Below are 49,511 nucleotides of genomic sequence, written 5' to 3' on the forward strand. Positions count from 1 at the left end.
TGTTGCAATGGGACCGCGACGTTCTGTTGCATTCACCGGGAGGGTCGTTGCAAGAATATTGCGGCATCTGCCCCGCCCCGTCAACGCGGGGCGGGCACCCGGCCGCCGTCCGTTCCGGGCAGTCCGAGGACGGCCCGGCCGAGGTGCAGCAGGCAGTTCCCGAGGTCCGGGCGGGCGCTGTGCGGGCGGTTCCGCACCCCGTCGTTGACCAGCGCGAACAGGGCGTGGACCCGGATCCGGGCCTCGACCGCGTCGTACTCGGGCCGGACCCGCCGCAGCAGGCCGACCCAGGTGCGCAGGAAGTCGCGCCGGAAGTCCACCGCGACCCGGCGGTCCGGCGGGGCCAGCCGCTCCGTCTCGCTGAGCATCGCGCCCAGGTAGTCGCCGTTGCGCAGCGCGAAGCCGACGTACGCACCCAGGCCGGCCGCCAGCGCCGCCTCCGGCCCGGCGGCGGCGGCGAACGCGCCGTCCACCTCCTGCCAGAGCCGTTCGCGGCTGCGCACCAGCGAGGCGGCGAGCAACTGGGCCTTGCTGTCGAAGTGCCGGTAGACACTGGGGCCGGAGATGCCGACGGCGGCGCCGAGTTGGTCGGTGCTGACGTTGTCGAAGCCGCGCTGGTGGAAGAGCCGGACGGCCGCCGCGAGCAGCTCCTCGCGGCGCGCCTGCGGCCTGGGCTCCGGCGACCCCGGGGCGACGGGATCGGCGGCGGGGACGGGAGCGGGGGCGACAGCGGGACCTGGGTGGACAGCGGGATCCGGGTGGACAGCGGGACCTGGGTGGACAGCGGGATCCGGGTGGGCGGCGGCGCCGCCCGGAGAGGCCGCGAGGACGGTGGCGACGAGTTCGCGCAGCACCGCCTCGGCGCGGCGCGGCTGCGGCGCGGCCGACTGGTAGGAGAGCCCGGTGCAGGCCGAGAGCGCCGACCAGCAGAGCAACTCGGCGTCCGGCAGCGGAAGTTCCGGCCGTCCGGCGCGCAGCACGGCGGTCATCAGCGCGACGTCGGCGCGCAGTTCGCGGCGCAGCGCCGCCCGCCGGGCCGGCGGCAGCAGCCTGGCGTCACGCTGCACCAGGGTGCCGAGCGGGCGGTGTCCGACCGCGACGGCGGCCAGCGCGGCGCCGAGGTCGCCGGTGGTGCGGGCCCCGCGCAGCCCGCAGGCCAGCGCGTCCAGCCCCAGCCGGACGGCGCGGTCGAGCAGTTCGGGCTTGCCCCGGAAGTGCCGGTAGAGGGCGGGCGCGGTGATGCCGACCCCGGCGGCGACCTCGGTCATGGAAACCTGGTGGTAGCCGCTGCGGTGGAACCGGTCGGCCGCCACGGCGAGGATCTGGGCGCGCCGCCCGGGAGGTCGTCGGACCACCATGGCGAGCCTCCCTCCCGCGCTCCGGACTGCCGCCCGAAGGCTAGCAAGGATTCACTTGAGGGCGCCGACCGCCGGTGGCCACCGGCCTTTTCCGGTGCCGTCGACCCTGGACAGCCGAAGCTACCCGGGATTAACTTGTGAGGCCATCACCTGGCACGTTCAGCCCCCGCCGGCGCCCGCAGCCGGTCACCACCGAAGGGAGCGCCGCCGTGCGCCGCACCGTGTTCAACGAGGACCACGAGGCCTTCCGGGAGACCATCCGGGACTTCATCGCCAACGAGGTCGTCCCGGTCTACGAGAGCTGGGAGGCCGACGGCCACCCGCCGCGAGACTTCTACCGGCAGCTCGGCGCGCTCGGCGTCTACGGCATCGAGGTGCCGGAGGAGTACGGCGGCGCGGGCGAGAGCGGCTTCAAGTACCAGACGGTGATCACCGAGGAGACCGCCCGGGCGGGCGTGAGCTTCGGCTCCTCGGGCGTGCACACCGCGCTGGTCCTGCCCTACCTGCTGGAGTACGCCACCGAGGAGCAGAAGCGGCGCTGGCTGCCCGGCTTCGTCTCCGGCGACATCATGACCGCCATCGCGATGACCGAGCCGGGCGCCGGCTCCGACCTCGCGGGCATCGCCACCACCGCGAAGCTCTCCGAGGACGGCACCCACTACGTCCTGAACGGCGCCAAGACCTTCATCACCGGCGGCGTGCTGGCCGACCTCGTCCTGGTGGTCTGCCGCACCGCCCCGTACGACCCGGACAACCGCCGGGCCGGCCTGTCCATCCTCTGCGTGGACACCACGTCCCCCGGATACACGGTCGGCCGCAAGCTGCAGAAGATCGGCCTGCGCACCTCGGACACCGCCGAGCTGGCGTTCAGCGACGTCAGGGTGCCGGTGGAGAACCTGCTCGGCGAGGAGGGCCGGGCCTTCTCCTACCTGACCCACAACCTGGTGCAGGAGCGGCTGGCCATCGCCGTCAGCGCGTACGCGTCGGCGGCCGCGGCGGTGCGGTTCGCGCTCCAGTACGTCAAGGACCGCAAGGTGTTCGGCAAGGCGGTGGCCGAGTTCCAGAACACCAAGTTCACCCTGGCCGACTGCGAGGCCCAGGTGGTGGCGCAGCAGTCGATGGTGGACCGCGCGCTGGAGCTGTACCAGCAGGGGGAGCTGACCGTCGCCGACGCGGCCGCCGCGAAGCTGTTCTGCACCGAGTCGGCCTCCACCGTCATCGACAAGTGCCTTCAGCTGCACGGCGGTTACGGCTACATCCTGGAGTACCCGATCGCCCGGCTCTACACCGACAACCGGGTGTTCCGGATCTACGGCGGCACCAGCGAGGTCATGCGCAGCATCATCGCCAAGTCCCTCGGCCTGTAGGCGGGTCCACAGCCGCGGCGGGCCGCACCCCCATGGCGGCCCGCCGCACCCGGACGGGCGCGGGTGCGGCTCAGGTCGACGGGTGCGCTCAGTTGGGTGAACCGTGCTCCGCGCGCCAGGCCTCCCAGCCCGCGCTGGACGCCACCTTCGCCTCGCGCAGCGCCCGCTGGGCGAACGCGGCCGGCGCGGTCTCCAGGCTGCGCACCCAGCTGCGGCCGGCCGTGGCCAGCGCCGCGCACACCATCGCCGCCCCGGCCACGCCGAGCACGGCGCCGATACCGGTGAGCAGCGCGCCGCCGGCCAGCAGCGAGCGGTTGACCTGGAACCCACCGGAGACTGTCTCGTTGATCGCCATGCCTCCACGATGCGGGCACTCGCCGGGGGCTGCACGTCGAACGGCTCCGGGTGCGCGAGCCGAGCGCGTCCGCGAACCTGGGCACACGGCGCCGGTCCGGGCGCCCGGGGTCGGCCCGGCACGCCGGGTCAGGAGGACGCGCGATGCCCGATCTCGAACAGCTCGCCGTGGAGCACGCCGCCCGGGCGGCCGAGAGCCCGCACGGGCGCAGCGCCCACCTGGTGCTCCACGACGGCGTCCTGCGGCAGACCGTGATCGCGCTGACCGCGGGCACCTCGCTGGACGAGCACACCCCGCCGACCGCCGGCAGCGTCCAGGTGCTGCGCGGCCGGGTCTCGCTGACCATCGCCGGCCGGCACCAGGAGCTGCCGGTCGGACGCCTGGAGCCGGTGCCCCAGGAACGGCACGGGCTGCTGGCCCACGTCGACTCGGTGGTGCTGCTGACGGTGGTCACCGCCTAGCGGGGCGGCGCGGGCGGCAGCGGTCAGCGAGCGGTAGCGGGCGACGGGCGACGGCCGGCCGCCGTCAGCGGGCGGTGGCGGGCAGTGACGGCACCGCGGGGCCGAACACGCTTCCGCTGACCAGCCGCAGCCCGCGCAGGAAGTCCCGCCCGTTCGGCGCCAGTTCGGGGGCGGCCAGCCACTGGGCGGCGTACCCGGCCAGCAGGGTCTGGTAGAAGGAGCCGCGGACGACCTCCTCCTCGGTGTCCGGCACTTCGGGCAGCCCCTGGAACAGCGCGGCGAGACCGAGCCGGCCCTCCTTCTGCGCCTCCGCGAACGCGTGCGCCAGCTCGGGCGCGTGCGCGGCCTGGGCGAGCGCCTCGAACTGGGCCGCCCAGAGCCCGCGGTGTTCGGTGAAGACGGTCCTGAGGCCGTCCCAGACCGCGGCGAAGCGCTCCTCCGGATCGTCGGACACGCGGTTGGCGGCGTCCACCACCGCGCCCAGGGCCGCCCCCATCTCCCCGATCGCCTCGATCATCGCCGCGTTGAGCAGCGCGTCCTTCGAACCGAAGTGGTAGCCGATCGCGGCCAGGCTGACGCCCGAGGCGGTCGCGACGTCACGGGCGGTGGTGCGCCCGTACCCCTTCTCGTACAGGCAGCGCTTGGCGCCGGCCATCAGGTCTTCGCGGTTTCCCATGACCCGAATCCTACGGAAGGACTGAACAGATGTCTTGCACGAATGTCTCGCACTGACGTCTCGCACGAGCGATTTACACGTACGTACTAGACATATGTCTGACACGTCCGTACCGTCTTCCCCATGACCGCAACCACCGGCCGCGCAGGCCGTCGCGAATGGATCGGCCTGGCCGTCCTCCTGCTCCCGACCCTCGTCCTCGCCATGGACATGGGCGTGCTCTTCTTCGCCGTCCCCTTCATCTCCACCACGCTGGCGCCCAGCGGCACCCAGCAGCTGTGGATCATGGACGTGTACTCGTTCCTGCTCGCCGGGCTGCTCATCACCATGGGCTCGCTGGGCGACCGGATCGGCCGCCGCCGGCTGCTGATGATCGGCGCCGCCGGCTTCATCGGTGCCTCGCTGCTGGCCGCCCGGGCCGACACCGCCGGCCAGCTGATCGCCGCCCGCGCCCTGCTCGGCGTCGCCGGGGCCACCGTGATGCCCTCGACGCTCGCGCTGGTCCGCAACATGTTCCACGACCCCAAGCAGCGGCAGCTCGCCCTCGGCGCCTGGGGCGGCGTCCTCACCACCGGCGCCACCCTCGGCCCGGTCGCCGGCGGCCTGCTGCTCGACCACTTCTGGTGGGGCTCCGCGTTCCTGCTCGCCGTCCCGGTGATGGCCCTGGTGCTGCTCGCCGCGCCCGTCCTGCTCCCCGAATACCGCTCCACCGCCCGCACCGGCCGCTTCGACCTGCCAGGCGCCGCGCTCTCGATGGCCGCGATCCTGCCGCTGGTCTACGGCGTCAAGACCCTCGCCGTGGACGGCTGGAGCCCGCTGCCCGCCCTCGCCGTCCCGGCCGGCCTGCTGCTGGCCGCCGCGTTCGTGTGGCGCCAGCGCACCGCCGCCGACCCGCTGATCGACCTCGGCCTGTTCCGGATCCGCACCTTCAGCGGCGCGATCAGCGTCAACACCATCGCGATGTTCGCGATGATGGGCTTCTCCCTCTTCACCTCGCAGTACCTGCAACTGGTCAAGGGCATGAGCCCGCTCACCGCCTCGCTCTGGTCGCTGGTGCCCAGCGTCGGCGTCGGCGCGGCCGTCGGCACCAGCTCCGCGCTGGCCGGCAAGGTCCGTCCGGCGGCCCTGATGGGCGGCGGGTTCCTGGTCGGAGCGGCGGGCTTCGCGCTGATGACCCAGGTCGGCGCGCACTCCCCGCTGGCGCTCATCCTCGTCGCGGCGGGCGTCCTCGCCGCCGGCACCGTCGGCACCATGACCATGACCGCCGAAATGGTCGTCACCGCCGCCCCCGCCGAGCAGGCCGGGGCCGCCTCCGCCACCTCCGAGACCGCCGTCGAACTCGGCAGCTCGCTCGGCATCGCCCTGCTCGGCGCGGCCGGCGCCGCCGTCTACCGCCACCAGCTGGACGGCGCCCTCCCCGCAGGCGTCGACGGCGAGGCCGCCCGGGCCGCCCAGGACACCCTCGGCGGCGCGGTCACCGTCGCCGGCCACCTGCCCGGCCGGATCGGCACGGACCTGCTGGAGACCGCCCGGGCCGCCTTCACCGACGGCCTGCACGTCGCCGCGGTGGTCGGCCTGGTCTTCGCCCTCGGCGCCGCCCTGCTGGCCTACCGCCTGATGCGCCACCTCCCCGCCGCCGCCCCGGCCCCCGAGGCCGCAGCCGAGGCCGTCACCGTCTGACCCACCCGGCCCGATCCACGCGAGTCATCGAGAGCCCCCGCCCCCTCGGACGGGGGCTCTCCGCCGTTCCCACCGGCCCCTACCGGTGCCGGTAGACCTCACGACGGTTGCCGACCGCCACGACCCAGACGATCAGCACCCCGCCCTCGACGGTGTACAGCACCCGGTGAGCACGGAGCAGCCCCTCAGGCTCGGCCGTGGTGATCGCGGAGCAGGGCGGCCATCCCCTCCAGCGAGACGGAGCCTTCGAGGCCCTCGGCCTCGGCCTCGGCCGCGAGGCGGTTCAGCCACTCGTCCTCGGCCTGGTCGGCGACTTCCCGCAGGCGCCAGCACTCGGCGATGTCGATCACCACCGCCTCCTGCCGGCCGCGCCTCGTGATGATCGTCGGAGTTCCGTCACGTCGTGCCCGGTCGATCACGTCCGCGAGGTGGCCCCGGACCGCGGCCATCGACTCGATCACTGGCTCGCCCATGGCGTCAAGGTAGCGGTTGTACGTCCATCGGCGTGCCAGGGTCGGCGGCACGGCCGCAGATCGCAGGCGGCAACGAACGGGCCTCGTCAACGGGCGGGCCGGACGGTCCACCTGGGGGTGGAGGCCGGGGCGTCCACCCCCGGGGGCGTGCGTCGGCGGTCCCCGGGGAGGACCGTGAAGGGGTACTTGGCCCGCATCTCCTATCCGCCGGGAGCCGCCGCATGTCCCTGACGACCCTGCTCTCCCTCCTCGGCATGCTCTGCTGGGTCGGCTACGAGCTGATGCTGCGCCGCCGCGAGGACTCCGCCGCCGGCACCTGGCGCGCGGACGGCCGCGACCGCGGCTCGACCCGGCTGCTGCTCGCCTGCTACGCCGCCGCGGTGCTGGTCGTGGTGCTGTTCGGCCGCGCCGGGATCGGCGAACTGCCGCCCTGGGCCCGCTGGTTCGGGATCGCGCTGATCACCGCCGGGCTGGCCCTGCGGGCCTGGGGCATGCGCACCCTGGGCCGCTACTACACCCGCACCCTGCGCACCGTGGACACCCAGCGCGTCGTCCGCAGCGGCCCGTACCGGCAGATCCGCCACCCCGGCTACGCCGGCAGTCTGCTGGTCTGGACGGGCTACGCGCTCGGCCTGGGCAGCTGGCCGGCGGCCCTGCTGGTGCCGGCGCTACTGCTCGGCGCGTACGGCTGGCGGATCACCGCCGAGGAGCGGCTGCTGCTGGCCGCCTTCGGGCCGGAGTACGCGGAATACCGGCGGACGTCGAAGCGGCTCGTGCCCTTCGTGTACTGAGCCGCCGCCGATCGGGCGGTTGCCGGCTGCGGACCCCGGCGACGGAACCGAAGGGGCTGGAGGGGTCGGAGAGGCAGGTGCTGCGCGGTGCGGTGCCGTGCGGGCTGGTCACGGGTGCGCGAGCCGGACCGGGCCGGCTCCGGCCGCCGCCGCGGGCGCTCGCGTTCCGCTCGAACGGCACCTGCTTTTTGGCCAGCGTTTCCCGGCCGGTGTATCCGTTCGCCGTCGTCGCCAGGCATACTGGCCAGCACGGGCGCTCGCCCACCCTTGACTCTAGACAAGAAGGGACCGGTGGCCAGGGATGCTGCGGAACGGTCTTGAGCCCTGGCACCTCCTGGTGGTGCTGGCGATCGTCATCCTGCTGTTCGGGTCGAAGAAGCTGCCGGAGATGGCCCGCGGCCTCGGCAAGTCGATGCGCATCCTGAAGGCGGAGACGAAGGCGCTGCGCGAGGACGAAGCCCCGGCGGACGCCGCGCAGAGCGCCGGCACCGCGCAGAGCACCGCCGCCCCGCAGAGCACCGCCGCCCCGCAGCCGGCCGCCACGACCCCGCCGGCCGTCACGCCGACCAACGTGACCAAGGCCACCGAGACGAAGCGGCCCGAGACGGCCGTCTGAGTCCCGCTCTCCTCCGGAAGCCCCCGGTACCGTCCGATGACGGTGCCGGGGGCTTCTGCTGCATCCGGGCTGCTCACGGCCCTCCCGGCTGGCCGTCCGATCTGATCCGTTATCTCCTGGTATGCACCCAACGGAGGAACGGAGTCGCGGCATGCCCACCGACGAGCCGGGCGACGAGCCGCCCGCCGGAACACCCGCCGGACCGCCAGGCGGACCCCCCGCCGGACCCCCGGGTGAACCGCCCGCCGGGTCGCCCGACGAGCTGGCCGACCTGCGGGCCCGCCTGAGCGCCGCCGAGGCCCACCAGGCGCAGCTCACCCGGCAGTTGGCGACCCGCCCGGACCGCCACCGGGTGCGCTCCCTCGTCGCCGTCCTGCTGATCCTGCTGGCCTGCGTGCTGACCCCGCTGAGCGCCGTCGCGGTGTGGGCGAGGTCGGAGATCGGCGACACCGACCGGTACGTCGCGACCATGGCGCCGCTGGCCCGGGACCCGGCCGTCAGGGCGGCCGTCACCAACCGGGTCACCGACGAGGTCGTGGCGCGGATCCCGGTCGACTCGCTGCTCGACAACATCGCCCCCGACGACCGGCCCAAGCTCGGCGCGCTGCTGAACGGCATCGGCCAGGCCCTCACCGACGGGCTCACCGGCTTCGTCCGCGACCAGGTCCAGCGGGTGGTGGACAGCGACGCCTTCGCCACCCTCTGGACGGACGTCAACCGGCAGGCGCACACCGCGATCGACCGGATGCTGACCGGGCAGGGCGGCGGCGCCGTCGAGGTCAGGAACGACACCGTGGTGCTCGACCTCGCCCCGGTGATCGCCCGGGTGAAGACCGCGCTGGTCGACAACGGGCTCGCGCCGGCCGCGAGGATCCCGGAGATCCACACCTCGTTCACGCTGGTGCAGTCCGACGCCATCCCCAAGGTCCGCACCGGCCTGCGGCTGTTGGACCTGGCCGGCTTCTGGATGCCGGTGCTCACGCTGGTCTGCGCGGTCGGCGGGGTGCTGCTCGCGGTCCGGCGGCGCCGGGCGGCGGTCACGGCGGCGCTGGGGATGGCCGCCGGGGCGCTGCTGCTGGGCATCGGGCTGAGCGTGTTCCGGGCCGTCTACCTGGACGGGCTCCCCGCCGGGGTGGACCAGGCGGCCGCCCAGGCGGTGTACGACGCGCTGGTGCGCTACCTGCGCTCCGCCGTCCGGGTGGTGATCGCGCTCGGCCTGGTCGTCGCGCTCGGCGCCTGGATCAGCGGCGGCGGTCGCTGGGCCCGCACCGCGCGCAGCGGCTGGCACGCCGGGCTCGGCGCGGCCCGGAGCACCGCCGAACGGGCCGGGCTGCGGCTCGGGCCGGTCGGGCGGTTCGTCCACCGCTGGAAGGCCTGGCTGGGCTGGGCGGCGGTCGCGGGCGCGGCGCTGGCGTTCGTGCTGTGGAGCTATCCGACGGTGCTGGTGACGCTCTGCCTGGCACTCGCGCTGGTCGCCGTCCTGGCCCTGCTGGAGCTGCTGGACGAACCCGGCCGACCGGACGGAGGAACCCCGGCCTCCGCCTGAGGGGCGGTCAGCGGGGGCCGGTGCTACGGCCGGTGGAACGGCGGCGGACGGTCCGGCCCGAACGGCCCAGCCCGGGACGCGGCCGGCCCGGCGCGGCCGCAGGCTGGACGCGATGTCCGGAAGCCAGCCACCACCACCGCAGGGCCGGGTCGACCCGCGGTCCGCGCTCTGGCTGCTGAGCGCCTGCACCGCGCTGATCCTCGCGTACTGGGCCCTTCCCCTGCGCCTGCTCGGCTACCAGCACCCCGTCCTCAGCTGGCTCGTGTTCGCCGCCGCGCTGGTCGGCCTGAGCGGCCTGCTGCTGGCGAAGACCACCGCCGTGCTGCGGGGCGACGCGAAGCGCCCGGTGGTCTGGCTGTCGTTCCTGATCTTCCTCGCGATGACCATCTTCTCCGCGACCTACTACGTCATGGCCGCCCGTCCGGGCGATTTCGAGGGGCTGGTCACCCGGCTCGACGCCCTGTACTTCACCGTCGTCACCCTGGCCACCGTCGGCTACGGCGACATCACCCCGACCGGTCAGGCCCCTCGCCTCGTGGTGATCCTGCAGATCGGGTACACGTTCGTCTTCCTCGCCACGGCGGCGGGGACGCTGTCGCGGGCGATCCGGGCGAACGTCGAGACCCGTAGCCACCGCAAGCCGTGACGTTGTCCACAGGCTGTGGACGGCCACGCCCGATCGGTCAGGATTCGAGAAGCACGCCCGCGCGGCCACACCTAGCATCGGCGCCATGGACATCACCATTCACACCAGCGTCCTCCCGCACGACGACCCGGACGCGTCCCTGGTCTTCTACCGCGACGTCCTCGGCTTCGAGGTCCGCGGCGACGTCGGGCAGGGCAAGATGCGCTGGATCACCGTCGGCCCCGCCGACCGGCCCGACACCTCCATCCTCCTGGCGCCGCCGGCCGTCGACCCCGGGGTCACCGAGGACGAGCGCCGCACCATCGCCGAGATGATGGCCAAGGGCACCTACGGCTGGATCCTGCTGGCCACCCGGGACCTCGACGGCACCTTCCGGGCGGTGCAGGCCGGCGGCGCCGAGGTCGTCCAGGAGCCGACCGAGCAGCCGTACGGCATGCGCGACTGCGCCTTCCGCGACCCCGCCGGCAACCTGATCCGCATCCAGGAGCTGCGCTGAGCCGACCGGCCGAGCGCCGACCGTGCGGGCGGCGCGGTCCCTGACGGCCGCCACGGCTGCCACGGCCGCGACGGCCGCGACGGCCGGAGTCGGGCCCGGTGAGAGGAGTCCTCCCGTGTGTCACCCCTCGTGGGCCAGCGCCCGCGCGGCGGCGCAGCGCCTGAAAGACCTCGCGCGGCTGCGCCGCGTCCGGGACCGGATCGACCGCGAGTACGCGCGGCCACTGGACGTCCTGGCGCTCGCGCGCGACGCCGGCCTGGCGGCCGGGCAGCTCAGCCGCGAGTTCCGGCTGGCCTACGGCGACTCGCCGTACGGCTACCTGACGGCGCGCCGTGTCGAGCGCGCGGCCGCGTTCCTGCGCTGCGGCGGCCTCGGCATCACCGCGGTCCGCCGCGCGGTCGGCTGCACCTCGCCGGACGCCTTCCGCGCCCGTTTCACCGAACTGGTCGGCATGCCGCCCGACGACTACCGGCGCCGCGCGCGACGGGCCGCCGGACCGGTCAGAATTCGAGAAGCCCCGGCCGCCGGGCCGCACCTAGCGTGGAGGACATGACTTCCATCGACTCCCTCATCCTCGACGTGGCCGACCCCACGGCCGCCCGCAGCTTCTACACCACCGCCTTCGGCCTGGACACGCAGCTGCGCCTGCGGGCCTCGCAGGAACAGACCACCGGCTTCCGCGGGTTCACGCTGTCGCTCACGGTGTCCCGGCCCGCCACCGTCAACGGCTTCGTCGACGCCGCCCTCGACGCCGGCGCCACCGCCCTCAAACCCGCCGCGAAGTCGCTCTGGGGCTACGGCGGCGTCGTCCAGGCCCCGGACGGGACGATCTGGAAGATCGCGACCTCCGCGAAGAAGGACACCGGCCCGGCCACCCGGCAGATCGACCAGCTCGTGCTCCTGCTGGGAGTCGCGGACGTCTCCGCGAGCAAGCGGTTCTACGTCGACCGTGGCCTCACCGTGGCGAAGAGCTTCGGGCCGGTGTACGTCGAGTTCGCCACCGGGTCGAGCCCGGTCAAGCTCGCGCTGTACAAGCGCCGGGCCCTCGCCAAGGACGCCGGCGTCTCCCCCGACGGCAGCGGATCGCACCGGCTCGTGATCGGCGGCACCGCCGGAACCTTCACCGACCCGGACGGGTTCGCCTGGGCGGCCGAGCGGCCCGCGGCCGCGCGCTGAACCGCCGCGCCACCGTCGGACCGGACCTGAGGCCCCGCGGTCACCAGTCCTGGTTGTCGGCGGCCGTGGCGTGCAGGGTGATCAGCAGGGCGCCGAGGCGGGCGTTCCAGTTGGCGTTGGTGGGGCCGTCGATGGCGTGCTTCTTGGCCAGGTCGCGGATCACCTTCTGGGCGTCCTTGAGCTCCTGGGCCGCGTCGTCCGGATTGCCCTCGTTGAGGCGGGCGGAGGCGTCGTCGAGGATGCGCAGCAGCTCCGCCTGGCGGTCGTGCTCCTTGCCCGCGACCTGGGTCTGGACGACGGCCTGGCGGAAGGCGTTGAGCTGGAGGGCCGGCCCCTGGTTGCGGGGGACGGCCGGGTTGGGGGCCGTGGGGAGGCCGGCCGGGGTGGTGGGGGCCGTGGTGGTGGGCGTCGGGGTCGCCGCGGGGGTGGACGCGCGGGCCTGGGTGCTGGGCGCGGCAGCCGGGGTGCTGGGGGCGGTGGCCGCCGGCGGCTTGGTGGGAGCGGGGGCGGCGGCGTTGCCGGCGGGCTCGTCCAGGGCGGCGACGGCCAGGGCGGTGACGCCGGCGAGTGCGGCCACGCCCAGTGCGCCGAGGACGAGGGGCCTGCCGCGGCGGCGGCTGCGGCCGGCGGGCGCGGGCGGGCCCTGCCGGACGGGCGCCATCAGCGAAGTGGCCGGCGGGGCCTGCGGGACGGGTGCCATCAGCGAAGTGGCCGGCGGGGCCTGCGGGACGGGTGCCATCAGCGAGGTGACGGCCGGGGCCTGCGGCGGGAGCAGGGTGGTGTGCTGCTGGTTGGGGTTCACCGGCCTTACGGGCGGCAGCAGTTGGGTGGCGGCGGCGGTGGCGAGGAGTTCCGCCGTCGGGTCGCCGACCGCCAACCCGGGGATGGTGGAGAGGAGTTCGGCCCGCGCCGCGACGGCGTCCGCCGGCCGGTCGGCGGGGTTCTTGGCGAGCAGGCGCAGCACGGCCGCGTCCAGCGCGGGCGGCAGGCCGGGGCGGCGGTAGGACGGCGGCAGGGGCTGCTCGCTGACGTGCTTGAAGGCGATCGCCACCGGGGTCTCGGCGGTGAACGGGGTCTCGCCGGTGAGCATTTCGGTGAGCACGCAACCGACCGCGTAGAGGTCGGTGCGGCCGTCCAGGGGCGAGGCGGTGGCCTGCTCGGGCGACAGGTAGGCGGCCGTACCGAGCACGCTCGCCGTCTGGGTCAGGTTGCTGGACGAACCGGCCCGGGCGATGCCGAAGTCGACGACCTTCACCCCGCCGTCGTCGGTGATCATGATGTTTCCGGGCTTGATGTCCCGGTGGACCAGCCCGGCCGCGTGCGCGACGGCCAGCGCCTCGCAGACCGCCGCCGCGATGCCGACGGCGCGTTCCACCGGCAGGCCCGGCTGCTGCACCAGCACGGCGGCGAGCGAACGGCCGTGGACGAGCTCCATGACGATGAACGGCGTGCCCTGGTCGACGCCCGAGTCGAAGACCATGACGATCCTCGGGTGCACCAGCATGGCCGCGTGCTGCGCCTCGCGGCTGAACCGCTCGGCGAAGCGGGGGTCGTCGGCGAGTCCCCCGTTGAGGACCTTGACGGCCACCTGGCGGCCCAGCACGTGGTCCAGCCCGCGCCAGACGGTGGCCATGCCGCCGACGCCGAGTATCTCGACGAGTTCGTAACGCCCGTTCAGCGCCCGTCCGATCACCTGGAACTCCCCTCACGTGCCGTGCCCGGTGTTCCGGGCCGCCTCGTGCACCTGTGCACGATAGCCGCACCGCCGGACCGCACCGCCTGGGGCGGGGAGGCGGTCGGGGGACCGGGCAGCGGTCCCCCGGCCGCCGGCGCGGGGGTGCGACCCGCCCTGACTGCGGGAGGGCGGGCCGCACGTTCCAGGCCGACCGGGCCGACGGCGCGTCCGGGGTGGGCGCCTGCCGGGCCGGCCGGGGCCGGGCGGCCGGACGGCACGGGGAGCCGACCGGCCACCCGGGGTCTTCGGGTGGTACTGACGAGCGGTCCTGCGGGTGGTGCGGTCCTGCGGGTGGTGCGGTCCTGCGGGTGGTGCGGTCCTGCGGGTGGTGCGGTCCTGCCGGTGGTGCGGTCCTGCGGGTACTGCGGGTGGTGCGGTCCGGGTGGGCGGCGAGCCCGGGGGGAGTCGCTCGCCGCCCACCCGGAGTTCCTGGGTTACCTCCGGCCCGACTGGCTGTCGTCGGAACGGTCGGTCCTGCTCGGACGGACGTCGGGCAGGGACGGCGCGGCCGGCGGCGCCGGGACGGTCACGCCGGACCGGCCGGGCCTGGCCCCGTTGCCGCCGTTGCCCTTGTCCTGGCCCTTGTCCTGGCCCTTGTCCTGGCCCTTGTCCTGGCCGTTGCCCTTGCCCTTGTCCTTGTTCTTGTCCTGGCCGTTGCCCCGGCCGTCCTCGGTGTTCCCCTTGCCCGCGCCCGCACCGGGGCCGGGGGTGGTCCGGCCGGGGTCGTGGGGCTTCGCGGCGGCACCCGGATGGTCGTCGTCCTCGTCGCCGAGCACCTCCGCGCAGTAGTCCGCCACCTTCTCCGCCCCGCCGGCCGCCGTGACCAGCGGGCCGAACCGCGGCTCGGTGGCCGGTGAGCGCTCGCCCCGGCCCGACCAGTCGGCGAAGCCGTGGCAGAGGGCGACCAGTCCGGGCGCGAGCGGCCGGGCGCCGTGCCCCTCGACGTCGCCGTCGCCGTCGGTATCGGCGGAGGGGGTGCCGGGCTTCGGGGCGGTGGACGGTCCGACCAACTGCGGACCGCCCGAGGCGGAGCCGCCGCCGGACGGGCGGACGGACGGGGTGCCGGGCGCGGCACTGTCGGGCGAGGTGGCGGACGAACCGGCCGACGCATCGGCGGACGCGGTGCCGGGCGCACTGCCGGAGGGCCCGCCCGCGGCGGCGAGCGCGTGCTCGGGCGCGCCGGACCCGCCGCCCAGCGGGGACGGCAGGTTGCCGGTGCCGGCGGCGACCGCGACCCCGCACAGCGCGGTGGCGCCGAGCACGGCGGCAGTGGCCTTCGTGCTGAAGGCCCTGGCCAACGTGGCGGTTGCCATCGATCGTCTCCGGACGGGTGTGGTCACTACGGGGTCGGACGTGAGACGCGCCTCCCGGAACGCGGTCAGGGCGGCCTGCTCCCCGGCCAGTTCGTCGGCCGTCGCCGGGGCGGCGGCCGCGGCGAGGATCCGGGCGAGCGGCCCGGGACCGCCGTCCGGTCCGGTGAGCGAGGCGTCCTGCCCGGCCAGCGGGCCGCCCACGGCACCGCCGAGCAGATGCTCGGCAGCGTCACGGTCGATCCGACGGGATCGGTTGGTGCTCATCTCATGTCCTTCAGCGTCGCGGCCCGGCGTTCTGTCACACCTTGCGGAGAACTTTTTCCCGCAGGCTTTCCCGCAGGTTTCCCCGTGGGCTTCCCGGCCGCCTTCCCCGCGGTTTCTTCGACGGGTTCCTCGACGGGTTCCTCGGTACGGCGCCGGCCGGTCCGGCCGGGCCGCCGCACCGCCGGTTCGGCCTCGCGCGCGGCGGGGATCCCGACCCCGGCCGCGAAGGACTGCTCCAGCAGCGTGGCCAGTTTCCGCAGCCCCCGGTGGGCGGCCATCCGGACGCTGCCGGCCCGCTTGCCGAGCACCCGGGCGGCGCTCTCGGCGTCCAGTTCCATGACCACCCGCAGCAGGACGGCCTCGGCCTGGTCGCGCGGCAGCCGGGAGATCAGCGCCAGCGCGTCGGCGGTGCCGACGGTGGCCAGCGCGGCGCCCGCGGTGTCGTCCCCGGCAGCCAGCCCGGCCAGGTACTCGAAGGGCAGGTCGGCGACCGGGCGGCGGCGCCGGGCGCGCAGGTGGTCGAGCGCGCGGTGGCGCGCGACGGTGGCGGCCCAGCCGCGGAAGCCGTCCCCGTCACCGGAGAAGCCGCCCAGGTCGCGGGCGATCTGAAGCCAGGTCTCGGAGGCGATGTCCTCGGCGTCCTGGGCGTCCTCGGGGCGACCGCCGACCAGGACCCGCAGGTAGCGCAGCAGGCCCGGCTGGACGGTCCGGAACAGCAACCGGAACGCCTCCTCGTCCCCGACCTGGGCGGCCCGGACGGCCTCGGTCAGATCGGCGGGAGAGGGGGCCCGGCCCGCTGGCGGGCCGGCGGAAGGGACTGGTCCGGACCGGCCGACGGGGCTGCCGGTGCCCGCTCCGGGGCGCTCTGCACTCTGCACCCGCCACATCATGGGCCATCCGGGCGAACGCGACCCCGCGAGCCGGGAGAAGTCGCAGGTCGGAGCGGCTGTCACGGCCCGCACCATGACAGCTGTCACGCGGATCCCGCAACGGACGGCACTGCTCTGACGGAGGGTCGGACGGAAACACTGGAGGCACGACGCGGGCAGCGGCCCGCGGCCACCAGCAGGGAAGGAACCCGCCGTGAGCCGAACCGTCACCACCGCCACCGCCGCCGCCACCACCGGGACCGGCACGACCCCGAACCCGTCGGCCTCCGGGCTCCGCCCGCTCGCCATCGACGTGGTCGCCCCGCTGGCCGGCTACTACCTGCTGCACTCGGCCGGCGGCCTGAGCGTGTTCGCCGCGCTGGCGTGGAGCAGCGCCATCCCGGCCGCCCGGACCGTGCTCGGCCTGCTGCGCGAGCGCAGGCTCAACCTGTGGGCCGCGCTGATGCTGACCGTGAACCTGGCGGGCCTGGCGCTCACCTTCGTCACCGGCGACGCCCGACTGATGATCGCCAAGGACGGCGGGCTGAGCGGCACCGTGGCGCTGGCCATCCTGTTCTCGGCGCTGGTCGGCCGGTCGGTGATGACCCCGGTGCTGATGCCCTTCCTCACCAAGGGCAAGCGCGACCGGGCCGCCGCCTGGCAGCGGCTGGTCGAGGGCCGGGCGGCCGGCTCCCGGGCCTTCCAGCGCCACGAGCGGGTGTTCGCGGGTGCCTGGGGCACCGCGCTGCTGGCCGAGTGCGTCGCCCGGGTGGTCGGCGCCTTCACCCTGCCGGTGGCGACCATGGCCTGGCTGTCCACCGTGTTCATGATCGGCGCGATCGCGGCCGGCGCGATGCTCGGTCGGATCGCGGCCGATCCGATGGAGAAGCTGGTCGCGGCCGAGACCGAAGCCCCGACCGCCGTCTGACACCGCCTGCCGTCCACCTGCCGCCCGGGGGAGCATCACCGCCCCCGGACGGCGCCCGAACCGGCCCCAACGCCGGGTGTCGGCGATCCGAACAGCACGGAACCATCCGGATCTCCCGGGAGTCCTTCATAACGAGGGGGTAACGGGACCCCCGGTCGAGGAAACGGGGCCCCCATGAGCCGGACGCACGCGCTGACCGCCACCGAGGACCGCACCCTCGTGTGGGACGGCTGCCTGAACGTCCGCGACCTGGGCGGACTGCCCACCGCCTCCGGCCGGCCGACCGCCCGCGGGGCGATAGTCCGGGCGGACAACCTGGACCGCCTCACCGCCGAGGGCTGGGACGCCCTCCTCGACCACGGTGTCCGCACCGTGGTCGACCTGCGCAACGCCGAGGAGTACAAGCCGCTCCTCCCGCTCCCCGAGGGCGTCGAGCTGATCCGCGTCCCGCTGGACGAACTCGCCGGCCCCGCCTGGTGGGAGGCCTACGGCCGGCTGGACGGCACCCCGCTCGCGCTCCGCCCCTACCTGGACCACTGCCCGCACGCCGCCGCCGCACTGATCGCCGCCATCGCCGGCGCCCGCCCCGGCGGCCTGGTCGTGCACTGCGGCGCCGGCCGCGACCGCACCGGCCTGGCGGCCCTGCTGCTGCTCGCCCTGGCCGGCGTCGAACGGGCCGCGATCGTCGAGGACTACCAGCTCAGCGGCCCCAACGTCCGCCCGCTGTACGGGATGCTGGGCCTGCCGGACCAGTACCACCGGATCGACGCGGTGCTCGCCGAGGCCGGCACCACCGCCGAAGCCGTCCTCGCGGGCGCGCTGGAGGGCCTCGACCCGGCGGGCTACCTGCTCGCCGCCGGGGCCACCCCCGCCGAGGTCGCCGCCGTCCGGGCCCGGCTGCTGCCCGCCGCGTAGCGGCCACCGGGCCAGGCCGGCTCCTGCAACTCGACGACCTGGAGCTTGAGTTCGCGAGACAGCCCGGCCTCGGGCAGGGCCGGGATCCTCGACCCGCCCATCGGACGCCTCCCGTCCCGCAGGGGCCGCCGAAGACTACTCGCGCGTATCGTCAACCGATGGTTGACGGCCCAGGATCGACAACCTACGGTTGACGCATGGAGAATCCCGTCGTTCCCAACACCACTCCGCTGCGCCTCGACGACCTGATCGCCGCGATCAAGAAGGTCCACCCCGACGCGCTCGACCAGTTGTCCGACGCGGTCATCGCCGCCGACCACCTCGGCGACCTCGCCGACCACCTGATCGGCCACTTCGTCGACCAGGCCCGCCGCTCCGGCGCCTCCTGGACCGACATCGGCCGCAGCATGGGCGTCAGCAAGCAGGCCGCCCAGAAGCGGTTCGTCCCCAAGGACCCGGGCACCCCCGCCGACCTCGACCCCAGCCAGGGCTTCGCCCGGTTCACCGACCGGGCCCGGAGCGTCGTGATGGCCTCGCAGGAGGAGGCCAGGGCGGCCGGCAACGCCGAGATCACCGCCGAACACCTCCTGCTCGGCCTGCTCGCCGAACCGGAGGGCATCGGGCTCAAGGCGCTCGCCGCCCAGGGCGTCACCCCGGAGGCCGTCCGGGAGGCGACCGCCGCCGTCCTGCCGGCCGCCGCCGAGCAGGTGCCCGCGCTGATCCCGTACGACGCGCAGGGCAAGAAGGCGCTGGAACTGACCTTCCGTGAGGCGCTGAAGCTCGGGCACAACTTCGTCGGCACCGAGCACATCCTGCTCGCCCTGCTGGAGCTGGAGAACGGCTCGGGCGTGCTCGCCGGCCTCGGCGTCGAGAAGTCCGAGGCGGAGACCTTCACCTCCGAGGCCGTCAAGGCCATCATCGCCGCCCGGAACGCCGAGCAGGCGTGAGACGGGGCCCGGCCCCGGGCGGAACTCCCGCCCGGGGCCGGTCGGTTGGGCTCGGGCGGGACTCAGAAGCCGGAGACGGGCGTGGTGACGATCCGCACCCGGCCGTCGGCGGCCGACTCCAGCGCCGCCCGCAGCCGGAGCGAGCGGGCCGGGCCGAGGAGTTCCAGCGCCTCCTCGACGGTGGCCCACTGGTGCCGGTCCAGTTCGCCGGCCGGGACGGTCACGGGGGTGCCGTCCGGGACGGTGCCGAAGTCGAACATCAAATGCTGCGCCGGGTGGTCGAGTTCGGACGAGGGGTGGGTCCAGGAGATGGCCAGTAGCTCCCCGGTCGCCCTGACGATGCCGGTCTCCTCCAGCAGCTCCCGCGAGGCGCACTCCACCGGGCCCTCGCCGAGGTCGATCGTGCCGCCCGGGAACTGCCAGTGCTCGCGGTACCCGGCCTTCACGATCAGGATCCGGCCGGACTCGTCCCGCAGCAGGCAGCCCGCCGCCGCGTAGATCCTGGGCAGGGACGCCAACCATTCCTCGCGGGACTTCAAGGGCTCAGCCGTCACTGCGATCCTCCTGGGGCACGGTGGTTCTGCACCGCCCACTCTGCCACCGACCCGCCCGGGACCGTCAGTTCAGCGCTGGGCGGCGAGGTGCTCGACCAGGCGGTCGAAGCTGGAGTTGAGGCCCGCCCGGGCCTCCGGACCGCAGTACATCGCCGGCACCTCGGTCTGGTGCAGGACCACCTCGGTGCGGCCGTCGCCGAGGTCCTTGAAGGTCATCGTGGAGCGCAGGCCCACGCTCTCCTCGACCAGGGCGATCAGCTCGCCCGGGCGGATCTCGGTGATCTTGGCGCACATCGGGTACGCGTCGCCGGTCGCGTCGATGGTCATGGTGCTGTCGTAGCGCCCGCCCACCCGCGGCTCGATGGTCACGGTGTCCAGCTCGACGTGGGTGCCGACCGGGCCCCAGAAGCGGACGAACTGCTCGGGCTCGACGTAGGCGCGGAAGACGGCGTCCGGGGTGGCCGGCAGCTCGCGGGTGATGGTCAGCTCGCCCAGGTTCTCGGTCATGGTGTCGTCCTTCGTGATCGCGGCGCCACGGTGGCGCTTTCACAGGAGTAGACCGAGGGCGCGACCGAAACTCATCGCTCCACGCGGAAATTCTTTCGAGAAGTTCTGCGGAGTTCTGTCGAGCTCCGGGAAGTTCCGAGAAGTTCCGCCGGAGCCGATGAGCCCGGGCCGCCGGGCCGGTCCAAGCAGTATGGACACCACGCCGAAGCCCCCGCCCGCCCCCGCCCTGACCTGCGACCTGGACGCGCTGACCGCGCCCGACCTGGCCGTCGTCGACGCCCTCGCCCGGCTGCGGCTCGCCGCCGCGCGGCACGGGGTGGGCGTGGTGCTGGTGAACGCGAGCGGCCCGCTGCGGGAGCTGCTCGCGTTCAGCGGGCTCGCGGCCCTGCTGCCGGGGGGCGTGGACCCCCTCGACCTCCGGCGGCCGGACAGGGCCTAGTCGGCGGCCAGCCGGGGCGGGAGGCCGAACAGCGGGAAGAGCACGTCGGTGTCCAGGAAGTTGGTGAACCCGGTGATCCGGCCCGCTGACACCTCCAGCACGATCAGCGCCCACGGCTCGTGCCCGCCCGCCGGGCTCGGCCGGTACTGGGCGAAGGCCGGAGCGCCGTTGGCCGTCACCGGGACCAGCCGGGAGCCGCGGCAGCCGTGGCCCGGGCCGAGCATCCAGGCCCGGATCTCGCCCCGCCCCCGCAGCCACATCGCGTACGGCGGCATGTTGAGCGTGACGTCCTCGTGCAGCAGCGCGGCGAGGCCGTCCATGTCGTACGCCTCGAAGGCGCGGACGTAGCGGTCCAGCAGCGCGCGGTGGTCGTCGTCCAGCGCGGGGGCCGGGCGGGCGGCCGCGCCGTCCCCGGCGAGCACCGCGCGCGCCCGCTGCAGCGCGCTGTTCACCGAGGCCACCGTGACGCCGAGCAGTTCGGCCACCTCGGCGGCCTTCCAGCCGAGCACCTCGCGCAGGATCAGCACGGCCCGCTGCCGGGGCGCGAGGCGCTGCAGCACGGCGACGAAGGCCAGCTTCACCGACTCGCGCTGGGCCGCCACCTCGGCCGGGTCACCCGTCTCGGGCAGCACCCGGCCGTCCGGCGCGGGGCCGATCCACGTCACCTCGGGCAGCTGGGTGTCGCTCGCCGTGGCCACCGTCACCGGGCCGGCCAGGTCCATCGGGCGGGCCCGGCTGTTGCGGCCGTTCAGCGCGTCCAGGCACACGTTGGTGGCGATCCGGTACAGCCAGGAGCGCAGCGCGGCGCGGCCCTCGAAGCCGCGGTGGCCGCGCCAGGCGCGGACCATCGTCTCCTGCACCGCGTCCTCGGCCTCGAAGACCGAGCCGAGCATCCGGTAGCAGTAGCCCGTCAGCTCCGTCCGGTACCGCTCCAACTGGAGCTCGACCGGCTCCTCCGTGATCAGGTCGGCCATGGTGCGCCCCCGTCGTCCCGCCCCGTGCTGGTGAACGGCACGAAGGTACTCCAGCCCACTGACAACGCTCCGGCGCGCCCCGCACCGACCGCGAACCACCCCGGACACCGCCCCCCGGACACCGCCCCCCGAGCACGCGTCGGGGGCGGGCGCCGGAACGCGGCGCCCGCCCCCGGACCCGGATCCGCTCAGTGGGCGGAGTGCTTCTCCGCTCCGCGGTGCCGGTGGCCCTTGAGCTCGGCGTGCATCGACGGGGCGGCGTGCCCCGCCGAGGCCGCCTGATCGCGGCCGCCGTGCCGGAAGGCGTCGGGCGCGGCGTACCCGGCGGTGGCGGAGGACATGGCGTCGGCGCGCAGCATCGGCACCAGCCGGGTGGGCGCGGTCGCCATGCCGCGGCGCTCCAGCAGTTCCTGGGTGCCCCGGCGGAGCTGGGCAGTGCTGCCCGGTGTTCGCCTGGTCATCGTCGGCCTCCCTTCGGCGGTCACCGGCGGGACGGATGTCGACCGGAGGGGCCGGGGGCCGCGCGGGCGTTATGTCCGGATTTTATCCGGGTTGCGCCCGGATGCCACCGGAAACGGGCCCCGGCTTCCCCGGACCGGCCCGATCCGCGGGACGCGCCCCGCGCCGGGCCTCAGCCCATGACCTCGTGGACGAAGCACCAGCGCCAGTCCTCGCCCCGCTCGTACGAGCGGATCACCGGATGCGAGGTGTTGTGGAAGTGCGCGGTGGCGTGCCGCTGCGGCGAGAAGTCGCAGCAGCCGATGTGGCCGCAGTCCAGGCAGATCCGCAGGTGCACCCAGTCCCGGCGCCCCTGGGCCAGGCAGTCGGCGCAGCCGTCGGCCGGGGGGAGGGGCTCGATGTCCTGGGGGGCCGCGGCGAGGTCTTCGCAGGCACTCATGCCCGCAGGGTAGTGACGGCCCGGCCGGCCCCGGCCTCAAGACACGCCGCGCGCCCGGTCGGCCTTCCCGACGCCAGGGTGGTACCGCCGTACCCAGGAACGCGGATCCCGGGAGGGCCGCACCCGGGACGCACACGGCCCTGGGCGAACCTCCGCCGCCCGCACACAGTTGTCGTCGTCAGCCCCACCACCCTCCCAGGCCCAGGAGCCACCGATGAGCTACCCCGCCCTCGCCGCCCGCACCGCCGTCGTCACCGGAGCCGCCAGCGGCATGGGCGCGGCCACCGCCCGCCTGCTCGCCGCCCACGGCGCCCGGGTCGCCCTGCTCGCCCGCCGCACCGACCGCCTCGACACCCTCGCGGCCGAGCTCACCGCCGCCGGCGGCCAGGCCCTCGCCGTCACCGCCGACATCACCGACCAGGCCTCCGTCGACGCCGCCGCCAAGGCCGTCCACGACGCCTACGGCCGGGTCGACCTGGTGGTCAACAGCGCCGGCGTGATGCTGCCCAACCCCCTCGCCGACGGCCGGACCGACGAGTGGACCCGCATGGTCGACACCAACCTCACCGGCGCCCTGCGGATCATCCGCGCCTTCGCCGACGACCTCACCGCGGCCGCCGCCGACGGCCGGGCCGCCGACCTGGTCAACGTCTCCTCCATCGCCTCGCGCGTCGTCTTCCCCAACTACGCCGTGTACAGCGCCACCAAGGCCGCGCTCACCCAGCTGTCCGCCGCCCTGCGCTCCGAACTCAGCCCCCGCGACGTCCGGGTCAGCTCCATCGAGCCCGGCCTGACCGACACCGAACTCGGCGGCCACATCGACAACCCCGCCCTGCGCGAACAGCTCGGCGGGATGTTCGCGGCCATCCCCGCACTCACCGCGGAGGACCTCGCCGACCTGATCGCCTACACCGTCAGCCGCCCCCGGCACGTCAACCTGAGCCACACGGTCGTCGTGCCGACCCGGCAGGCGTAGGGCCTCCCTCGGACTCCCCCGATCCGGGCCGGCTTCCGGGCTCCGGCTCCACCATCGGGGGAGGCATGGGAGCATGCCACCCGTGGCGATCGTGACGGGGAGAACGAACGGCGACACCGGCGGTGGCGACACCGCCGGCACGCCCGCACCGGCGGACACCGGCATACCGGCGAGCGCCGGAGCCGGCCGGGGCCCGGCCCGGGCGGTGTCCGAACCCGGCCGGATCCGGCAGCCCGTCGCCCTGATCCGGCTGCTCACCGGGCTCATCGCCATCGCCCTCACCCTGCTGCTCGCCGACTACGCCCGGGCCACCACCGGCGGCATCGCCGCCGACGTGGCCGAGGCCGCCGAACTGGTGCCCCGGCCGCTCGCCGGCCTCGCCGGCGGCCTCACCACCGCCGCCGTGCTGCTGGTGCCCGTCGTCCTCGCCGCCCGCCGCCTCCTCGGCCCCGATCGGCGACGCGCCCTCCAGCAGGTCTCCGACGGCCTGCTCGCCGCCGTCCTCGCCTACGGCGCCACCCTGCTCCTCGACCTGTGGGCCGACGGCGTCGCCCCCGTCTCCCTGCTCGCCGCCCTCACCCAGGCCCTACCGGGCGGCGCCCTCGGCCACACCGAGCCCGTCTACGGCTACCTCGCGCCCGTCCTCGCCTTCATGACCGCCTCCGGCAACCGCGAACACCGGGCCCCCTGGGCCGTCCTCGCCCTCTCCGGCCTCGCCGGACTCGCCGGCGGGTACGCCACCCCCACCGCCCTGCTGCTCGGCCTGCTCATCGGCTGGACCGGCGCCCACGGCACCCTCTACGCCGTCGGCACCCCCGACCCGCTGCCCAGGCCCGGCGAGATCCTCCGGGCCCTGCGCGAGAGCGGCCTGCACCCGGCCGAGGCCCACCCCGCCGGGCCCGACCGCTACCTGGTCCGGCAAGCCGACGACCGGCCCGACCTCGACGTCCAGCTCCTCGACCGGCAAGCCGTCACCGCCGCCGCCGTCCAGCGCGCCTGGCGCCGCCTGCGGCTGCGCACCGCCCCCCACCCCCGGGCCCTGCGCTCCCCCCGCGCCGGCCTCGAACACGAGGCGCTCGTCACCTACGCGGCCCTCGCCGCCGGCGTCCGCACCCGCCGCATCGCCGCCACCGCCGGCCTCGGCCAGGACACCGCCCTCATCGCCTACGAACACCTCCCCGGACGCACCCTCGACCGGCTCCCCGACGAGGAGATCACCGACGACCTGCTGGCCGACGCCTGGCGGCAGCTCGCCCGCCTCCAGCGCCGGGAGACCGCCCACCGGGCGCTCGTCCCGTCCTCGCTGCTGGTGGACGCGACCGGCGCGGTGCACCTGGTCGACTTCGCCGACGGCGACATCGCGGCCAGCGAACTCGTGCTGCGCTGCGACATCGCCCAGCTGCTCACCACCCTCGCCCTGCGGGCCGGCGCGGCCCGCTCCGTCCACACCGCTGTCACCGTCCTCGGCGCCGACACCGTCGAGGCCGCCCTCCCCCTCCTCCAGCCCATCGCGCTCGCCCGCACCACCCGCCACGCCCTCAAGCACACCGCCCGCCCGACCGCCGCCGCCCGCACGGACGGCCCGGCAGGCCCCGGGCCCGACGAGGCCGCCGCCGGCGGGGGCGGGCTGCTGGAGGAGATCCGGGCGGAGGTGCTGCGGACCAGGCCGCAGGCGGAGGTGCGGCCGGTGCGGTTGGAGCGGCTGCGGCCGCGGACCCTGCTGGCGGTGGTGGGCGGGGTGGTGGCCGGGTGGCTGCTGATCCCGCAGCTGTTCGCGGCCGAGGACAACCCGATCTCGGCGGTGGCCGACGCCGATCCGGCGTGGCTGGCGCTGGCGCTGCTGGCGGCGGCGCTGAGCCACGTGACGGCGGCGATGGGGTTCGTCGGGTTCGTGCCGGAGCGGCTGGACTTCCGCAACGCGGTGCTGGCGCAGCTGGCCGGGGCGTTCGTGAAGCTGGTGTCGCCCGGGGGCGTCGGCGGGATCGCGCTGAACACCCGGCTGTTGCAGCGGGCCGGGATCCCGACCGCGCAGGCGCTGTCCAGCGTCGGGGTGGGGCAGTTGATCGGCCTGGTGCTGCACCTGCTCCAGCTGGGCGCCTTCGTCTACCTGCTGGACCTGCAACCGGGCGGTTCGGAGCTGGACGCGCTGCCCGCCGTGGTGGGCGGGCTGGCGGGGGCGGCGGCGCTGCTGGCGGTGGTGTCGGCGGTGCCGCCGGCCCGGCGCTGGCTGGCGGCGCGGCTGCGGCCGCTGACCACCGAGGTGCTGCCGCGGCTGCTGGACCTGCTGCGCAGCCCGGCCCGGCTGGCGGTGGGACTGACCGGGCAGCTGCTGGTGTCGATCTGCCTGATCGGCTGCCTGTACTGCTGCACCCGGGCGATCGGCCGGGAGCCGTCCTTCGCCTCGGTGGCGGTGGTGTTCCTGGTGGGCAACGCGGCGGGCAACGTGGCGCCCACCCCGGGCGGGGCCGGCGCGGTGGACGGGGCGCTGATCGCGCTGCTGCAGCAGACCGCGTCGATGGAGAAGGGCGGCGCGCTGGCGGCGGTGGCGACGTACCGCCTGCTGACGCTGATCCTGCCGGTGCTGCCGGGCTGGGCGGCGATGACCTGGCTGCAGCGCCGCCGGGCGCTGTAGGGCCCCGGACAGCGCGCGCACCCCGGACGGCGCCCCGGACCGGGCCCGGCGGCGGCTACTCGCGGTACTCGTCCTCGTCGAGCTGGACGACGCGGCTCTGCTCGGCGGCGTCGGCGACATCGGTGGCCGGGTCGGCTCCGACGGCCCGGCGTTCGGCCACCTCGTCGTACTCGTCGCCCTCGGGTGCCTCGTCGTCGGGTTCGACGGTCTCGACGGCCTCGTCGATCAGGTAGTCCTCGTGATTCTGCGGCATGGCGTCCGTCCTCACTGTTCGGAGGCACTGTCCGGAGGCTCCCACGGGCGCGGGGGCGGTACTGGCAGTATCCGTCGCCGGGCGGCCGGGCGCGATTGCGCCGCGGCGGCCCCGCGGCGCCCGGGCCGCCGGCCGGCACGGAACGCGCCGCAGGCCACCGGGGGTACGATCGGTGCCGTACCAAGGGCTTACCCACACCCACCCGGTGGCCCCGAGGCCCTTACGAACGACGGGGAAATCATGTCCGGCTCGCACTACTTCACCGGTGCACCCGAGGTCGCCAGCGAGCGCCGGCCGATCACGGTCTCCCTGCCGGACCTCACCCTCGAACTGACCACCGACACCGGAGTGTTCTCGCGCGGCCGGCTCGACCCGGGCACCCGGATCCTGCTGGAGCACGCCCCGCAGCCGCGGGTGCGCGGCCCGATCCTGGACGTCGGCTGCGGCTACGGCCCGATCGCGCTGACCTGGGCGAGCCGGCGCAGGCGGCTGCCGGTCTGGGCGGTGGACGTGAACGAGCGCGCGCTGGAACTGGTGCGGCTGAACGCCGAGGCGCTGCGGCTGGGCAACGTCCAGGCCGCGCTGCCCGAGGACGTCCCGCAGGACGTGCGGTTCGCCACCATCTACTCCAACCCGCCGATCCGGATCGGCAAGGCCGCGCTGCGCCGGCTGCTCACGCACTGGCTCGGCCGGCTGACCCCGGACGGCTCGGCGTTCCTGGTGGTGCAGAAGCACCTGGGCTCGGACTCGCTGCAGAAGTGGCTGAACGAGCAGGGCTACCCGACCACCCGGGTCGCGTCGGTCAACGGGTTCCGGATTCTGGAAGCACGACCCCGCCCGGAGCCGGGCGAGGGCACGGAGAGTGGACGGGGAACGTCGTCGTGAAGCAGTTGCGCGGGACCGAACTGAAGCGACTGCACCGCTCGTGGCGGCGCAGCAACGAGTTCCGGCTCGCGATGATCCTGGAGAACCTGCAGTCGCCGTTCAACGTCGGCTCGGTGGTCCGGACCGGGGCCGCGATGGGCGCCGAGAAGCTGTACCTGGCCGGGGAGACCCCGTCGGTGCGCTCCTCGGGCGCGCAGAAGGCCGCGATGGGCACCGACAAGTACCTGAAGGTGGAGCACTTCCCGACGGTCGCGGAGGCGGTCGCGGCGGCGAAGGCGGACGGCTTCAAGGTGGTCGGCCTGGAGCTGGCGGACGAGGCGGTGCCGATGTTCGCCGCCGAACTGACCCCGGCGGTGGCCTTCGTGCTGGGGCACGAGGACCGCGGGATCACCCCCGACGCGCTGGCGCTCTGCGACCAGGTGGTGTTCGTGCCGCAGCTGGGCCGGGTCGGCTCGCTGAACGTGTCGGCGGCCGCGACGGTGGCCTGCTACGAGGCGCGCCGCCAGGGGTACGCGATCAGCGGCACCCCGGACGGCACCGACCTCGGCGACCTCGGCGGGGCCGACGACGAGTAGGACCTGATCCGATCCGGAGGGGTGTGCCGAAAGGCCCACCCCTCCGGTCGTTTCCGCCCGGCGGTACGGGACGGTCGACCACGCCTGCGGGCCGGACCTCCCCGGCGTCCACGGGGAGCGCGCCCCGGCCCCGCCGGCGGTGGTCAGCGCAGCGTCAGCTAAGCGTCAGCGCTCCAGGCGACTGTAGTTGGCATGACGTCGATCACGGCAGTCTCCAGCTGTCTTCCCGACACCATCCCGATCGCGCGCTTCCAACAGGAACTCCAGCTGACGGATGTGCAGCTCCGGCGCTACCAGCGCTTCTACGGGCTCTCCGAGGTGTGCCGCGACCCCGCGGCCACCGAGACCGAGCTGCTGCTGCGCGCCGCGACCAAGCTGGTGGAGCTGCGCGGGCAGGAACAGCGCGTCAAGTACGTCCTCCAGGCCCGCACGATGCCGTCGCCGCTGCCGTACCCGATGACCTCGCTCCGACCGATCCAGGTCGAGCTCGGCCTGGAGCACGCCGCCGGCTTCGTCGTCTCGCACCACGCCTGCGCCTCCGGGCTGCTCGCGCTGGACCTGGCGGGCACCCTGCTAGCCGCCGACCCGGATCCGAACGCGCTCGCCCTGGTCCTGGCCGGGGAGAAGGCGTGCACCACCCGGACGCAGTCCATCCCGGACGTCACCGTCATGGGCGAGGGCACCGTGGCCTTCCTGGTGAGCGCGGACCGTGCCGGCTCCGACCGGATGCTCGGCTACGCGACGCGCACCCACACCCAGTTCGGCGACGAGTTCATCATGGGCGACGCCGCCGCCAAGGAGTTCCAGGACCTGTACGGGCCCGGCCTGTGCGAGGTGATCGGCGCCGCCCTGGAGGAGGCCGGCTGCGGCCTCGACGAGCTGGCGCTCGTGCTGCCGCACAACGTCAACCGGCTGTCGTGGATCGGCGTCTGCAAGGCGCTCGGGCTGCCGCTCGACAAGGTCTTCCTCGACCTGGTCGGCGAGACCGGGCACTGCTTCTGCGCCGACCCCTTCATCAACCTGCAGAAGGCCACCGAGCTGGGGCGGCTGCGCCCCGGCGACCGCTACCTGATGACCAGCGTGGGGCTCGGGGCGACCTTCGCCGCGATGGTCCTGGAGCACTGACGGCCGCCCACCGGATCGGCCGTCCCCCGCAGTACCGGCGCACCCGCACCACCGCAGCACCGCAGTACCCGCGCACCCGCCGCACCGCGCCCGAGCGCACACGAGAAATGACGAGGTCGACATGCATCTACCGTCCTCCGGCTTCAGCGCGCGCCTCAAGCGCGCCGTGACCGGGTCCGCGGACACCCCGCTGGTGTTCCTGGGCAACTTCGAGGTGGAGAACCACTGGGCGCTCGGCGAGCCCGCGCTGCCCCGGGTCGCCTCGCACGCGGGCAGCGCGGTGGTGAACCGCATGGACGAGTTCGCGCTGCTGCTCGGCGACAAGGACGACCACGTCGTGCTGAAGACCGCCCTGGACGAGGGCTACCGCGGCTACCTGGAGGGCCTCGGCCTGGAGCTGCCCACCGTGCACGTGGTGGCCGGCCAGGACCCGCAGCGCACCGTCAGCGAGGACGCCCTCGCCGACCCCGAGCTGCTGCGCGCGCTGTCCGCCGTCGCCGCCGAGGGCGCCCGGCTGACCGCGCACGGCATCTCCACCGTCGAGGAGGAGCTGGCCGAGCGCACCGGGCTGCGGCTGGGCGCGCCGACCGCCGCGGTCTGCAAGCGGGTCAACAGCAAGGTGTACAGCCGCCGGCTCTCCGACGAGCTGGGCATCCGCCAGGCCCGCGGCTGGGCCTGCGAGACGCTGGAGGAACTGGCCGAGGCGGTGGCCGCGGCCGGTGAACTGCTGGCGGCGGGCCGCAAGGTGGTGCTGAAGGACGCGTTCGGCGTGTCCGGCAAGGGCATCGTCGTGCTGGACTCCGAGGCCCGGCTGGGCCGGCTGCACCGGATGGCGGTCCAGCAGGCCGAGCGCGCCGCCAAGGCCGCGGGCGGGGCCCCGCGCACCGCGCTGGTGATCGAGGAGTGGGTCGCCAAGCGCTGCGACCTCAACTACCAGTTCACGGTGGGCCGGGACGGCTCCACGCACTTCGACTTCGTCAAGGAGCTGCTGACCGAGGGCGGCGTCCACAAGGGCCACCGGATCCCGGCCCGGCTGACCGACGGGCAGGTCGCCGAGATCGGGGCGACGGCGCTGCGGCTCGGCGAGCGGCTCGCCGCCGACGGCTACTACGGCGTGGTCGGCGTCGACGCGATGGTCGACCCGGACGAGGGCCTGTACCCGGTCATCGAGATCAACGCCCGCAACAACATGTCCACGTACCAGAACGTGGTGCACGAGGGCGGCCTGGCCGGGGCCGACGAGGTCGCCGTCGCCCGGCACTTCCCGCTGCGGCTGACCCGCCCGCTGCCCTTCGCCGAACTGGCCGAGGTGCTGGACGGGCTGCTGCTGACCGAGCGGGGACCGCGCCCGCGCGGCCTGTTCGTGAACAACTACGCCACGGTGAACGCCGCCGCGGGCACCGCCGCCGACACCGAAGCGGACGGCTTCGAGGGCCGGCTGTACGGCGTGCTCGTCGGTGCCTCCGACGAGGAGATCGAGGCGCTCGACACCGACATCACCCGCCGCCTCGCGGCCTACCCGGAACGGAGCTGACCGTGAGCGTCGCATTCGAGGTGCAGGGCCTCGGGATCACCGAGCTCGCCGAGGAGTTCGGCACCCCGCTCTACCTGTACGACGGCGAGGAGATCACCACCCGCTTCCAGGGGCTGCGCGAGGCGCTGCACCCGGCGCTGGAGGTCTTCTACTCGCTCAAGGCGAACCCCAACATCTCCGTCTGCGCGCTGCTGCACAGCCTGGGCTCGCGCGCCGAGGTGTCCTCGCTGACGGAGCTGGTCACCGCCCGCCGGGCCGGGGTCGAGCCGCGCGACATCATCTTCCTCGGCCCGGGCAAGAGCCGCGGCGAGGTGGCGGCCTGCCTGGACGAGGACATCCACGCGATCGTCTGCGAGTCGATCGGCGAGCTGGACCTGATCGACGAGGTGGCCCGCGAGCGCGGGATCACCGCCCGGGTCGCGCTGCGGGTCAACCCGAGCTTCTCGGTGAAGGGTTCGGGCCTGACCATGGGCGGCAAGCCGCGCCAGTTCGGCACCGACGAGGAGCTGCTGCTGGCCGAGGGCAAGGACCTCGCCGGCCGCTACCCCAACATCCGGCTGATGGGCGTCCAGGTGTACCTGGGCACCCGCATCCTGATCGAGGAGTCCGTCGTCGAGAACACCCGGCGGATCCTGGAGCTGGCCGAGCGCCTCTCCACCGAGCTGGGCTTCCCGCTGGAGACGGTCGACGTCGGCGGCGGCCTCGGCATCGCCTACTTCGACAACGAGAAGGACCTCGACGTCGCCGAGCTGACCGCCGGGCTCAACCCGCTGATCGCGGACTTCCGCACCCGGCACCCGGACACCCGCATGATCATGGAGCTGGGCCGCTTCCTGGTCGCCGCGTCCGGCACCTACGTCACCCGGGTGCGCTACACCAAGACCTCGATGGGCGAGAACTTCGCGGTCACCGACGGCGGCACCAACCACCACATGGCGGCCGTCGGCATCGGCTCGTACGTGAAGCGCAACTTCCCGATGGCCGCGCTGGAGCGGCTGGACGAGCCGGCCACCGAGCCCTGGCACATCACCGGTCCGCTCTGCACGCCCAACGACGTCATCGGCAAGAAGGTGCCGATGCCGGCGCTGCGGGCCGGCGAGCTGATCGGGGTGCAGCGCTCCGGCGCGTACGGGCCGACGGCCTCGCCGGTGCACTTCCTCAGCCACGGCTACCCGGCGGAGGTGCTCGTCCTGGACGGGCGGGCGCACCTGATCCGGGAGCGCGACGACGTCGAGGCCATGCTCGGCCGCCAGCGGCTGTACGCGGCCCCCGGCGACGACCAGAACTGACCACCGACCGGCCGACCCACGGCCGGGACCAGCCCGAGGAGAACACCATGAGCGACACCGCCAACACCGTGGCCGACGTGAAGTACGTCGACGCCGTCCGCAAGGGCCTGTCGGAGGTCCTCAACAAGGACGTCTCCGGCGCCGACCCGGGCGTCCGCCTCTTCGACGAGCTGGGCCTGGACTCCAGCAGCGCGCTCGAACTGCTCATCACCATCGAGGAGATCCTCGACGTGCAGTTCGACGCCGACGAGCTGGACATGACCCACTTCGAGACCGTGGGCTCGCTGGCCGGCTTCGTCGCCGCGGAAGCGAGCGCCTAAGCATGTTCCGCGCGACTGCGCCCGTGCGGCGTCCGGCCCCGGCCGGCGCGGACGGCCCGCCCGGCACGCCCGGCCCGGCCCCGGCGGCGGTCCTGCCGCGGCTGATCCGGGCCGGCGCCCACACCCCGCCGGGGCCTGGCGCGCCGTACCGGCCGGAGGCCGCGCGGGAGGACTTCTACCGCGAGCTCGGGGCGCTCTACGGCGCGGACTTCGACCGCGAGCAGTTCGCCGCCTCGGGGCGGCGCACCTCGGTGGAGCTGGCCCACGGCGCGCTCGACGCGCTGGGCCCGCTGACCGCCGAGGAGTGCCCCGAGGTGGTGGTGGTCGCCTACTCCGCACCGGACTTCGACCACGCCGAGCTGGTCGCCTCCTGCGTGAAGGGGCGGCTGCCGGGCGAGCCGCTCTCCTTCGCCCTGTCCGACCAGGGCGTCCTGGCGCCGTTCAGCGCGCTGCGGGTCGCCGTGGAGTACGCCCGGCGGTGCGGCTGGTCGCGGCTGCTGCTGCTGGTCGTGGACCAGGGCACCCAGCCGTTCCCGCTGCCCGCGACGGGGCAGAGCGCCGTCCACGCGGACGCCGCGGTCGCGCTGCTGATCCACTGGGACGGCGGCGACGCGCCGCTGGGCGGCGCGGCCCAGGGCCTCCCGGAGCCGGGGCTGTTCGCCGGCTGGGACACCTCGGCCGCGCTGGTCACCGGCTCCGGCCTGTCCGACGGCTGTGCTGAACTTCCGACACACGGCGGTCCGTGGACCAAGGTGGCGGCCGGACAGCCCGCCACCGGCGGCTGGGCCGCCCTGCTCGCCGCCGCCGACCGGGACCGCCCGGTGGTGGTGGCCGACTACGACCGGGAACGCGGATTCCTGGCCTACTGCACACTCGACACGGGGGAGTTGGGGGTCCGATGACGGTTCCGGCCGAGGTGCGCGAGCACTGGCAGGAGGCCCGGACGAGCGCGCGCAACGACGGCCTCGTCCCCGCACTGACCCTGCTCTCCCGCGCGCTGTCCCCCGGGGTGGCACCGCGCGGCCCGCGCGGGCACGCCGTGGTCCCGCGCGAACTCCTCGGCGAGTACTCCGAGTTCGGCGACGACGAGGACGGGGACGGGGGCCGGGATCCGGTGCCCGGCCTGGCCGTCCTGGGCCCCGCCGGCGGCGATCGGGCCCCCGCCGGCCCCGACGCCCACGACTGGGGCACCGGCCTCGCCTGGCTGCGGCTCGGCGCGTCCGAGCGGCTGCGGGAGGCCTGCCTGGCCTACCTCGCGGGCCGCCAGGTCGAGGGTTCCTCGCTGCTGCTGCAACAGCTGGTCAAGGGCGCGCTCGCCGACGTGCTGATCGACCACCTGGAGATCGAGGGCGTCCTCGACGACCTCGCCGAGGGGCCGGACGACTCCCCGTCGGCCCCCGCCCACCCCCTGGACGGCCCGGCCCTCGCCCGCCTCCAGGCCCAGATCACCCAGGCCGACCGCGCGCTGCTGCGGCTGCTCGGGGCGTACGGTTTCACCGCCGAGGGGCCGGGCCGGGCGGCGTACGCCTCCGAGCTCCTCGCCGACGTGTACTGCGGCTGGCCGGGGCCGGCCGGGGACACGGCACAGAACGTCGACTCCCGGAAGGGGAACGTGTGATCAGCCTGCCCGGCCCGCTGGAAACCACGCACCGGTACGTGCGGCGGTGGGCCGAAGACCTGCGGGCGGGCGCGCTCGACCTCGACCGGGACCCGGACGCCGTCCACCGCTTCCTGGACCTGCCCGCCGTGCGCTTCCTGGCCGGCCACCAGGTGCCGCCGGAGTGGGACCGGGCGTCCGCCGAGGCCGGTGCCGGCCCCGCGCACGGCCTGGCCACCCTGGAGCGGGTCCTGGTGAGCGAGGAACTGGCGCGCGGCGACGCCGGAATGATGCTGGGCGCGCCCGGCGCCTCGATGTGCGGGGTGCTGCTGAGCGTGCTCGGCAGCCAGGCGCAGAAGGACTGGGTGTACGGCCGGCTCGCCGAACGCCCCCGCTGGACCTGCTTCGGCCTCACCGAGCCCGACCGCGGCTCGGCCATCGGCGAGATGACCACCACGCTGACCCCGGTGGGCGACGGCTCGTACGTCCTGGACGGCGAGAAGCGCTACGTCGGCAACGCCGCCCGGGCCGACCTGGGCGCCGTGTTCGCGCGGGTCGCGGGCACCGAGCGGCTCGGCGTGCTGGCCGTCCTGGTGGACACCGCCGACCCCGGCTTCCGGGCGGAGCCGCTGCCCACCCTCGGCCTGCGCGGCGTCCAGCTGACCCGGATCACCCTCGACGGGGTGCACGTGCCCGCCGAACGGGTGCTCGGCGCCCACCTGCCGCCGACCCGGCGGGGGATGTGGAGCATCGTCTCGGTCTTCAACCAGCTCCGCCCGAGCGTGGCCGCGATCGCCCTCGGTATCGCCCGGGCCGCCCACGACTACGTCGCCGAGAACCGCCGGGAACTGCGCGGCGCGGAGCGCGAGCTGTTCGAGTCGCTCGGCCAGCGCATCGACGCGGCCCGCCAGTTGACCTACCGGGCGGCCCTCGCGGTGGACCGCAGGCCGGCCGCCGGGCACCTCTCCTCGGCCGCGAAGGCCCGCGCCTGCGAACTCGCCGAGGACGTCACGATGCGCGCGCCGGGTTTCTTCGGGCCCGGCGCGCGGCTGGACCACCCGCTCCTCGACAAACTCGCCCGGGACGCACGGGGCGTGGAGTTCATGGAGGGGACACGGAACATCCAGAAGCTGAATCTGTTCCAGGGGCTGCACACCGGAAAGGTGGGCCGGTTCTGAACGGGACAGAACAACCGGTCGGTCGGGACACGGTCGAGATCTGGCAGATTCCGCTGACCGGTGGCGAGCACCCGGACCGGCCGGGCGGCGAGGCCGTCCGGGGCGCCCCGGACGGGTACCCGCCGCACCTGGAGGAACTGCTCGACGAGCAGGAGCGGGCCCGCGCCCGGAGCGGACAGCTGCCCGGGCTGCGGCGCCGCTTCGTGCTCGCGCACGCCGCCACCCGGATCGTCCTCGGCGAGCGTCTCGGCCGCCACCCGGCCGGGCTGCGCTTCAGCCGCGGCCCGTGGGGGAAGCCGGCCGTCGAGGACGCGCCGGGCCTGCACTTCAACCTGTCCCACTCGGGCGAGATCGCCCTGCTCGCCCTGGCATCACGGCCGGTCGGCGTGGACGTCGAGCTGGCCCGTGCCGAGCTGGACACCGCCCGGCTGGCCGGTCGCTTCTTCCCCCCGGACGAACGGGAGCTGGTCGCCCGGGACGGGCCCGACGCCTTCACCCGGCTGTGGACCAGGAAGGAGGCGTGCGTGAAGGCCTCGGGCGCCAGACTCACCCAGGGCATGGGGATCCCGGTCGCCCACGACGGACCGGAAGCCACCGTGTACGCACGCTCCGGGCCGTTGCCCGGGCCGTGGAGAGTCACCGACCTGCCGCTGCCCGAGGAATACGCGGGGTCCGTCGCACTGATCGGCGACGGGCCCTTTAACGTGTCCCGGCGGATGTGGTATCAAATTCCGCCCGGGGAATCCGGCGGCAGCCCTCTCGGGTCGGCTGTCAAGTAGAAGAAACTCCCCCTCCAATCGTCGAAGTTGTACCCGTGATCATGCGTCGAAGCGTCACTAGATTCAGTGATGCAGGCGAACGCCGCACCGCACCGGCCGGACTCATAAGTCAGGCCCGTGTCTTGATCCGGGCATTTCTTTTGAGGAGGGGAACGTGATCGTGGAAGGCAGGAACGTGATCACCAGGGCCGCTCGGTGGAGCGCCGTCCACCCCTGGTGGGCGATCGCGCTCTGGGTGGCGTTCGTCGTGGCGGCCCTCGTGGTCGGCGGCGTCACGGGCACCCGGCAGGCCACCACCTCCGACCTCGCCATCGGCCAGTCCGGCCGGGCGGCCGCGATCGCCCGCAGCGGCGGCCTCCAGGAGCGCGCGGTGGAGAACGTCCTCATCACCCCGTGGGGCGGCGGCCGGCTCGACCCCGTCCAGGCGCAGTCCGCGGCCTCGGACGCCACCCGCGACCTGAAGGCCCTCCCCGGCATCAGCTCGATCGACGCCCCGGTGCCCGCACCGGACGGCTCGGCCCTGCTCGTCCCGGTGACCCTCGACGGCGATCCGGAGACCTCCGCCGACCGGGTGCAGCCGCTCATCGACACCGTGGCGAGGACCCACGCGTCGCACACCGAGCTGCGGATGGAACTCGTCGGCGCCGGCTCGATCAAGGCCGGGCTCAACGAGATGCTGAGCAAGGACCTCGGCAAGGCGACCGTGCTGAGCCTGCCGGTGACGCTGCTCGTGATGGTCTTCGTCTTCGGCGCGATCGTCGCCGCGAGCGTCCCGGTCGTCCTCGGCCTGTCCTCGGTGCTCGCCGGGCTGGGCCTGTGGGGGGTGGCCTCCCAACTGGTGCCCGACCCGGGGCCGGTGACGCACGTCATCGTGCTGATGGGCATGGCCATCGGGGTCGACTACTCGCTGTTCTACCTCAAGCGCCAGCGCGAGGAGCGGGCGTTGGGCGCCAACAACATCGACGCCATCGAGATCGCGGCCGCCACCTCCGGGCACTCGGTGCTGGTGTCCGGCGTGGTCGTCATGATCTCGATGGGGGCGCTCTACCTCGCCGGGCACATCGCCTTCGAGTCGATGGCCACCGGTGCGGTGCTGGTGGTCGCCATCGCGATCACCTCCTCGCTGACCGTGCTGCCGGCCATGCTGTCCCGGTTCGGCCGCTACCTGGACGCGCCGCGGGTCCCGCTGGTGTGGCGGCTCACCCAGAAGGGCGGGGTCAAGCCGCGGCTGTGGTCGACCATGCTCAAGCCCGCCCTGCGCCACCCGGTGATCGCGCTGGTGCTCTCAGTCGGCGCGCTGCTCGTCCTCGCGCTGCCCGCCCTCGGCCTGAAGCTCAAGGCCACCGGGATCGACGACCTGCCCCGGTCGATCCCGGCGATGCAGGCCAACGAGCGGCTGACCGACTCCTTCCCGAGCCAGGCCGACACCCACACCGTCGCGGTGAAGGTCCCGGCCGACCGGACGGCGGAACTGGGCGGCGCGGTGGAGGCGCTGGTCGAACGCGCCTCGCAGGACGCCCTCTTCGTGCACAACCCGGCGCCGACCGTCCGCACCTCCCCCGACGGCACGGTCGCCACCATCGCGATCGGCACCCACTTCGACAGCGGCTCCCCGCAGGCCCGCGCCTCGCTGGCCCGGCTGCGCCAGGACCTCGCCCCGCAGACCCTCGGCACGGTCGCGGGCGCCGAGTTCGCGGTCGGCGGCAGCGACGTCGCGTTCGACGTCGACTACCGGGCGAACGTCATGCACAAGATGCCCTGGGTGCTCGGGGTGGCCCTGGTCCTGACCTTCCTGGTGATGACCGTCGCGTTCCGCTCGGTGATGCTCGCGCTGATCACCGTGGTGCTCAACCTGCTGTCCGCGGCGGCCTCCTTCGGCCTGCTCGCGCTGATCTTCCAGCACACCTGGGCGGAGGACCTGCTGCACTTCGAGTCCACCGGCCGGGTGGTGGCCTGGCTGCCGCTGATGCTCTTCGTGATCCTGCTCGGCCTGTCGATGGACTACCACGTCTTCGTGGTCAGCCGGATCCGGGAGGCGGCGCGCGGCGGGCTCTCCGTGAAGGAGGCGGTCGAGCAGGGCATCACCCGCACGGCGGGCGTGGTGACCAGCGCCGCGGTGGTGATGGTCTGCGTGTTCGCCCTGCTGGCCTCGCTGAACTTCATCGAGATGAAGCAGATGGGGGTGGGCATGGCCTGCGCGGTGCTGCTCGACGCGACGGTGATCCGGATCGTCGTCCTGCCGGCCGTGGTCACCCTGCTCGGCTGGAAGACCTTCTGGCCCTCGCGGCTCGCGCGCCAGACCACGACCCGGACCCCGCGGATGCCGGCCATCGTGGCCGCGGCGGCGGCGGCCTCGGCGGCGCGCACGACCCTCCCGTAACACGGGACCCGTCCAACTCGACGGCCGGGGAAGGGCTTAGCCCCTTCCCCGGCCCTTTTCGTGTGCGTTTCGTGCAGGCACCGGCCACAACCAGTCGTGGCAAGGGGTTTGACGCCGACTGTCCCGTGGTGGTTTGTTACGGGAGTTGTAGAATCGCATGCGCGTTCGTCGGCACGTGAACGACCTTCCCGGTGACGGGGGGGCGCAACTGCCGCCGGACGCACCACGGGGAAGCAGGGGGCGGTCAGGGGGGTGGCCATGCACAGTGACGGCAGCCTCGCCTCGGCGCGCTGGCGCAACGAACTCACCCGGGTCGGGACGCTGTCCGGACGGGAACGGCAGGTCTTCGACCTGATCGGTGCCGGACACTCCAACCGCGGCATCGCCGCCCGACTGCACGTCACGGAGCGCACGGTGAAGGCGCACGTCGCCAACATCCTCGCGAAACTGGGAGTGGAGTCGCGGCTTCAGGTGGGGTTGGTGGCGCAGGTTCATCAACTCATGTACGAAGGTACATGGCCGGACGACCCAGGCGTGTCCGATACTTGACCAGCGCGAATGATACCCAGGCTTTTCCCCTTTGTCAGGCCACCCCAAACACGTCGACCACTGTTGGCGGTGGCCGGGCCGAGGTCACAGGAGAAAGGCTTGTGGCTGGAGTTCACCGCTAGGGACGGGGAATTTGGTGTACATCTCCATATTAGGCCCACTATTGATCGGCGACGGTCAGCGCACCGTAGGTCTACGGGCGAAGAAGAATCGCGTGATGCTCACCATGCTGGCGCTCAACGCCGGCCAGGTGGTCGCGTTCGACGAACTGATCGACGAGCTGTGGGGGGAAGCGCCGCTCAAGAACGCGCGCAACGCCTTGCAGGCCAATGTCAAACGCATGCGCAAGTCGTTGGCGGAACTTGGTCTGGAGGGGCCGGACCAGGAACTCATCCGCACGGTTGACAACGGTTACATGCTCAACGTCTCGGAGGACGCGGTCGACGCGTACCGATTCCTGCGGACGGCGGAGAAAGGCGCGGGGCTGGTCAGCGACCGGCCGTACGAAGCGATGGACACGCTCCGCAAGTCGCTCGCGATGTGGCGCGGACCGGCCCTGCTCGACACGAGCGACGGGCCCTGGTGCCGGGCCGTCGCGCTGCGTCTGGACGAGCAGCGCAAGACCGCGCGGGAGGACCTCATCTCGGCGCAGCTGCAAGCGGGCGAGGCGGGGGCGGTGGTGGCCGAGCTGAAGCAGTTGCTCGCCCAGTACCCGGAACGCGAGCGGTTCAGCGAGCAGTTGATGATCGCCCTCTACCGGTGCGGCCGGCAGTCGGAGGCCGTCGACATCTTCCACCGCACCCGGAAGTGGCTCGACGACGAGTTGGGGCTCAAACCGAGTCGTCGTCTCCACCACCTCTATCAGGCGATCCTGATGCAGGACCCCTCGCTGTAAGTCCCGTCGGGGCGAGGGCAGTTCGCCCCGGCACGCCGGCGGCTCCCCTCCTGGGGCGCCGCCGGCGGCCCCGTGACGGCCGGGCCCGGATTCCGGGCCCGGCCGTCCGGTCGTTCAGGACCGGCGCAGCGCGGCGTCGGCCACCGCGCCGATCCGGCCGGCCGCCTCCCGGCCGAGCATCTCCTCGTGGCCGCAGGCGACGTCGTACACCGTCAGCGCGCCGGTCAGGTGCGCGCGCCAGCGGTCGGCGAGCTCGGCGGCGGGGGCGCCCTGCACCTCGTCGGCAGCGGCGAACAGCAGCAGCGAGCCGTCGAACCGGCCGGGGGTGAACTCCCGGGCGATGTCCGTGTGGTGGCGCATCACCGCCATCAGCCGGCGCAGCTCCCCGTCGTCGATGCCCGCCCCGGTGGCGTGGTGGGCGAGGAAGGCCCCGCGGATCTCCTCGTCGGTCGGGTTGTGGTCGCCCGGCAGCACCGGGAAGACGTCCAACGCCGCCAGGAAGGCCACCCGCTCGCCCGCCGCCTGGAGCTGCACCGCCATCTCGTGCGCGACCAACCCGCCGAAGGACCAGCCCAGCAGGTGGTACGGGCCGTGCGGCTGCACCCGGCGGATCCTCGCCAGGTACGTGGCCGCCAGCTCCCGTACGCCCTGCGGCCGTTCCCACTCCCCCTCGGGCGCGGCGACGCCGTCGGACTGCAGCGCGTACACCGGCCGGGCCGGGTCGAGGTGCGGGGCCAGCTCCGCGTACGGCAGGCCGAAGCCGACCCCGCCGTGCACGCAGAACAGCGGCTCGGCGGTGCCGCCCGGCCGGATCGGCAGCACCGGCTCCAGCACCGTCGCGGGGAGCCGCTGCGAGGTGGCGGGCCGGGCGGCGGCGGCGAGGGCCGCCACCGTCTTGTGGGTGAAGACGTCGGCCAGCGAGAGCGTGAGCCCGGCCTTCGCGGCCCGGCTGACGATCTGCACCGAGCGCAGGCTGTCGCCGCCGAGGTCGAAGAAGTCCCCGTCGGCGCCGACCTGGTCGAGGCCGAGGATCTCGCCGAAGACCCCGGCGATGACCTCCTCGGCCGGCGTGCCCGGGCGCCGCACCGGGGTCTGCGCGGCGGCGGGCGCGGCACCGGGCGCCGGCAGGGCGCGGGTGTCGAGCTTGCCGTTCGCGGTCAGCGGCAGCGCGGACAGCGTCACCAGCGCCGCGGGCACCATGTGCGCGGGCAGCGACTCGGCGACGAACGCGCGCAGCACCGGCACGTCGACGGCGGCGACGCCGGGCAGCGGCACCACGTACCCGGTCAGCTGGGGCACGCCGGTGGGCGAGGGCGCGACCTGCACCGCGGCCTGCACGACCACCGGGTGGCGCACCAGCGCGGCCTCGATCTCGCCGAGCTCGATCCGGAAGCCGCGCAGCTTCACCTGGTGGTCCACCCGGCCGACGTAGTCGAGCGTGCCGTCGGCCCGCCAGCGGGCCAGGTCGCCGGTGCGGTACATCCGGGTGCCGGCCGGACCGTACGGGTCGGCGACGAAGCGCTCGGCGGTGGTGACCGGGCGGCGCAGGTAGCCGTGCGCCAGGCCGGTGCCGGCGATGTACAGCTCGCCGGTGACGCCGACCGGCGCGGGCGCGAGGGCGTCGTCCAGGACGTACAGCCGGTGGTTGTCCAGCGGGCGGCCGATCGGCGGGCGGCCGCCGCCGGCGCGCAGCGGGTCGCTCCAGGTGGCGCAGACCGAGGCCTCGGTCGGGCCGTAGGCGTTGCGGAACTCGGTCAGCGGGGCGAACCGGTCGACCAGCGCGGCCGAGCAGGCCTCGCCGCCGACCAGCAGGTGCAGGCCCTCGGGCAGCACCACGTCCTCGGGCAGGCCGGCCACCACGGTGGGCGGCAGCACCACGTGGTTGACCTGGTGCTCGGCGAGCAGCGCGCCCAGCACCTCGCCGGAGACCCGGCTCTCGTCGGTGGCGACCACCAGGGTGCCGCCCGAGTACAGCGAGACGCCGAGCTCCCAGACGGTGGCGTCGAAGCTGAACGAGGCGAACTGGAGCACCCGGGTGTCCGGCCCCGCGCCCATCCGCGCCTGGTGGTTGGCGGCCAGGTTGGCCGCCCCCAGGTGCGGCACCGCGACGCCCTTGGGGCGGCCGGTGGAGCCCGAGGTGTAGATCACGTAGGCGACGTCCTGCGGGAGGAGCGGCCGGGTGCGGTCGGCGTCGACGGGGTTGCGGTCGGGCCGGCCGGTCAGGTCGGACCGGGTGCGCAGGGAGTCCAGGACCAGCGGGACGACACCCTCGGGCAGCCCCGGGATCCGGTCGGCGACCGCCTCGACGGTCAGCACCTGGGCGGGCGCCGCGTCGTCGAGCATGTAGGCGATCCGCTCGGCCGGGTACTGCGGGTCGACCGGCAGGTAGGCGGCGCCGGTCTTGAGCACCGCCAGCAGCGCGACCACCAGCGGCGCGGAGCGCGGCATCGCCAGCGCGACCACGTCGCCCGGCCCGACCCCGCGCTCCAGCAGCAGGTGGGCGAGCCGGTTGGCCCGCTCGTTGAGCGCCGCGTAGGACAGCCGCATCGTCGCCGGGCCGGCCGGCACGCCGTCCGGGCCGATCAGCGCGGGGTGGTCCGGGTCGGCGGCCGCCAGGCCCTCGAACAGGGCGGTCAGGGTGACCGGGGTGAACGGGGCGGTCGGGCCGGCCCACTCCTCCAGCAGGACGCGGCGCTCCTCGGCGGTGAGCAGGTCGAGGGCGCTGAGCGGCGCGTCGGGGGTGCGGGCTGCGGAGTCGAGCAGGGTGGCCAGGGCCCGGGCGAGGCGGGCCGCCGTCGCCCCGGTGAACAGGTCCTCGCGGTACTCCAGGCGGATGTCCAGACCGGCCGGGGCGCCGTCCGGACCGGTCCGCTCCAGCACCTGGAAGGACAGGTCGAACTTGGCCGTCGTGCTGCCGATCGGCAGCACCTCGGCGCTCAGGCCGGGCATCTCGGGCAGCGGGTCGGAACTGTTCTCGAAGGCCAGGATCACCTGGAAGAGCGGCTGCCGGCCCATCGAGCGGACCGGGTTGAGCTCCTCCACCAGGTGCTCGAAGGGCAGTTCGGCGTGCCCGTAGGCGGTCAGGTCGGTCTCCCGGACCCGCCCGAGCAGGGCGGTGAACGCCGGGTCGCCCGAGGTGTCGGTGCGCAGCACCACGGTGTTGACGAAGAAGCCGACCAGGTCGCGGACCGCGTCGTCGGTGCGCCCGGCCACCGGGCTGCCGAGCGGGATGTCGGTGCCCGCGCCCAGCCGGGTGAGCAGTGCGGCCAGGCCCGCCTGGACGGCCATGAACAGGCTCGCGCCGCCGCGCCGGGCGAGTTCGGCGAGCCGGGCGTGGGTCTCGGCGGGCACCGTGCACTCGACCTCGGCGCCGCGGTGCCCGGCGCGGGCCGGGCGGGGGAAGTCGGTGGGCAGGTCCAGCTCCTCCGGGATGCCCGCCAGCGCCTCGCGCCAGTGCGCGAGTTCGGCGCTGGCCAGGCTGTCCGGGTCGTCCTTGGAGCCGAGCAGTTCGCGCTGCCAGAGCGCGTGGTCGGCGTACTGCACCGGCAGCGGCGCCCAGCGCGGCCCGGCGCCGTCCAGCCGGGCCCGGTAGGCGTCGGAGAGGTCGCGGGCGAGCGGGCCGAGCGACCAGCCGTCGGCGGCGATGTGGTGCACCGTCAGGGCCAGCGCGTGGCTGTCCCGGCCGAGGGTGAACAGCCGGGCCCGCAGCGGCACCTGGGCGGACAGCTCGAAGGGGTGGACGGCCTCGGCGGCCAGCGCCGCCTCCAGCGCGCCCGGCGCCGCCCCGGAGAGGTCCACGACGACCAGCGGGGCGCCGGCCCGCTCCGCCTCCTCGGCGGAGAGCACCAGTTGCGACGGCAGCCCGTCGGCCTCGGCGAAGACGGTGCGCAGGCTCTCGTGCCGGGCCACCACGTCCCGGACGGCGGCGGCCAGCGCGGCGGCGTCCAGCGGGCCGGTGAGGCGGACCGCCAGCGGGATGTTGTAGCTGCCGGTGGGCCCGTCCATCTTGTCCAGGAACCAGAGCCGCTCCTGGGCGTGCGAGAGCGGCACCGAGGACGGCCGGTTCGGGACGGCGCGCAGCGCGGGGCGCCGGGGGGCCGGCTCCGCCGCCTCGGCGACCGCCGCCGCGTCCGGGTCGAGGGCGCGGGCCAGCGCCTCGGCCGTCCGGGCGTCGAACAGGGTCCGCACCGGGACGTCCACGCCGAGCGCGGCACGCAGCCGGTTGGCGACCCTGGTCGCGGACAGCGAGTGGCCGCCGAGTTCGAAGAAGTCGTCGTCGGCGCCGACCCGGTCGAGCCCGAGGGCCTCCGCGAAGACCGCGCAGAGCAGTTCCTCGCGCTCCCCCGCGGGCTCGCGTCCGGTGCCCGCCCGCTCGTCCGGCGGGGCGGGCAGGGCCTTGCGGTCGACCTTGCCGTTGGGGGTCAGCGGCAGGTCGTCCAGGGGAACGTACACGGCAGGGATCATGTGCGTGGGCAGCACCGATGACGCCCGCTCCCGCAAGCGGTCGCGGTCGATCCCTGCCGGTACGACATAGGCGACCAGGCGGGCGTCCCCCGCCCGGTCGGTGCGGGCCGTGACGACGGCCCGCGTCACTCCGGGCTGCGCCGCGAGCACGGACTCGATCTCGCCGAGCTCGATGCGGTAGCCACGGATCTTCACCTGGTGGTCGCTGCGCCCCGCGTACTCCAGGGCGGTGCCGGCGGCGTCCCAGCGGACGATGTCGCCGGTGCGGTACATCCGCGCGCCGCTCGGGCCGTACGGGTCGGCGACGAAGCGCTCGGCGCTCAGGCCGGGGCGGCCCAGGTAGCCGCGGGCCAGGCCGGTGCCGGCGAGGTAGAGGTCGCCGAAGGTGCCGTCGGGGACGGGGCGCAGCGCGCCGTCCAGGACGTACACCCGGGTGTTGGCGATCGGGCCGCCGATCGGCGGCGGCCCGGCCTCGGCGGCGGTCAGCGGCGCGGCGGTGGACCAGATGGTGGTCTCGGTCGGGCCGTACACGTTGGTCACGGACGCGCAGTGCGCGGTGAGGGTGCGGGCCAGCGGCTCGGGCAGCGCCTCGCCGCCGACCAGGGCGCGCAGGCCGGCCAGCCGGGGGGCGTGGTCGGCGGCGAGCGACTGCCAGAGGCTAGGGGTGGCCTGTAGCAGGGTGGCGTCCAGGCCGGTGACGGCGTCCGCCAGGGCGGCCGGGTCGCGGACCGTCTCGCGGTCGGCGACCAGCAGTTCGGCGCCGGCGGCGAGCGGGACGAACAGCTCCAGGTTGGCGATGTCGAAGCCGAAGGTGGTGACGGCGAGGAAGCGGTCCTCGGTGGTCACTTCGAAGCGGGCGACCATGTCCTCGACCAGGTTGACCAGCGCCCGGTGCGGCACCACGACTCCCTTGGGGCGGCCGGTGGAGCCCGAGGTGTAGATCACGTACGCGGGGTGGTCGGCGCGCGGGGCCGTGCCCGGTACGCGCTGCCCGGGCGCACCGGTCGCGGCGTCCGGGCCGTCCAGCACCCACAGCTCGCCGGTGCTCATCTCGCCTTCGGCGGCTACGGCGGCTTCGGCGGCGAGGAGTTCGCGCACCCGGCGGTGGGTGAGGGTGACCACCGGGGCGGCGTCGGCGAGCATGTAGCGCAGCCGGTCGGCCGGGTAGTCCGGGTCCAGCGGCAGGTAGGCCGCGCCGGACTTGAGGACGGCCAGGGCGGCCACCACCAGGTCGCAGGAGCGGTCCAGCGCGATCGCCACCACCTGCTCCGGGCCGGCCCCGGCGGCGTGCAGGGCGTGCGCCAGCGCGTCGGCGCGGGCGTGCAGTTCGCGGTAGGTCAGGCGCTCCTCGCCGCAGCGCACGGCGGGCGCGTCCGGGGTGCGGGCGGCCCGGGCGGCCAGCAGCGGGGCCAGCCAGTCGCCGGGCAGCGGCGCCCCGGTGGCGTTGCGGGCCTCGGTGATCTCGGCGCGCTCGGCCTCGTCCAGGACGTCCAGCCGGCCGCACGGCTCGTCGGGCCGGGCGACGGCGGCGGCCAGCAGCCGGGCGAAGCGCCGCCCGACCAGTTCGGCCTCGGCCCGGGTGACCAGCGCGGGCACGTGGTTGACGGCCAGGCCGAACGGGGTGCCGGGGAAGACCGTGAGGGTGACCGGGAAGTGGGTGGCGGAGCGGACGTCGGCGCCGGTCACCCGGGGGCCGGTGCCGGTGACCAGCGGCAGGCCGCCCATCGGGTAGTTCTGGAACATCAGGGCGGTGTCGAAGAGTTCGCCGCGCACGGCGGTGAGCTGCTGGACCTCCGCCAGGGTCAGGTGCTCGTGCGCCAGCAGCGCGGTCTGCGACCGCTGCACGTCGGCGAAGAGCTCGGCCGGGGTGCGGGCCGGGTCGACGTCCACCCGGACCGGGAGCGTGTTGGCGAACAGGCCCACCATCCGCTCGACGTCCGGGACCTCGGCCGGCCGGCCGGAGGTGACCGCGCCGAACAGCACGGTGTCCTGGCCGGTCAGCCGGGACAGCAGCAGCGCCCAGCAGCCCTGCACCACCGCGTTGACGGTCAGGCCGCGCGAGCGGGCGAAGCCGGTCAGCGCGGCGGAGACCTCGGGGGTCAGCTCCAGCGGGACGGCCTGCGGCAGCGCGGCCGCGCCGGCGGCCCGGTCGCGGCCGGCCGGCACCAGCCGGGTCGGGTCGACGACCCCGGCCAGGGCGGCGGTCCAGGCCTGCCGGGCGGCCTCCTTGTCCTGCGCGCCCAGCCAGGCCAGGTGCGCCTGGTAGCGGGCCGCGCCGGCCTGCGGCTGCCTGGCGGGGGCGCCGCCGGCCTTCAGCTCCTCGGCGAGCGCGGCGAGTTCGCCGATCAGCGAGACCATCGACCAGCCGTCCACCAGGATGTGGTGGACGGTCCAGACCAGCCGGCAGCGCCCGCCCTCGGCGCGGGCCAGGGTGAGCCGCTGGAGCGGCGGGCGGGCGAGGTCGAAGCGGCGCAGCCGGTCCTCCTCGGCGAGCCGGTCGAACTCCGCCTCCGGCCCGGCCGCGCCGACCGCCACCGCGACCTCGCGCCACGGCAGTTCGACCGACGTGGGGATCACCTGGATCGCCTCGCCGTTCCTGCGGTGCCGGAAGCAGGCCTTCAGGTTGGGGTGCCGTTCCAGGAGCAGGCCCGCCGCGGTGCGCAGCGCGGCGGCATCGGCGTCGGTCAGCTCGTCCAGGTCGAGGACCAGCTGAATGGTGTAGACGTCCGTCCCCTCACGGTCGTACTCCGAGAGAAAGAGCAGTCCCTGTTGCAGCGGCGAGAGCGGAAGGACTTCACTGATGGCGGACGGCCGATTCAAACCGGGCTCCTCGTGGAAGGCCTGCAAGTGCGGAATAACAAACGCTTTCCGATGGCGCTGACGAGCAACTGACCGGCAACTGACGGACGGCTGACGCGCGCCTCCGGGCGGGTCCGAAACCCTGGTCGCCGACCCCGTCAGCAGTCCGTCAGCCCCTCGTCAGCGCCCGGCGGGAGGCTTGCCGCCGAGGCTAATTCGTTACCGAAGGCCAGGAGTCTCCAGTGCCGGTCATTTCCGCGTCGCACGAATTCGAGGTCAGCGACCTCTTCGTGAATCTGCAGCCGTTCTTCGGGCACCGTCTCTTCCTGAAAGTCGAAGGGTTCAACTTCGCCGGGTCCATCAAGCTGAAAGCGGCCCGGGAAATGGTCGCGCAGGCCGAGGCGGCGGGCGTCCTCGGCCCCGGCTCGACCCTGGTGGAATCCTCGTCCGGGAACATGGGCGTCGCCCTGAGCGTGCTCGCCGCCAGCCGCGGCTACAAGTTCATCTGCGTCACCGACTCTCGTTGCAACGAGGTCACCCGCCGCACCATGGAGTCGTACGGCGCCGAGGTGCACCTGATCACCGAGCCGCACGAGACCGAGGGCTTCCTCGGTGCGCGGATCCGCCACGTCAAGGCGCTGCTCGCCGCCGACGAGAAGCGGGTCTGGCTCAACCAGTACCTGAGCCCGGGCAACTGGATGGCGCACTACCGGACCACCGCGCCGGCCATCGCCCGCCAGTTCCCGGACCTGAACGTGCTGTTCATCGGCGCGGGCACGACCGGCACGCTGATGGGCTGCGCCCGGTACTTCCGCGAGCGGCGCCCCTCGGTGCGGGTCGTCCCGGTCGACAGCGTCGGCTCGGTCACCTTCGGCGCCCCGCCGGCCACCCGGCACATCCCGGGCCTGGGCACCAGCGTGCGGCCCGCGCTGCTGGACGAGTCGCTGGTGGAGCGGGCGGTCCACGTCGAGGAGACCGACACCGTCCGGACCTGCCGCGAACTGATGCGCGGCGGCTTCCTGTTCGGCGGCTCCACCGGGACGGCCGTCAGCGGCGCGCTGCGCTGGCTGAACGAGCACTACGGCGACGGCGCGGGCGGCGTGCGCGAGCGGGTGACCGCCGTGACCATCTCGCCGGACCTGGGCGAGCGCTACATGGACACCATCTACCACGACGAGTGGGTGCGCGGTTCGGTCGGCCCGGAGGGCCTGCTGCCCGGGGTCGAGCACCGGGGCCTCGGGGCGGGCGTCGCCGCCGGGCTCCAGACGGTGTCCGGCTGACCGGACCGGCGGGGTCGGGGCCTGCGGGGCCGGGGCCTGCGGGGTCAGAGGGTCGAGAGTTTTCAAGGCGGGGCTGAGGCTGAGAATGACGGAGAGCAAAGCAGTGACGACAAACCGGAACGCTGTCCTTCCGCTCACCGCGGCACAGGCCGAGATCTGGTTCGACGAGCAGTTCGCCGCCGGGCCGCTGGCCTACAACATGGCGGACTACATCGATCTGCGCGGACCGCTCGACGCCGAGCTGCTCGGACGGGCGCTGCAACGCCTCGGCCACGAGGCCGAGGGACTGCGGGTGCAGTTCGTCGAGGAGGACGGCGCCCCCGGCCAGATCATCCGCCCGCTCGCCCAGCTCCCGCTCAAGACGCTGGACTTCAGCGGCGAGGCGGAGCCGTCGGAGGCCGCCGAGCGGTGGATGCGGGCCGACCACGCCGACCCGATGAAGGTCACCGACTTCCCGCTGTTCCGCGGCGCGCTGATCAAGCTGGCCCCGGAGCACCACCTGCTCTACCTGTGCATGCACCACATCCTCGCGGACGGCTTCAGCCGCTCGCTGCTCTACCCCAAGCTGTCCAGCGCCTACACCCGGCTGGCCGCCGGCGAGGGCCCGGCCGAGCTGGACGCCGACGCCATGCCGGCCTTCCACCGGCTGCTGGACGCCGAGCGCAAGTACCTCGACTCGTCGATGGTCGAGAAGGACCGCGCCTACTGGACGGACCGCCTCACCTCCGACCGGCACGGCGCGGTGCCCGAGCTGGTCTCGCTCTCCGAGCAGGAGCCGGCCCCCGGCCGGGTCGCGCTGCGCGAGACCGCCCGGCTCTCCCCCGCGACCACGGCCGCGCTGCACGCCCTCGCCCAGGACGGCAAGGTCACCATGCCGGTCCTGATGGTCGCCGCGATGGCCGCCTACACCCAGCGCGTCACCGGGGTCCCGGCGCCGCTGCTCACCCTGCCGGTCACCGGCCGGGTCGGCGCGGTCAGCCGCGAGATCCCCGGCATGCTCGCCAACTACCTGCCGCTGGCCGTCCGGGTGCGCCCGGAGATGACCCGCACCGAACTGCTGCGCGCGGCCTGGGTCGAGGTCGCCGGCACGCTGAAGCACCAGCGCTACCGCGGGGACAGGGTCCGCCGCGACATCGGCCTGCGGATCGACGACCAGCGCGCCTTCGGCCCGTTCATCAACGTGCTCAACCAGGACCCCGAACTGGCCTTCGGCGACTGCCGCGGGGTCGTGGTCAACCTGTCCACCGGCATCGTCAAGGACCTGATCATGACGGTCCTGAACGCGGACGACGGCACCGTCGAGATCCACCTCGACGGCAACCCCGAGCTGTACGAGCCGGCCGAACTCGCCACCCACCTCGCCCGGTTCGAGACCTTCCTCGGCGCCCTCGCCACCATGCCCGCGGACCGTCCGCTCGGCCAGGTGGGCCTGGGCGCGACCGGCGAACCGCTCGGGCTGCTCGGCGCCTGGGATCCGGCCACCGCCGCCGACCAGGGCCTGGTCGAGCGGGTCCGCGCCGTCGCGGCCGGTACGCCCGACGCGGTGGCCGTGGCCGACGGCGCCGAGCGGATCGACTACCGCGAACTGGTCGCCCGCGCGGCGGGCCTGGCCGCCCGGCTGACCGCCTCCGGGGTCGGCACCGGTTCGGTGGTCGCGATGTTCGCCGAGCCCGGCGTCCCCTTCGTCACCGGCGTGCTGGCCGTCCAGGCCGCCGGCGGCGCCTACCTGCCGCTCGACCCGGCCGCCCCGGCCGCCCGCAACACCGGGCTGCTGGAGGACGGCGGCGCCCGCCACCTGCTGGTCGGCGCCGGGTACGAGGCGCAGGCCGCCGAGCTCACCGCCGGGGCGGCCACCGCCCTGCCGCTGACCGACCCGTCCGACTCCAGCAGCGGCGCCGAACTCACCTCTGTCGGAGGTGAATTGGACCTGGCGTACGTGATGTTCACCTCCGGCTCCACCGGCAAGCCCAAGGGCGCGATGGTCCAGCGCTCCGGCATGATGAACCACCTCTGGGCC

Annotated in this window: 45 protein-coding genes; 31 read left to right on the plus strand and 14 right to left on the minus strand. The window is 74.3% G+C overall.

The genetic code is table 11. The features are described 5' to 3' along the window. Positions 1 to 80 precede the first annotated feature (80 nt). Complete coding sequence (locus AB0P03_RS35875) at positions 81 to 1,358, minus strand: TetR/AcrR family transcriptional regulator (RefSeq protein ID WP_363632795.1); 1,278 nt, start codon at positions 1,356 to 1,358, stop codon at positions 81 to 83. A 209-nt stretch (positions 1,359 to 1,567) separates the two neighbouring features. Between AB0P03_RS35875 and AB0P03_RS35880 the strand changes: the two genes are divergently transcribed. Next, positions 1,568 to 2,725 carry an acyl-CoA dehydrogenase family protein gene (locus AB0P03_RS35880; protein WP_363617680.1) on the plus strand — a complete coding sequence of 386 codons (1,158 nt, stop codon included), beginning with the start codon at positions 1,568 to 1,570 and terminating at the stop codon, positions 2,723 to 2,725. Positions 2,726 to 2,813: 88 nt separating this feature from the next. Here AB0P03_RS35880 and AB0P03_RS35885 read toward each other — a convergent pair whose 3' ends face one another. Beyond that, the gene (locus AB0P03_RS35885) at positions 2,814 to 3,080 is read right to left on the minus strand and encodes a hypothetical protein (protein WP_063348761.1); all 267 of its coding nucleotides are present in this window, start codon (positions 3,078 to 3,080) and stop codon (positions 2,814 to 2,816) included. Positions 3,081 to 3,223: 143 nt separating this feature from the next. Here AB0P03_RS35885 and AB0P03_RS35890 point away from each other — a divergent pair, with 143 nt between their 5' ends. Next, complete coding sequence (locus AB0P03_RS35890) at positions 3,224 to 3,541, plus strand: cupin (protein ID WP_363582412.1); 318 nt, start codon at positions 3,224 to 3,226, stop codon at positions 3,539 to 3,541. 64 nt (positions 3,542 to 3,605) lie between these two features. Here the strand turns inward: AB0P03_RS35890 and AB0P03_RS35895 are convergent, their stop codons facing one another. After that, the gene (locus tag AB0P03_RS35895) at positions 3,606 to 4,217 is read right to left on the minus strand and encodes a TetR/AcrR family transcriptional regulator (RefSeq protein WP_363632797.1); all 612 of its coding nucleotides are present in this window, start codon (positions 4,215 to 4,217) and stop codon (positions 3,606 to 3,608) included. 123 nt (positions 4,218 to 4,340) lie between these two features. Between AB0P03_RS35895 and AB0P03_RS35900 the strand changes: the two genes are divergently transcribed. Further along, positions 4,341 to 5,897 (plus strand): MFS transporter, encoded by a 1,557-nt coding sequence (locus AB0P03_RS35900; RefSeq protein ID WP_363632799.1) that lies wholly within the window; start codon positions 4,341 to 4,343, stop codon positions 5,895 to 5,897. 185 nt (positions 5,898 to 6,082) lie between these two features. Here AB0P03_RS35900 and AB0P03_RS35905 read toward each other — a convergent pair whose 3' ends face one another. After that, the gene (locus tag AB0P03_RS35905; RefSeq protein WP_363632801.1) at positions 6,083 to 6,370 is read right to left on the minus strand and encodes a type II toxin-antitoxin system prevent-host-death family antitoxin; all 288 of its coding nucleotides are present in this window, start codon (positions 6,368 to 6,370) and stop codon (positions 6,083 to 6,085) included. Positions 6,371 to 6,591: 221 nt separating this feature from the next. Between AB0P03_RS35905 and AB0P03_RS35910 the strand changes: the two genes are divergently transcribed. The 7 genes from AB0P03_RS35910 to AB0P03_RS35940 all read left to right on the plus strand — a co-directional run bounded on the left by AB0P03_RS35910 (position 6,592) and on the right by AB0P03_RS35940 (position 11,641). Continuing rightward, positions 6,592 to 7,161: an isoprenylcysteine carboxylmethyltransferase family protein gene (locus AB0P03_RS35910; protein WP_363632803.1), complete on the plus strand. Its 570-nt coding sequence runs from the start codon at positions 6,592 to 6,594 to the stop codon at positions 7,159 to 7,161. 301 nt (positions 7,162 to 7,462) lie between these two features. Beyond that, positions 7,463 to 7,777, plus strand: coding sequence for a Sec-independent protein translocase subunit TatA (gene tatA / locus AB0P03_RS35915; RefSeq protein WP_363632805.1), 315 nt, complete (start codon positions 7,463 to 7,465; stop codon positions 7,775 to 7,777). Positions 7,778 to 7,928: 151 nt separating this feature from the next. Continuing rightward, a complete protein-coding gene (locus AB0P03_RS35920; protein WP_363632807.1) occupies positions 7,929 to 9,323 on the plus strand; it encodes a hypothetical protein in 1,395 nt (464 codons plus the stop codon). A 112-nt stretch (positions 9,324 to 9,435) separates the two neighbouring features. Continuing rightward, a complete protein-coding gene (locus AB0P03_RS35925; protein ID WP_363582424.1) occupies positions 9,436 to 9,969 on the plus strand; it encodes a potassium channel family protein in 534 nt (177 codons plus the stop codon). An 85-nt stretch (positions 9,970 to 10,054) separates the two neighbouring features. After that, positions 10,055 to 10,465 (plus strand): VOC family protein, encoded by a 411-nt coding sequence (locus tag AB0P03_RS35930; RefSeq protein WP_363582426.1) that lies wholly within the window; start codon positions 10,055 to 10,057, stop codon positions 10,463 to 10,465. Positions 10,466 to 10,580: 115 nt separating this feature from the next. Continuing rightward, positions 10,581 to 11,018 carry an AraC family transcriptional regulator gene (locus tag AB0P03_RS35935; RefSeq protein WP_363632808.1) on the plus strand — a complete coding sequence of 146 codons (438 nt, stop codon included), beginning with the start codon at positions 10,581 to 10,583 and terminating at the stop codon, positions 11,016 to 11,018. Then, positions 11,015 to 11,641 (plus strand): glyoxalase, encoded by a 627-nt coding sequence (locus tag AB0P03_RS35940; protein ID WP_363632810.1) that lies wholly within the window; start codon positions 11,015 to 11,017, stop codon positions 11,639 to 11,641. Before AB0P03_RS35935 ends, AB0P03_RS35940 begins: the two co-directional genes overlap by 4 nt. A gap of 40 nt (positions 11,642 to 11,681) precedes the next feature. On the opposite strand, the gene AB0P03_RS35945 is transcribed toward AB0P03_RS35940, so the two are convergent. From AB0P03_RS35945 to AB0P03_RS35955, 3 genes are all read right to left on the minus strand, one after another. Continuing rightward, positions 11,682 to 13,334, minus strand: a complete 1,653-nt coding sequence (locus tag AB0P03_RS35945; protein WP_363632812.1) for a protein kinase — start codon at positions 13,332 to 13,334, stop codon at positions 11,682 to 11,684. Positions 13,335 to 13,810: 476 nt separating this feature from the next. Beyond that, positions 13,811 to 14,953 (minus strand): hypothetical protein, encoded by a 1,143-nt coding sequence (locus tag AB0P03_RS35950; protein WP_363632814.1) that lies wholly within the window; start codon positions 14,951 to 14,953, stop codon positions 13,811 to 13,813. Then, complete coding sequence (locus tag AB0P03_RS35955) at positions 14,950 to 15,723, minus strand: RNA polymerase sigma factor (RefSeq protein WP_363582490.1); 774 nt, start codon at positions 15,721 to 15,723, stop codon at positions 14,950 to 14,952. The genes AB0P03_RS35950 and AB0P03_RS35955 overlap by 4 nt, the downstream gene beginning before the upstream one ends. 313 nt (positions 15,724 to 16,036) lie before the next feature. Between AB0P03_RS35955 and AB0P03_RS35960 the strand changes: the two genes are divergently transcribed. From AB0P03_RS35960 to AB0P03_RS35970, 3 genes are all read left to right on the plus strand, one after another. Next, complete coding sequence (locus AB0P03_RS35960; RefSeq protein ID WP_363632815.1) at positions 16,037 to 16,750, plus strand: VC0807 family protein; 714 nt, start codon at positions 16,037 to 16,039, stop codon at positions 16,748 to 16,750. Between the two features lie 174 nt (positions 16,751 to 16,924). After that, positions 16,925 to 17,665: a tyrosine-protein phosphatase gene (locus AB0P03_RS35965; protein WP_363632817.1), complete on the plus strand. Its 741-nt coding sequence runs from the start codon at positions 16,925 to 16,927 to the stop codon at positions 17,663 to 17,665. Positions 17,666 to 17,862: 197 nt separating this feature from the next. Further along, positions 17,863 to 18,612, plus strand: a complete 750-nt coding sequence (locus AB0P03_RS35970) for a Clp protease N-terminal domain-containing protein (RefSeq protein WP_363582440.1) — start codon at positions 17,863 to 17,865, stop codon at positions 18,610 to 18,612. Positions 18,613 to 18,674: 62 nt separating this feature from the next. On the opposite strand, the gene AB0P03_RS35975 is transcribed toward AB0P03_RS35970, so the two are convergent. Both AB0P03_RS35975 and AB0P03_RS35980 read right to left on the minus strand, forming a co-directional pair. After that, positions 18,675 to 19,166 carry an NUDIX hydrolase gene (locus tag AB0P03_RS35975; RefSeq protein WP_363632818.1) on the minus strand — a complete coding sequence of 164 codons (492 nt, stop codon included), beginning with the start codon at positions 19,164 to 19,166 and terminating at the stop codon, positions 18,675 to 18,677. Positions 19,167 to 19,235: 69 nt separating this feature from the next. Continuing rightward, a complete protein-coding gene (locus tag AB0P03_RS35980) occupies positions 19,236 to 19,673 on the minus strand; it encodes an SRPBCC domain-containing protein (RefSeq protein WP_363582444.1) in 438 nt (145 codons plus the stop codon). Positions 19,674 to 19,863: 190 nt separating this feature from the next. Between AB0P03_RS35980 and AB0P03_RS35985 the strand changes: the two genes are divergently transcribed. Continuing rightward, positions 19,864 to 20,112 carry an STAS domain-containing protein gene (locus AB0P03_RS35985; RefSeq protein WP_363617653.1) on the plus strand — a complete coding sequence of 83 codons (249 nt, stop codon included), beginning with the start codon at positions 19,864 to 19,866 and terminating at the stop codon, positions 20,110 to 20,112. On the opposite strand, the gene AB0P03_RS35990 is transcribed toward AB0P03_RS35985, so the two are convergent. The 3 genes from AB0P03_RS35990 to AB0P03_RS36000 all read right to left on the minus strand — a co-directional run bounded on the left by AB0P03_RS35990 (position 20,109) and on the right by AB0P03_RS36000 (position 21,984). Then, complete coding sequence (locus AB0P03_RS35990; RefSeq protein ID WP_363582448.1) at positions 20,109 to 21,086, minus strand: sigma-70 family RNA polymerase sigma factor; 978 nt, start codon at positions 21,084 to 21,086, stop codon at positions 20,109 to 20,111. The two genes, AB0P03_RS35985 and AB0P03_RS35990, sit on opposite strands and share 4 nt — an antisense overlap. 188 nt (positions 21,087 to 21,274) lie before the next feature. Continuing rightward, entirely contained in the window at positions 21,275 to 21,547 is a 273-nt protein-coding gene (locus AB0P03_RS35995) for a hypothetical protein (protein WP_363582450.1), read from the minus strand. 170 nt (positions 21,548 to 21,717) lie between these two features. Beyond that, positions 21,718 to 21,984: a UBP-type zinc finger domain-containing protein gene (locus AB0P03_RS36000; protein WP_363582452.1), complete on the minus strand. Its 267-nt coding sequence runs from the start codon at positions 21,982 to 21,984 to the stop codon at positions 21,718 to 21,720. Between the two features lie 214 nt (positions 21,985 to 22,198). Between AB0P03_RS36000 and AB0P03_RS36005 the strand changes: the two genes are divergently transcribed. Next, positions 22,199 to 22,960, plus strand: a complete 762-nt coding sequence (locus AB0P03_RS36005; RefSeq protein WP_363582454.1) for an SDR family oxidoreductase — start codon at positions 22,199 to 22,201, stop codon at positions 22,958 to 22,960. An 82-nt stretch (positions 22,961 to 23,042) separates the two neighbouring features. After that, positions 23,043 to 25,592, plus strand: a complete 2,550-nt coding sequence (locus AB0P03_RS36010; protein WP_363582456.1) for a lysylphosphatidylglycerol synthase transmembrane domain-containing protein — start codon at positions 23,043 to 23,045, stop codon at positions 25,590 to 25,592. A gap of 55 nt (positions 25,593 to 25,647) precedes the next feature. Here the strand turns inward: AB0P03_RS36010 and AB0P03_RS36015 are convergent, their stop codons facing one another. After that, positions 25,648 to 25,845, minus strand: a complete 198-nt coding sequence (locus AB0P03_RS36015) for a hypothetical protein (RefSeq protein WP_363582458.1) — start codon at positions 25,843 to 25,845, stop codon at positions 25,648 to 25,650. Between the two features lie 240 nt (positions 25,846 to 26,085). On the opposite strand from AB0P03_RS36015, the gene AB0P03_RS36020 reads away from it, so the two are divergent. The 13 genes from AB0P03_RS36020 (at position 26,086) to AB0P03_RS36080 (ending at position 38,951) form a co-directional block, all read left to right on the plus strand. Next, positions 26,086 to 26,730: a methyltransferase gene (locus AB0P03_RS36020; RefSeq protein ID WP_063348741.1), complete on the plus strand. Its 645-nt coding sequence runs from the start codon at positions 26,086 to 26,088 to the stop codon at positions 26,728 to 26,730. Next, entirely contained in the window at positions 26,727 to 27,305 is a 579-nt protein-coding gene (locus AB0P03_RS36025; RefSeq protein WP_363582460.1) for a TrmH family RNA methyltransferase, read from the plus strand. The genes AB0P03_RS36020 and AB0P03_RS36025 overlap by 4 nt, the downstream gene beginning before the upstream one ends. A gap of 192 nt (positions 27,306 to 27,497) precedes the next feature. Next, complete coding sequence (locus AB0P03_RS36030) at positions 27,498 to 28,430, plus strand: 3-oxoacyl-[acyl-carrier-protein] synthase III C-terminal domain-containing protein (RefSeq protein ID WP_363582462.1); 933 nt, start codon at positions 27,498 to 27,500, stop codon at positions 28,428 to 28,430. Between the two features lie 121 nt (positions 28,431 to 28,551). Continuing rightward, positions 28,552 to 29,964: a hypothetical protein gene (locus tag AB0P03_RS36035; protein ID WP_363632820.1), complete on the plus strand. Its 1,413-nt coding sequence runs from the start codon at positions 28,552 to 28,554 to the stop codon at positions 29,962 to 29,964. Positions 29,965 to 29,966: 2 nt separating this feature from the next. After that, complete coding sequence (locus tag AB0P03_RS36040) at positions 29,967 to 31,253, plus strand: type III PLP-dependent enzyme (RefSeq protein WP_363582466.1); 1,287 nt, start codon at positions 29,967 to 29,969, stop codon at positions 31,251 to 31,253. 47 nt (positions 31,254 to 31,300) lie between these two features. Beyond that, entirely contained in the window at positions 31,301 to 31,573 is a 273-nt protein-coding gene (locus AB0P03_RS36045) for an acyl carrier protein (protein WP_063348736.1), read from the plus strand. A 2-nt stretch (positions 31,574 to 31,575) separates the two neighbouring features. Next, the gene (locus AB0P03_RS36050) at positions 31,576 to 32,475 is read left to right on the plus strand and encodes a hypothetical protein (RefSeq protein WP_363632822.1); all 900 of its coding nucleotides are present in this window, start codon (positions 31,576 to 31,578) and stop codon (positions 32,473 to 32,475) included. Beyond that, complete coding sequence (locus AB0P03_RS36055) at positions 32,472 to 33,191, plus strand: hypothetical protein (protein ID WP_363582470.1); 720 nt, start codon at positions 32,472 to 32,474, stop codon at positions 33,189 to 33,191. The genes AB0P03_RS36050 and AB0P03_RS36055 overlap by 4 nt, the downstream gene beginning before the upstream one ends. Next, a complete protein-coding gene (locus tag AB0P03_RS36060) occupies positions 33,188 to 34,348 on the plus strand; it encodes an acyl-CoA dehydrogenase family protein (protein WP_363582472.1) in 1,161 nt (386 codons plus the stop codon). Before AB0P03_RS36055 ends, AB0P03_RS36060 begins: the two co-directional genes overlap by 4 nt. Positions 34,349 to 34,551: 203 nt before the next feature. Beyond that, positions 34,552 to 35,127, plus strand: coding sequence for a 4'-phosphopantetheinyl transferase superfamily protein (locus AB0P03_RS36065; protein ID WP_363582474.1), 576 nt, complete (start codon positions 34,552 to 34,554; stop codon positions 35,125 to 35,127). 154 nt (positions 35,128 to 35,281) lie between these two features. Then, positions 35,282 to 37,507: an MMPL family transporter gene (locus AB0P03_RS36070; RefSeq protein ID WP_363582476.1), complete on the plus strand. Its 2,226-nt coding sequence runs from the start codon at positions 35,282 to 35,284 to the stop codon at positions 37,505 to 37,507. A gap of 258 nt (positions 37,508 to 37,765) precedes the next feature. Beyond that, positions 37,766 to 38,056, plus strand: coding sequence for a helix-turn-helix transcriptional regulator (locus AB0P03_RS36075; RefSeq protein ID WP_107453059.1), 291 nt, complete (start codon positions 37,766 to 37,768; stop codon positions 38,054 to 38,056). A gap of 136 nt (positions 38,057 to 38,192) precedes the next feature. Continuing rightward, positions 38,193 to 38,951, plus strand: a complete 759-nt coding sequence (locus AB0P03_RS36080) for an AfsR/SARP family transcriptional regulator (RefSeq protein WP_363582478.1) — start codon at positions 38,193 to 38,195, stop codon at positions 38,949 to 38,951. A gap of 114 nt (positions 38,952 to 39,065) precedes the next feature. Here the strand turns inward: AB0P03_RS36080 and AB0P03_RS36085 are convergent, their stop codons facing one another. Continuing rightward, positions 39,066 to 46,235: an amino acid adenylation domain-containing protein gene (locus AB0P03_RS36085; RefSeq protein WP_363582480.1), complete on the minus strand. Its 7,170-nt coding sequence runs from the start codon at positions 46,233 to 46,235 to the stop codon at positions 39,066 to 39,068. Positions 46,236 to 46,456: 221 nt separating this feature from the next. On the opposite strand from AB0P03_RS36085, the gene sbnA reads away from it, so the two are divergent. Both sbnA and AB0P03_RS36095 read left to right on the plus strand, forming a co-directional pair. Beyond that, positions 46,457 to 47,494, plus strand: coding sequence for a 2,3-diaminopropionate biosynthesis protein SbnA (gene sbnA / locus AB0P03_RS36090; protein ID WP_363582482.1), 1,038 nt, complete (start codon positions 46,457 to 46,459; stop codon positions 47,492 to 47,494). A gap of 103 nt (positions 47,495 to 47,597) precedes the next feature. After that, on the plus strand, positions 47,598 to 49,511 hold a 1,914-nt coding region (locus AB0P03_RS36095), incomplete at its 3' end, for a condensation domain-containing protein (protein ID WP_363582484.1).

This window comes from Kitasatospora sp. NPDC088779 (genome assembly GCF_040685395.1).
GTDB lineage: Bacteria > Actinomycetota > Actinomycetes > Streptomycetales > Streptomycetaceae > Kitasatospora.

Excerpts from the sequence above, each read along its gene's own strand:
- AB0P03_RS35965 (WP_363632817.1), top strand. The coding sequence starts at position 16,925 with ATGAGCCGGACGCACGCGCTGACCGCCACCGAGGACCGCACCCTCGTG.
- tatA (WP_363632805.1), top strand. The coding sequence starts at position 7,463 with ATGCTGCGGAACGGTCTTGAGCCCTGGCACCTCCTGGTGGTGCTGGCG.
- AB0P03_RS35990 (WP_363582448.1), bottom strand. The coding sequence starts at position 21,086 with ATGGCCGACCTGATCACGGAGGAGCCGGTCGAGCTCCAGTTGGAGCGG.
- AB0P03_RS35895 (WP_363632797.1), bottom strand. The coding sequence starts at position 4,217 with ATGGGAAACCGCGAAGACCTGATGGCCGGCGCCAAGCGCTGCCTGTAC.
- AB0P03_RS35875 (WP_363632795.1), bottom strand. The coding sequence starts at position 1,358 with ATGGTGGTCCGACGACCTCCCGGGCGGCGCGCCCAGATCCTCGCCGTG.
- AB0P03_RS35920 (WP_363632807.1), top strand. The coding sequence starts at position 7,929 with ATGCCCACCGACGAGCCGGGCGACGAGCCGCCCGCCGGAACACCCGCC.
- AB0P03_RS35985 (WP_363617653.1), top strand. The coding sequence starts at position 19,864 with ATGGACACCACGCCGAAGCCCCCGCCCGCCCCCGCCCTGACCTGCGAC.
- AB0P03_RS36015 (WP_363582458.1), bottom strand. The coding sequence starts at position 25,845 with ATGCCGCAGAATCACGAGGACTACCTGATCGACGAGGCCGTCGAGACC.
- AB0P03_RS35890 (WP_363582412.1), top strand. The coding sequence starts at position 3,224 with ATGCCCGATCTCGAACAGCTCGCCGTGGAGCACGCCGCCCGGGCGGCC.
- AB0P03_RS36035 (WP_363632820.1), top strand. The coding sequence starts at position 28,552 with ATGCATCTACCGTCCTCCGGCTTCAGCGCGCGCCTCAAGCGCGCCGTG.
- AB0P03_RS35925 (WP_363582424.1), top strand. The coding sequence starts at position 9,436 with ATGTCCGGAAGCCAGCCACCACCACCGCAGGGCCGGGTCGACCCGCGG.
- AB0P03_RS35940 (WP_363632810.1), top strand. The coding sequence starts at position 11,015 with ATGACTTCCATCGACTCCCTCATCCTCGACGTGGCCGACCCCACGGCC.
- AB0P03_RS35995 (WP_363582450.1), bottom strand. The coding sequence starts at position 21,547 with ATGACCAGGCGAACACCGGGCAGCACTGCCCAGCTCCGCCGGGGCACC.
- AB0P03_RS36000 (WP_363582452.1), bottom strand. The coding sequence starts at position 21,984 with ATGAGTGCCTGCGAAGACCTCGCCGCGGCCCCCCAGGACATCGAGCCC.
- AB0P03_RS35980 (WP_363582444.1), bottom strand. The coding sequence starts at position 19,673 with ATGACCGAGAACCTGGGCGAGCTGACCATCACCCGCGAGCTGCCGGCC.
- AB0P03_RS36030 (WP_363582462.1), top strand. The coding sequence starts at position 27,498 with ATGACGTCGATCACGGCAGTCTCCAGCTGTCTTCCCGACACCATCCCG.
- AB0P03_RS35950 (WP_363632814.1), bottom strand. The coding sequence starts at position 14,953 with ATGAGCACCAACCGATCCCGTCGGATCGACCGTGACGCTGCCGAGCAT.
- AB0P03_RS36050 (WP_363632822.1), top strand. The coding sequence starts at position 31,576 with ATGTTCCGCGCGACTGCGCCCGTGCGGCGTCCGGCCCCGGCCGGCGCG.
- AB0P03_RS36020 (WP_063348741.1), top strand. The coding sequence starts at position 26,086 with ATGTCCGGCTCGCACTACTTCACCGGTGCACCCGAGGTCGCCAGCGAG.
- AB0P03_RS36005 (WP_363582454.1), top strand. The coding sequence starts at position 22,199 with ATGAGCTACCCCGCCCTCGCCGCCCGCACCGCCGTCGTCACCGGAGCC.
- AB0P03_RS35930 (WP_363582426.1), top strand. The coding sequence starts at position 10,055 with ATGGACATCACCATTCACACCAGCGTCCTCCCGCACGACGACCCGGAC.
- AB0P03_RS35970 (WP_363582440.1), top strand. The coding sequence starts at position 17,863 with ATGGAGAATCCCGTCGTTCCCAACACCACTCCGCTGCGCCTCGACGAC.
- AB0P03_RS35885 (WP_063348761.1), bottom strand. The coding sequence starts at position 3,080 with ATGGCGATCAACGAGACAGTCTCCGGTGGGTTCCAGGTCAACCGCTCG.
- AB0P03_RS36045 (WP_063348736.1), top strand. The coding sequence starts at position 31,301 with ATGAGCGACACCGCCAACACCGTGGCCGACGTGAAGTACGTCGACGCC.
- AB0P03_RS35910 (WP_363632803.1), top strand. The coding sequence starts at position 6,592 with ATGTCCCTGACGACCCTGCTCTCCCTCCTCGGCATGCTCTGCTGGGTC.
- AB0P03_RS35900 (WP_363632799.1), top strand. The coding sequence starts at position 4,341 with ATGACCGCAACCACCGGCCGCGCAGGCCGTCGCGAATGGATCGGCCTG.
- AB0P03_RS36055 (WP_363582470.1), top strand. The coding sequence starts at position 32,472 with ATGACGGTTCCGGCCGAGGTGCGCGAGCACTGGCAGGAGGCCCGGACG.
- AB0P03_RS35905 (WP_363632801.1), bottom strand. The coding sequence starts at position 6,370 with ATGGGCGAGCCAGTGATCGAGTCGATGGCCGCGGTCCGGGGCCACCTC.
- AB0P03_RS36075 (WP_107453059.1), top strand. The coding sequence starts at position 37,766 with ATGCACAGTGACGGCAGCCTCGCCTCGGCGCGCTGGCGCAACGAACTC.